This window comes from Streptomyces populi, from assembly GCF_002911015.1.
Lineage (GTDB): Bacteria > Actinomycetota > Actinomycetes > Streptomycetales > Streptomycetaceae > Streptomyces > Streptomyces populi.
Window position 1 is genome coordinate 1 of the sequence record NZ_KZ626889.1, and the last position, 55,715, is coordinate 55,715.

55 protein-coding genes and 2 pseudogenes (1 of these 57 running past the window's edge) are annotated in these 55,715 nt (G+C 71.1%); 28 read left to right on the forward strand and 29 right to left on the reverse strand.

The window, feature by feature from the left end; genetic code table 11:
• The coding region (locus tag CW362_RS24115) for an ABC transporter permease (RefSeq protein ID WP_103551616.1) at positions 1-2,287 on the reverse strand (2,287 nt) is incomplete at its 3' end.
• Positions 2,281-3,018 carry an ABC transporter ATP-binding protein gene (locus CW362_RS24120; protein ID WP_103551617.1) on the reverse strand — a complete coding sequence of 246 codons (738 nt, stop codon included), beginning with the start codon at positions 3,016-3,018 and terminating at the stop codon, positions 2,281-2,283. The genes CW362_RS24120 and CW362_RS24115, both read right to left, overlap by 7 nt.
• A 206-nt stretch (positions 3,019-3,224) precedes the next feature.
• On the opposite strand from CW362_RS24120, the gene CW362_RS24125 reads away from it, so the two are divergent.
• Positions 3,225-4,496, forward strand: a complete 1,272-nt coding sequence (locus tag CW362_RS24125) for a sensor histidine kinase (RefSeq protein ID WP_103551618.1) — start codon at positions 3,225-3,227, stop codon at positions 4,494-4,496.
• Positions 4,460-5,128, forward strand: coding sequence for a response regulator (locus tag CW362_RS24130; protein WP_103551619.1), 669 nt, complete (start codon positions 4,460-4,462; stop codon positions 5,126-5,128). Before CW362_RS24125 ends, CW362_RS24130 begins: the two co-directional genes overlap by 37 nt.
• An 82-nt stretch (positions 5,129-5,210) precedes the next feature.
• Here CW362_RS24130 and CW362_RS24135 read toward each other — a convergent pair whose 3' ends face one another.
• Together CW362_RS24135 and CW362_RS24140 are read right to left on the reverse strand one after the other, a co-directional pair.
• Positions 5,211-5,639 (reverse strand): hypothetical protein, encoded by a 429-nt coding sequence (locus tag CW362_RS24135; protein WP_162684194.1) that lies wholly within the window; start codon positions 5,637-5,639, stop codon positions 5,211-5,213.
• A 173-nt stretch (positions 5,640-5,812) separates the two neighbouring features.
• Complete coding sequence (locus CW362_RS24140; RefSeq protein WP_206301039.1) at positions 5,813-7,255, reverse strand: amidase; 1,443 nt, start codon at positions 7,253-7,255, stop codon at positions 5,813-5,815.
• Between the two features lie 91 nt (positions 7,256-7,346).
• Here CW362_RS24140 and CW362_RS24145 point away from each other — a divergent pair, with 91 nt between their 5' ends.
• Complete coding sequence (locus CW362_RS24145; protein WP_103551621.1) at positions 7,347-7,982, forward strand: TetR/AcrR family transcriptional regulator; 636 nt, start codon at positions 7,347-7,349, stop codon at positions 7,980-7,982.
• Positions 7,983-8,025: 43 nt separating this feature from the next.
• On the opposite strand, the gene CW362_RS24150 is transcribed toward CW362_RS24145, so the two are convergent.
• Positions 8,026-8,385, reverse strand: a complete 360-nt coding sequence (locus CW362_RS24150; protein WP_103551622.1) for a hypothetical protein — start codon at positions 8,383-8,385, stop codon at positions 8,026-8,028.
• A 13-nt stretch (positions 8,386-8,398) separates the two neighbouring features.
• Here CW362_RS24150 and CW362_RS24155 point away from each other — a divergent pair, with 13 nt between their 5' ends.
• A complete protein-coding gene (locus CW362_RS24155; protein WP_162684195.1) occupies positions 8,399-9,070 on the forward strand; it encodes a helix-turn-helix domain-containing protein in 672 nt (223 codons plus the stop codon).
• Positions 9,061-10,188 carry a hypothetical protein gene (locus CW362_RS24160; RefSeq protein ID WP_103551624.1) on the forward strand — a complete coding sequence of 376 codons (1,128 nt, stop codon included), beginning with the start codon at positions 9,061-9,063 and terminating at the stop codon, positions 10,186-10,188. The genes CW362_RS24155 and CW362_RS24160 overlap by 10 nt, the downstream gene beginning before the upstream one ends.
• A 106-nt stretch (positions 10,189-10,294) precedes the next feature.
• Here the strand turns inward: CW362_RS24160 and CW362_RS44725 are convergent, their stop codons facing one another.
• Positions 10,295-11,329: a helix-turn-helix transcriptional regulator gene (locus CW362_RS44725; protein ID WP_103551625.1), complete on the reverse strand. Its 1,035-nt coding sequence runs from the start codon at positions 11,327-11,329 to the stop codon at positions 10,295-10,297.
• 216 nt (positions 11,330-11,545) lie between these two features.
• Here CW362_RS44725 and CW362_RS24170 point away from each other — a divergent pair, with 216 nt between their 5' ends.
• Entirely contained in the window at positions 11,546-12,283 is a 738-nt protein-coding gene (locus CW362_RS24170; RefSeq protein WP_103551626.1) for a hypothetical protein, read from the forward strand.
• A gap of 103 nt (positions 12,284-12,386) precedes the next feature.
• Here the strand turns inward: CW362_RS24170 and CW362_RS24175 are convergent, their stop codons facing one another.
• Positions 12,387-12,767, reverse strand: a complete 381-nt coding sequence (locus CW362_RS24175; RefSeq protein ID WP_162684196.1) for a hypothetical protein — start codon at positions 12,765-12,767, stop codon at positions 12,387-12,389.
• Positions 12,768-13,092: 325 nt separating this feature from the next.
• Here CW362_RS24175 and CW362_RS24180 point away from each other — a divergent pair, with 325 nt between their 5' ends.
• Together CW362_RS24180 and CW362_RS24185 are read left to right on the forward strand one after the other, a co-directional pair.
• Positions 13,093-13,818, forward strand: coding sequence for a M48 family metallopeptidase (locus CW362_RS24180; RefSeq protein ID WP_103551628.1), 726 nt, complete (start codon positions 13,093-13,095; stop codon positions 13,816-13,818).
• 239 nt (positions 13,819-14,057) lie between these two features.
• Complete coding sequence (locus CW362_RS24185; RefSeq protein ID WP_103551629.1) at positions 14,058-15,599, forward strand: CYTH and CHAD domain-containing protein; 1,542 nt, start codon at positions 14,058-14,060, stop codon at positions 15,597-15,599.
• A gap of 586 nt (positions 15,600-16,185) precedes the next feature.
• Here the strand turns inward: CW362_RS24185 and CW362_RS24195 are convergent.
• The gene (locus tag CW362_RS24195; RefSeq protein ID WP_103551630.1) at positions 16,186-16,785 is read right to left on the reverse strand and encodes a TetR/AcrR family transcriptional regulator; all 600 of its coding nucleotides are present in this window, start codon (positions 16,783-16,785) and stop codon (positions 16,186-16,188) included.
• Positions 16,786-16,902: 117 nt separating this feature from the next.
• Between CW362_RS24195 and CW362_RS24200 the strand changes: the two genes are divergently transcribed.
• The gene (locus CW362_RS24200) at positions 16,903-17,562 is read left to right on the forward strand and encodes a peroxiredoxin-like family protein (protein ID WP_103551631.1); all 660 of its coding nucleotides are present in this window, start codon (positions 16,903-16,905) and stop codon (positions 17,560-17,562) included.
• Positions 17,563-17,895: 333 nt separating this feature from the next.
• Positions 17,896-18,762 carry an endonuclease/exonuclease/phosphatase family protein gene (locus CW362_RS24205; RefSeq protein ID WP_376451231.1) on the forward strand — a complete coding sequence of 289 codons (867 nt, stop codon included), beginning with the start codon at positions 17,896-17,898 and terminating at the stop codon, positions 18,760-18,762.
• A gap of 178 nt (positions 18,763-18,940) precedes the next feature.
• On the opposite strand, the gene CW362_RS24210 is transcribed toward CW362_RS24205, so the two are convergent.
• From CW362_RS24210 to CW362_RS24220, 3 genes are all read right to left on the reverse strand, one after another.
• On the reverse strand, positions 18,941-20,548 hold the full coding sequence (locus tag CW362_RS24210) for an MDR family MFS transporter (protein ID WP_103551632.1): 1,608 nt from the start codon (positions 20,546-20,548) through the stop codon (positions 18,941-18,943).
• Positions 20,549-20,967: 419 nt separating this feature from the next.
• Positions 20,968-22,419 (reverse strand): amidase, encoded by a 1,452-nt coding sequence (locus tag CW362_RS24215; protein WP_103551633.1) that lies wholly within the window; start codon positions 22,417-22,419, stop codon positions 20,968-20,970.
• Between the two features lie 171 nt (positions 22,420-22,590).
• A complete protein-coding gene (locus tag CW362_RS24220) occupies positions 22,591-23,097 on the reverse strand; it encodes a hypothetical protein (RefSeq protein ID WP_103551634.1) in 507 nt (168 codons plus the stop codon).
• 89 nt (positions 23,098-23,186) lie between these two features.
• On the opposite strand from CW362_RS24220, the gene CW362_RS24225 reads away from it, so the two are divergent.
• On the forward strand, positions 23,187-23,552 hold the full coding sequence (locus tag CW362_RS24225; protein ID WP_103551635.1) for a MerR family transcriptional regulator: 366 nt from the start codon (positions 23,187-23,189) through the stop codon (positions 23,550-23,552).
• Positions 23,553-23,703: 151 nt separating this feature from the next.
• Here the strand turns inward: CW362_RS24225 and CW362_RS24230 are convergent, their stop codons facing one another.
• Positions 23,704-24,102: a hypothetical protein gene (locus tag CW362_RS24230; protein WP_103551636.1), complete on the reverse strand. Its 399-nt coding sequence runs from the start codon at positions 24,100-24,102 to the stop codon at positions 23,704-23,706.
• A gap of 208 nt (positions 24,103-24,310) precedes the next feature.
• On the reverse strand, positions 24,311-24,790 hold the full coding sequence (locus CW362_RS24235) for a hypothetical protein (protein ID WP_103551637.1): 480 nt from the start codon (positions 24,788-24,790) through the stop codon (positions 24,311-24,313).
• Positions 24,791-25,138: 348 nt separating this feature from the next.
• Between CW362_RS24235 and CW362_RS44730 the strand changes: the two genes are divergently transcribed.
• Both CW362_RS44730 and CW362_RS24245 read left to right on the forward strand, forming a co-directional pair.
• Positions 25,139-25,354, forward strand: coding sequence for a hypothetical protein (locus CW362_RS44730; RefSeq protein ID WP_240658000.1), 216 nt, complete (start codon positions 25,139-25,141; stop codon positions 25,352-25,354).
• A gap of 308 nt (positions 25,355-25,662) precedes the next feature.
• Positions 25,663-26,460, forward strand: a complete 798-nt coding sequence (locus CW362_RS24245; RefSeq protein WP_162684197.1) for a hypothetical protein — start codon at positions 25,663-25,665, stop codon at positions 26,458-26,460.
• Between the two features lie 327 nt (positions 26,461-26,787).
• Here the strand turns inward: CW362_RS24245 and CW362_RS24250 are convergent, their stop codons facing one another.
• Positions 26,788-28,119 carry a lanthionine synthetase LanC family protein gene (locus CW362_RS24250; RefSeq protein ID WP_103551639.1) on the reverse strand — a complete coding sequence of 444 codons (1,332 nt, stop codon included), beginning with the start codon at positions 28,117-28,119 and terminating at the stop codon, positions 26,788-26,790.
• A 276-nt stretch (positions 28,120-28,395) separates the two neighbouring features.
• Here CW362_RS24250 and CW362_RS24255 point away from each other — a divergent pair, with 276 nt between their 5' ends.
• Positions 28,396-29,214 carry a hypothetical protein gene (locus tag CW362_RS24255; protein WP_103551640.1) on the forward strand — a complete coding sequence of 273 codons (819 nt, stop codon included), beginning with the start codon at positions 28,396-28,398 and terminating at the stop codon, positions 29,212-29,214.
• A gap of 83 nt (positions 29,215-29,297) precedes the next feature.
• Here CW362_RS24255 and CW362_RS24260 read toward each other — a convergent pair whose 3' ends face one another.
• The 9 genes from CW362_RS24260 to CW362_RS24300 all read right to left on the reverse strand — a co-directional run bounded on the left by CW362_RS24260 (position 29,298) and on the right by CW362_RS24300 (position 39,240).
• A complete protein-coding gene (locus CW362_RS24260) occupies positions 29,298-29,822 on the reverse strand; it encodes a hypothetical protein (protein ID WP_103551641.1) in 525 nt (174 codons plus the stop codon).
• A 221-nt stretch (positions 29,823-30,043) separates the two neighbouring features.
• Entirely contained in the window at positions 30,044-30,706 is a 663-nt protein-coding gene (locus CW362_RS24265) for a lysophospholipid acyltransferase family protein (protein WP_103551642.1), read from the reverse strand.
• A 206-nt stretch (positions 30,707-30,912) separates the two neighbouring features.
• Positions 30,913-31,320, reverse strand: a complete 408-nt coding sequence (locus CW362_RS24270) for a hypothetical protein (protein ID WP_103551643.1) — start codon at positions 31,318-31,320, stop codon at positions 30,913-30,915.
• 87 nt (positions 31,321-31,407) lie between these two features.
• Complete coding sequence (locus tag CW362_RS24275) at positions 31,408-31,737, reverse strand: CU044_2847 family protein (protein WP_103551644.1); 330 nt, start codon at positions 31,735-31,737, stop codon at positions 31,408-31,410.
• 17 nt (positions 31,738-31,754) lie between these two features.
• On the reverse strand, positions 31,755-32,984 hold the full coding sequence (locus CW362_RS24280) for an ABC transporter substrate-binding protein (protein WP_103551645.1): 1,230 nt from the start codon (positions 32,982-32,984) through the stop codon (positions 31,755-31,757).
• Positions 32,981-33,808 carry a hypothetical protein gene (locus CW362_RS24285; protein WP_162684198.1) on the reverse strand — a complete coding sequence of 276 codons (828 nt, stop codon included), beginning with the start codon at positions 33,806-33,808 and terminating at the stop codon, positions 32,981-32,983. The genes CW362_RS24280 and CW362_RS24285 overlap by 4 nt, the downstream gene beginning before the upstream one ends.
• A gap of 44 nt (positions 33,809-33,852) precedes the next feature.
• The gene (locus CW362_RS24290; protein WP_162684199.1) at positions 33,853-35,307 is read right to left on the reverse strand and encodes a VWA domain-containing protein; all 1,455 of its coding nucleotides are present in this window, start codon (positions 35,305-35,307) and stop codon (positions 33,853-33,855) included.
• Positions 35,308-35,373: 66 nt separating this feature from the next.
• On the reverse strand, positions 35,374-37,536 hold the full coding sequence (locus tag CW362_RS24295) for a tetratricopeptide repeat protein (RefSeq protein ID WP_103551648.1): 2,163 nt from the start codon (positions 37,534-37,536) through the stop codon (positions 35,374-35,376).
• 3 nt (positions 37,537-37,539) lie between these two features.
• Positions 37,540-39,240, reverse strand: coding sequence for a trypsin-like peptidase domain-containing protein (locus tag CW362_RS24300; protein ID WP_162684200.1), 1,701 nt, complete (start codon positions 39,238-39,240; stop codon positions 37,540-37,542).
• Positions 39,241-39,488: 248 nt separating this feature from the next.
• Here CW362_RS24300 and CW362_RS24305 point away from each other — a divergent pair, with 248 nt between their 5' ends.
• The 3 genes from CW362_RS24305 (at position 39,489) to CW362_RS24315 (ending at position 41,773) form a co-directional block, all read left to right on the forward strand.
• The gene (locus tag CW362_RS24305; RefSeq protein ID WP_103551650.1) at positions 39,489-40,160 is read left to right on the forward strand and encodes a DUF2278 family protein; all 672 of its coding nucleotides are present in this window, start codon (positions 39,489-39,491) and stop codon (positions 40,158-40,160) included.
• Between the two features lie 509 nt (positions 40,161-40,669).
• Complete coding sequence (locus CW362_RS24310) at positions 40,670-41,356, forward strand: YDG/SRA domain-containing protein (protein WP_103551651.1); 687 nt, start codon at positions 40,670-40,672, stop codon at positions 41,354-41,356.
• A gap of 39 nt (positions 41,357-41,395) precedes the next feature.
• Positions 41,396-41,773, forward strand: coding sequence for a hypothetical protein (locus CW362_RS24315; RefSeq protein WP_103551665.1), 378 nt, complete (start codon positions 41,396-41,398; stop codon positions 41,771-41,773).
• Between the two features lie 9 nt (positions 41,774-41,782).
• Here the strand turns inward: CW362_RS24315 and CW362_RS24320 are convergent.
• Both CW362_RS24320 and CW362_RS24325 read right to left on the reverse strand, forming a co-directional pair.
• Positions 41,783-42,636, reverse strand: a pseudogene (locus CW362_RS24320) (IS5 family transposase).
• A 176-nt stretch (positions 42,637-42,812) separates the two neighbouring features.
• On the reverse strand, positions 42,813-43,313 hold the full coding sequence (locus CW362_RS24325) for a YfbM family protein (protein WP_103551652.1): 501 nt from the start codon (positions 43,311-43,313) through the stop codon (positions 42,813-42,815).
• Positions 43,314-43,821: 508 nt separating this feature from the next.
• Between CW362_RS24325 and CW362_RS24330 the strand changes: the two genes are divergently transcribed.
• The gene (locus CW362_RS24330; RefSeq protein WP_103551653.1) at positions 43,822-44,304 is read left to right on the forward strand and encodes an NADAR family protein; all 483 of its coding nucleotides are present in this window, start codon (positions 43,822-43,824) and stop codon (positions 44,302-44,304) included.
• On the opposite strand, the pseudogene CW362_RS24335 reads toward CW362_RS24330, so the two are convergent.
• From CW362_RS24335 to CW362_RS44110, 3 genes and pseudogenes are all read right to left on the reverse strand, one after another.
• Positions 44,302-44,697, reverse strand: a pseudogene (locus CW362_RS24335) (YxiG-like protein); the annotation flags it as partial. The gene CW362_RS24330 and the pseudogene CW362_RS24335 sit on opposite strands and share 3 nt — an antisense overlap.
• 156 nt (positions 44,698-44,853) lie before the next feature.
• Positions 44,854-45,357 (reverse strand): hypothetical protein, encoded by a 504-nt coding sequence (locus tag CW362_RS24340; protein WP_103551654.1) that lies wholly within the window; start codon positions 45,355-45,357, stop codon positions 44,854-44,856.
• Between the two features lie 34 nt (positions 45,358-45,391).
• The gene (locus CW362_RS44110; protein WP_206301042.1) at positions 45,392-45,985 is read right to left on the reverse strand and encodes a hypothetical protein; all 594 of its coding nucleotides are present in this window, start codon (positions 45,983-45,985) and stop codon (positions 45,392-45,394) included.
• Positions 45,986-46,123: 138 nt separating this feature from the next.
• Here CW362_RS44110 and CW362_RS24350 point away from each other — a divergent pair, with 138 nt between their 5' ends.
• The gene (locus CW362_RS24350) at positions 46,124-47,491 is read left to right on the forward strand and encodes an SMI1/KNR4 family protein (RefSeq protein WP_103551655.1); all 1,368 of its coding nucleotides are present in this window, start codon (positions 46,124-46,126) and stop codon (positions 47,489-47,491) included.
• Positions 47,492-47,802: 311 nt separating this feature from the next.
• Here CW362_RS24350 and CW362_RS24355 read toward each other — a convergent pair whose 3' ends face one another.
• Positions 47,803-48,663, reverse strand: coding sequence for an SDR family oxidoreductase (locus CW362_RS24355; protein WP_103551656.1), 861 nt, complete (start codon positions 48,661-48,663; stop codon positions 47,803-47,805).
• A gap of 88 nt (positions 48,664-48,751) precedes the next feature.
• On the opposite strand from CW362_RS24355, the gene CW362_RS24360 reads away from it, so the two are divergent.
• From CW362_RS24360 to CW362_RS24390, 9 genes are all read left to right on the forward strand, one after another.
• Positions 48,752-49,480, forward strand: coding sequence for a TetR/AcrR family transcriptional regulator (locus CW362_RS24360; RefSeq protein WP_103551657.1), 729 nt, complete (start codon positions 48,752-48,754; stop codon positions 49,478-49,480).
• A 416-nt stretch (positions 49,481-49,896) separates the two neighbouring features.
• Positions 49,897-50,937: a porin PorA family protein gene (locus CW362_RS24365; RefSeq protein ID WP_103551658.1), complete on the forward strand. Its 1,041-nt coding sequence runs from the start codon at positions 49,897-49,899 to the stop codon at positions 50,935-50,937.
• A gap of 462 nt (positions 50,938-51,399) precedes the next feature.
• Positions 51,400-51,570 (forward strand): hypothetical protein, encoded by a 171-nt coding sequence (locus CW362_RS43430; RefSeq protein ID WP_162684201.1) that lies wholly within the window; start codon positions 51,400-51,402, stop codon positions 51,568-51,570.
• A 67-nt stretch (positions 51,571-51,637) separates the two neighbouring features.
• Positions 51,638-52,159, forward strand: coding sequence for a MauE/DoxX family redox-associated membrane protein (locus CW362_RS24370; protein WP_162684202.1), 522 nt, complete (start codon positions 51,638-51,640; stop codon positions 52,157-52,159).
• 13 nt (positions 52,160-52,172) lie between these two features.
• Positions 52,173-52,748 (forward strand): TlpA family protein disulfide reductase, encoded by a 576-nt coding sequence (locus CW362_RS24375; protein WP_103551660.1) that lies wholly within the window; start codon positions 52,173-52,175, stop codon positions 52,746-52,748.
• Between the two features lie 80 nt (positions 52,749-52,828).
• On the forward strand, positions 52,829-54,655 hold the full coding sequence (locus CW362_RS24380) for an ABC transporter ATP-binding protein (RefSeq protein WP_240658003.1): 1,827 nt from the start codon (positions 52,829-52,831) through the stop codon (positions 54,653-54,655).
• Positions 54,652-55,110, forward strand: coding sequence for a S26 family signal peptidase (locus CW362_RS24385; RefSeq protein ID WP_206301043.1), 459 nt, complete (start codon positions 54,652-54,654; stop codon positions 55,108-55,110). Before CW362_RS24380 ends, CW362_RS24385 begins: the two co-directional genes overlap by 4 nt.
• A 76-nt stretch (positions 55,111-55,186) precedes the next feature.
• Positions 55,187-55,327, forward strand: coding sequence for a hypothetical protein (locus CW362_RS43435; protein WP_162684203.1), 141 nt, complete (start codon positions 55,187-55,189; stop codon positions 55,325-55,327).
• 60 nt (positions 55,328-55,387) lie between these two features.
• Positions 55,388-55,715: the start of a HesA/MoeB/ThiF family protein gene (locus CW362_RS24390; protein ID WP_103551667.1), read on the forward strand. 749 nt of this gene lie beyond the right edge of the window; 328 of the gene's 1,077 nt are visible here — the first part of the coding sequence; the start codon lies at positions 55,388-55,390; its stop codon lies beyond the right edge, outside the window.

The window sequence follows — 55,715 nt, forward strand, 5'->3', positions numbered from 1 at the left end:
TGCCCGCCAGGTCGAGCACGGCGACGAGCGTTCCCAGCAGCCCGCCGACCACGACCACCATCAGCGCCTCGGCGCCCACCAGTCGCAGCACCTGCCACCGGGTGGCGCCGGCCAGCCTGAGCACGGCCAGCTCGCGGACCCGGTCGGAGGTCGCCATGACCATCGTGCCGGCCAGCGAGATGCCGGTGTAGAGGAGGGCGATCCCGAGGACCAGGAAGAAGCCCGCCCGGGTCGTCCGGTCGGTCTCGGGGTACGCCGCCCGCACCCAGGCGTCCCCGGTGAGGACCTCCCCGCCCGACGCCCGGACCGCCCGACGCAGACCGGCGGCCGCGGCGGCAGGGTCGGCACCGTCCTCGAGGCGTACGTCGACCCGGTCGACGGGCGCCGCGGGAGCGTTGCGCGGGGTGACGTAGACGCCGTTGTCACCGGTGCCGACGGTCATGACCGCGGCGATCCTCAGGGATCTCCTCGTACCGTCGCCGAGCCACACGTCCACCCGCTCGCCCACGGTGTGCTTCTCCCACTCCTCGTTGACGATGATCGAGTCGTCGTCCAGGCCGTTCACCCTCCCCGCGGCGAGCGGGAGCCGGGTCGTTGCCGCGAGCGGTCCCGGCTCGACGGCCCTGGCGTCGGACCTGACGAGCGCCACGCCGTCCTCCAGGACGTACACGGCGCTCGACGAGCTCGCCGAGACCTCGGTACCGGACACGGCCCGAAGCCGCCGCAGCGTCGCCCCGTCGAAGCCGGCGCCGCCCGCCGCGGTGACCACGAAGTCGGCGGTCGTCCGCTCGCGCACCTCGGTGGCCCTCGCCTCGTCGAGGACGGCGTCGGCGCCGAGCAGCGAACCCGCCAGGGCGACGGTGACCAGCACGGGCGCCGCGACGGCGGCGGTACGGCGTATCGCGGTGGCGGCGTTCTCCCGCACCAGCATCCCGCAGGCGCCGGGCAGTCGGGCCGGCAGCCAGGCGACCAGCCGGGCCGACGGCCGCACCAGCACCGGCGCGAGCAGCGCGACCGCGGTGATCAGCAGCATCGGCCGGCTCACATAGGTCTTGCGTTGCAGCAGGTTCCCCGGGTCCGTCACCAGGTCCAGGACCGGCATCACCACGGCGGCGATCAGCAGGGCCGTGCCGAACAGCCGGCGGCCCCGTGTCATCGGCCGGGTGTCGACGGACGCCTCGCGCAGTGCCTCGGCGGGACCGGTGCGCCCTGCCCGCCAGGACGCGGCCAGCACCCCGCACAGGGCCACGGACAGGCCCGTCCAGAACGCCAGGTGGTAGGGCCAGACGTGGTCGCCGACGGTGAACCAGCGGGGTGCGAGGCCCTCGTCGACCGCCCATTCGACGAGCCTCGGAGCCCCGTGGGAACCGAGCACACAACCGGCGGCCGAGGCGAGCACACCGAGCACGAGCGCCTCGAGGAGAACCATGCGGCGAAGCTGCCCCGGGGTCGCCCCGGCGGTGCGCAGCAGCCCGAACTCGCGGCGCCGCTGGGCCACCGCGAACGCGAAGGTCGAGGCCACCACGAACACCGACACGAACCCGGTGACACCGCCGGCCGTGCCGAACATGGCGTTCATCGCGGTGAGGGCCTCACCGTCCCGGTCCGGATCGGCGTCGGCGTACCGGCGTGCGTCCCCGGTGAGGACCTGGACGCCCTCGCTGCCGCGCAGCGCCTCGCGCACGGTCGCCGCGTCGGCGTCGACCACGAGCTGGAGGCTGCGCGGCGACAGTTCGGCGGCGCGGGCGTCGGTGTAGAACACGGCGTCCTCGAAGCCGAGTCCGGCCACGGTGCCGACGACGCGCACCGTGCCGCCGCCGGTCCGCACCCGGGTGCCCGCACGGGCCCAGTCACCGCTGACGACGACCTCGTCCGCGGCCTCGGGCGCGCGTCCCGTGCCGAGTTCGTACGGCGCGAAGGCCGCCGTGGACCAGGGATGGCCCACCAGATCGGCGGGCCCGCCCTCGGCCCGCACGGCGAACGACCGGTCCTCGACGACGGTCCCGAGACCGCGCAGCTTCGCGACCGTGTCGTCGGGCACGGCACGCGGCCGCGCGAGCTTCTGGGAGCGGACACCGATCGGGGTGGGCACCTCGAGGGTGTCCTGTCCCTTGACGACGACCGGCGCGGCGGCGAACCGCTCCGGCACCCGGCCGGGTGCGTCCCGTGAGGACGCCAGGACCAGCCCCATCACGGCGATCAGTGCCACGCCCAGGCAGAGGGCGACGAAACTGCCGACGAAGGTGACCCAGCGGGTGCGCAGGGTGCGCAGCGCGGTGCTCAGCACGGCGCCGCCTCGAGCCTGGCCATGCGCGCCGCGATGTCCTCGGCGGGGGAGCCGGTCACCTCGCCGTCGACACGGCCGTCGACGAGGAAGACGACGCGGTCGGCGTGGGAGGCGGCGACGGGGTCGTGGGTGACCATGACGACCGTCCGGCCGTCCCGGTCGGCCATGCCGCGCAGCAGGGTCAGCACCTCGCGGCCGGTCCGCGAGTCGAGCGCACCGGTCGGCTCGTCGCCGAACAGCACTTCGGGACGGGTGACCAGGGCACGGGCCAGGGCGACCCGCTGCTGCTGGCCGCCGGACATCTCCGCCGGGCGGTGCCGCGCGCGGTCGCCGAGCCCGACCTGTTCGAGCGCCTCGCGCACCTGGGCCTTCTCCGGGCGGCGGCCGGCCAGGCGCAGCGGCAGGGCCACGTTCTGCTCGGCGGTCAACGAAGGCAGCAGGTTGAACGCCTGGAACACGAAGCCGACGCGCTCCCGGCGCAGCAGGGTCAGCCGGGTCTCGCTCAGCCCGGTCAGCTCCGTGCCGCCCAGGGTGACCGAGCCCGACGTGGGCCGGTCCAGGCCCGCGGCGCACTGCAACAGGGTCGACTTACCGGACCCGGACGGGCCCATCACGGCGGTGAAGGTCCCCCTCGGGAAGGCGAGGGAGACCTCGTCCAGGGCGGTGACGGACGTACCGCCCGAGCCGTGGCGCCGCGTCACGGAGCGCAATCGGACCGCGTCCTCGGTCATGTGTCTTCCCACCGGTACCTGCTCCCTCGGCTCGTGGGTGCTTCCACGTCCCACGAAACCGTGTGACCCCCTGGTGACGCAGTACGGCGGGACCGAGACCTGGGGTAGGGCCAGGCATACCCCGATGCGGGCACCGGGCCGATGGCCATCGACCGATGCGGCCGCTTACGGTCATGCGCATGCACCCTCGAAACGTGTGGCAGGCCATGTCCCGGCCGGGCTTCCTGCTGTCGGCCTGGCCCTTGCGCTCCGCCGCGTACCTGCTCACCGGCGCGGTGACCGGCGTCGCCACTCTGGTGGGGCTCGTGACGCTGGCGGCGGTCTGCGGTGTGCTCGCCGTCGTCCTGGTGGGGCTGCCCCTGCTCGTGGTGGTCGCTCTCGGGGGGATCCCGGTGGCCTGGGCGGAGCGGCGCAGGCTGCGTCTGATCGACCGCACCCCGGTGTCCGGCCGGCACCAGGTGCCGGCCGCGCCGGGGCTGCGGGCCTGGCTGACCACCCGGCTGCGTGAACAGGCGACCTGGCGGGAGCTCGGGTACGCGCTGCTGTTCGCCGGGGTGCTCTGGCCGGTCGACGCCCTGGTGGTCACGGTCGCCCTGCTCTTCCCGGTCTCCCTGGTCGCCACTCCGCTGTCGATGGCCACGGTCGGAGACGGCCACGAGGCGAAGGTGCTCAAGCAGTGGACGGTCACCACATGGCCGACCGCGTTCGGCGTCGCCGTACTGGGTGTGCTCCTGATGGGTGCGGGTGCTTACGTGCTGGCCACCGCGGCGGGCGCCCGCGCCGGGCTGGCCCGGCTGCTGATCGCCTCCCGCGAGGGCGAACTCGGCGCCGAGGTGGTCGAACTGGCCCGCTCCCGGGCCCGGTTGGTGGACGCCTTCGAGGCGGAACGGCGCCGTATCGAGCGTGATCTGCACGACGGTGCCCAACAACGCCTCGTGGCCCTGACCATGATCCTCGCGCTGGCCCGCCTCGACGCCCCGTCCGGCCCGCTCGCCGAACAGCTCGCCAAGGCCCACGAGGAGGCCGGCAAGGCGCTCGCGGAGCTGCGCGAACTCATTCACGGCATCCACCCCAAGGTCCTCACGGACTACGGCCTTCGAGCAGCGGTCGCCGACGCCGCCGACCGCTGCGTGATCCCCGTCGACGTCGACCTGGAACTGCCGGGCCGGCCGGCCCGGGCGGTCGAGTCCGCGGCGTACTTCGTGGTCTGCGAGGCGCTCGCCAACGTCGCCAGACACAGTGGGGCCGACCGCGCGCGGGTGAGCGGCGGTCATCGCGACGGGCGTCTGTTCCTCGAGGTGCGCGACGACGGCCGAGGCGGCGCGGACCCCTCGGCGGGCAGCGGTCTCGTCGGTCTCGCGGATCGGGTGTCGGTCCTGGATGGCAGACTTGTCCTGACCAGTCCGCCGGACGGACCGACGCTGTTGCGTGTGGAGTTTCCTTGCGAGTTGACCGAGCCGACCGATCGCTGCGCGTAGTCCTCGCCGAGGACAGCGTGCTGTTGAGGGAAGGACTCGTCGGCCTGCTCGACCGCTGCGGCCACGAGGTGGTGTCGGCCGTCGGGGACGCGCGGGCACTGATCGCCGCGGTCGAGGAGCACGCGCCCGACATCGTGGTGACGGACGTACGGATGCCGCCCGCTTTCCAGGACGAGGGCCTGCACGCGGCGGTGCGGCTGCGCGAGAAGCGCCCGGCACTCCCGGTTCTGGTCCTCAGCCAGTACGTACAACGGATGTACGCCGCCGAACTCCTGGACTCCGGCGACGGATCGGGCGTCGGCTATCTGCTCAAGGACCGGGTGGGCCAGGTCGAGGAGTTCGTGGAAGCGCTGCACGAGGTGGCGGACGGCGGGACGGTGATCGATCCCGAGGTGGTGCGCCAGTTGCTGCGCCGCCGCCGCGATCCGCTGGAGCGGCTCACCCCGCGCGAACGGGAGGTGCTGGCCCTGGTCGCCGAGGGCAGGTCCAACGGCGCGATCGCCAGGGAACTGGTGGTCTCCGAAGCGGCGGTCGGCAAACACATCGGCAACATCCTCACCAAGCTGGACCTGCCTCCGACGGACGAGACCCACCGCAGGGTCCTGGCCGTCCTCGCCTACCTGCGCTCCTGACCCCGGTCGGGCCGACTCCGCCGGCACCTCGCGAGCGGAGTCGTTCGACGCCCCACGAGGACCCGGCCGCACACACGGATTCTCAACTCCTCCCAGGGTCACGGCTGTCGACGGCCAGTACTTTCACCAGCGCTTCGACAGCGACCGCCGCCTCCGTGGTGGCCGGCACGAGCACGGGATCAGGGGTCTGTAGCAGGAACCCGCTCCAGACCCGGAAGACGGCGCCGCCGTCCGCCCCCTCCTTCGCGAAGGAGAGACAACCCGGCAGAAACCCCGAGTCGTCGCGCCCTCCGGGCCCCCAGGGCGGCGGACCGTCCGCGAACCGCAGGTAGTTGTGGCTGGTCGACGGATACCACTGGCTCAACGCGCTCGCCCGTGCGGCCGGCACCAGCTCCTCCTCGACAGGAGGCACCCATGAGTCCGTACCGCGCAGCGACGCGTCATGGGCCCGTGCGCACAGCACCTGCCAGTCCCACTCGTCGTCCAGCGACCACCGGAGTCCGTCTCCCATGAGCCGAGTCTGACCGAACGTCCGAGCGGAGGTAACCCTCGCGGCCTGCCCGACGGCCCCGGCATCCCCGCTGAACCGGGCCACGCGGTGGCGGTCCCGGCCTCGAGCCCCGGGACGTGCGCCAGGAACCCGGCCGGCTCCCGGTCGTCCCCTGCCCGCTGTCGCGGCACCGCCTACCGCGTGGCGGCCGGGGCCTCCGGGCGAGGGTCGACCGGTGCGAGCACGCCGAGGCGGTCCTCGATCGCCTGGGCGGCGGCCAGGCACATGTCCTCCCGGAACGCGCGCCCGACGATCTGCACGCCGGACGGCAGCCCGTCGCTGACCCCGGTCGGCACGGCGACGGCGGGAACGCCCACGAAGCTGGTCACCGTGCACAGGCGCATGCCCTCGGCGACCCGCTCCCGTCCCGCCTCGTCGCGCGACTCCAGTCCCGGTTCTACGGGCGGCTCGGTGAACACCGGTCCGAGCAGCAGCGGGAACTCGTCGAGGAACTCCGCCCAGGAGCGGCGGATGCCGAGCCAGGTCCCCATCAGTCCCGTGAGCTCCGCGGCGTTCGCGGGAGGAGTCTTCTCCATGGCCATCCGGATGTAGCGGTCTCCGCCTTCGCCGAGCAGTTTCCGCACCACCGGCCAGGTCGGCGCGAACTCGGTCACGGTGATCCGGCCGTACGCCTCGAGCGCCTCGTCCAGCCGCGGAACGTCCGCGATCTCCCGCACGTCGTACCCGGCGTCGCGCAGCGCGTCGGCCGCGGCCGTCACGGCCGCGGCGACCGCGGGATGGACACCGTGGCCGCCGGGGTCGGCCACGACCGCGACCTTGACCGGGCCCGGCAGCGGCTCGCCGTAGAGGGGCACCGGCACGGCCCGCGGGTCCCGCGGGTCGGTCCCGGCCAGCGCCTCGTACGCCAGTCGCAGGTCGGCGACCGTACGGGCCAGGGGGCCGTCGGTGACCAGCATCTGGGAGGCCGGCCCCGGGTCGTCCGGGCCGAGGACGCGGTGGTCGGCGGGGAACCGCCCGGTGGTCGGCTTCAGTCCCGCCACGCCGCAGAACGAGGCCGGGATCCGTACCGATCCGCCGGAATCGTTGCCGAGTCCGAGCGCGGCCATGCCGGTGGCGACGGCCACTCCGTCGCCCCCGCTGCTGCCGCCCGGGGTCCGGCTCCGGTCCCACGGGTTGACGGTGTCGCCGAACAACTCGCTGCGGGTGTGCATCCCGGCCAGGATCAGGGTGGGCATGTTGCTGTGGCCGATCGGTACGGCTCCCGCCGCACGGAGGCGGGCCACCGGGGGCGCGTCGGCCGCGGCCACCAGGTCGCGGAAGCGTGCCGTTCCGAGCGTGGTGGGCACGCCTTCGACAGCGGTGGACTCCTTCACCGTGAACGGCACGCCGGCCAGCGGTCCGAGGTCCTCGCCGGCGGCCCGCCGCCGGTCCGTGCGGGCCGCGGCCTCGCGGGCCTGCTCGGCCATCAGTTGCGTGACCGCGTTGACCTGCGGGTTGACCTCGGCGATGCGTTCCAGGTGGCTGTCGACCAGTTCGGCCGCCGATGCCTCTCCGCTTCGGACGGCCTCCGCCTGGGCGGCGGCCGTCATGGCCCACAGGGCGTTCTGCCTGATCATCGTGCTTCCCGTCCGTACGCCGAAGTGCTCGTGCCCGAAACCATAACCCGGAAGCGATACGATCGTATCGGAACAAGGAGGTCGACCGGACATGCCCAGACAGGTGGACTACGAAAGCCGACGCCGCCGGATCGCCGAGGCCGTCTGCCTCCTCGCCGACGAACACGGGCCGGAGGGGGTGAGCATGCGCGACGTCGCCGCCCGCGCGCAGGTCTCCCTGGGCGCTGTCCAGCGCTGCTTCCGCAACAAGGAGGAGATGCTTCTTTTCGCCGTCGACCACGTCGGCGAACGCATCACCGAACGGGTGAGGACCCGTCTGGCGTCGAGCCCGGACCGGTCGGCCGCCACCGCCCTGGGCCACGCGGCCGACGAGATCGCCCTGCTCCGCGAAGAACAGCGCGCCGAAGCACGGATCTGGCTCGCGTTCGTCGCTCGGGCCGCCGTCAGCGAGGTGCTCGGCGGCCCGCTGAGAACCAGCTACGCGGCCCTCCAGGACCTCTTCGTCCGCCTCGTCACGGAGGCCACCGGGAGTGACTCGGCCGACGAGGGCGCCGCGCCGCCCGACCCGCGGCGCGAGGCCCGTGCTCTGCTCGCCCTCGCCGACGGCCTCACCACCCATGTGCTCGTGGGCCACTTGACCGGGGAGGAGGCCGAGGAGGTCCTGCACGCGCACCTGGCCGACCTCTGGGAGCGGATCCGCACCGCTCGCCCCCGAGAGGCCGGCTGACGCTCGTGGTGCTGCGGGGCCGGGAGAACCGGAGGGCGACGGGTCACTCCTGGGCCGGAGGCGGGCAGACGGTTCGCCTTTCGCGAGCGGCTGTCCGCAGTGCCGCGACGACGGTGGTGATCGTCGGGTTCTCGTTCTCGGTGTGACGGGTCGCGGCGAACAGGAGGCGTCGGATCGGGTGGTCCGCGACGGGGGTCGCGCGGATTCCGGGTGGGGTCGGATCGAGCAGGGGTGAGACGTCGATGCCCCGGGGCGTCGCGTCGGGCAGGTGGTGGTAGCGCTGCCCCAGGACCACGTCGACGGTACCGAGGGCGAGTTCGCGTAGCTGCGCCTGATCGGTGATGTGGCAGGTCACGGTGAGTTGTGGGTGGCTCGAGCCGAGGGCGGTGAGCGCGGGGGCCACGATCCTGGTGACGGTGGCGGAAGAGGCCGCGGCCTGCTACGCGCAGGCCGTCCGGGCATGGGGGCGCGCACACATCCCCGCCGACGTCGACCTGGAGCGCTTCAACCACCTGGCACAGCAGTTGATCGATGCCGCCGATGCCGACGCGCTGCCCCTGTTCGCCGGCTGGCGCACGCAACCCTGTCCCGACGACGACCCGGCCGACGCGGCCATGCAGCGCGTGCACGTCCTGCGGGAACACCGGGGAGCCTGCCATCTGGCGGCGGTGCGCCTGTGCGGACTGAGCGCCCGAGAAGCCATGGTCATCAACCTCGGTGTCGAGCGGGCGGCCCACTACGGCTGGCGGGAACCAGAACCTGTCGACGCGACCCGGATCCCCCGGTGGCAACGTGCGGAGCGGATCACCGACGAGATGCAGATGCCGCTCTACGCCCGTGACCGGCCGGCAGCGCACCGAGTTCGTCCGGCTCGTCGATGCGCTGACCGCCCCCTGGCGATCCCGGTGCCCGGCCGCGCCGACCGAAGCGGCCGTCACCGCCGCACCGCGGACCGCGGTCGGCACGGCCGCCTCCACCGGAGCGGCCATGGGACGGCACGGCACGGCTCGCGCAGACCGCAGGCCGACGGACCGATGTCGGCCTGCGGCGTCCAGGACGGCGGTGACAGAATGCCGCGGTGGAGTTGATCCTGCGTGCCGCCGGTGAACTGCTGGACACCGAGCTGTCCGACCCGGTCGACCTGGGCGGCAGCTCGCGCAGCACCGTGTTGCGTTGCGGGACGGCCGACGGTGGCAGTGTGATCGTCAAGGCGTTCAGCGGCGAACCGGATTCCCTGCGCTGCTTCACGGCCGAGGCCGCCGGGCTCTCGCTCGGGATCGCCGGACCCGAACTTCTGGGCGTGGACCCCGGGTTCCCCTTGCTGGTGATGTCGGATCTCGGGAACGCGCCCACCCTGGCGGACGTTCTGCTCGGGAGCGATCCGGCCGTCGCGGAAAACGGTCTGCTGGCGTGGGCCCGTGGGCTCGGGAGGCTGGCCGCCGAATCGGTGCACCGGCGCGCCGATCTCATGCGGCTGTGGACCCGGTACGACAAGGGCATGCCGCCCTGGGAGGACGAGCCGTGGATCGCGCGGAACTCCGCTGCCCTGCTCGCGCTGCTCGACGATGCCGGAATCACGGCCCCGCCGGGCCTTGCCGAGGAGTTGGCCCGGATCGGGACGGCGGAGGGGGAGGGGGAGGGGTATCCAGCCTTCACCCCGGGTGACACCTGTCCCGACAACAATCTGCTCACCCCGGAGGGGCTGCGTCTGATCGACTTCGAGGTGGCCTGCTACCAGTCGGTGTTCCTGACGGCCGCCTACTGCCGGATGCCGTTCTCCAGCTGCTGGTGCGTCTTCACGCTGCCGGCCGGGACGGCCGCGCAGATCGAGCGGGCGTATCGCGCGGAGGTCGCCGGTGTGTACCCGGCGCTGGCCGAGGACGCGGTGTGGCAGGCCGGCATGCGGCGGGCCGTGGCGGTCTGGACCGTGGACGCGACGGTGAGGCTGCTGCCTCGCACCGTGGAGGACGGGCCGCTCCATCGAACTCGACGCCCGGCCCCGACGAGGCGCCAGGTGCTGAGGCACCGCTGGGAGACGGCGAGCGGGCTGGAGGATCTTCCCGCGCTCGCGGAGACGATGCGGTCGCTGTTGCGGGAGGTCGCCGGAGGCTGGGACGTGGCTCCACTGCCGGGGTATCCGGCTTTCGGGAACCGGGAGGCGAGTGAACCGCCTCGGGCACCGGCCGACGTGACCACTACAGGCTGACGGCATGTCAGGACTGGCCCGTGGTGGATCAGGACTGGACCCGCGGAGTGTCCGCCGGCCTGGCGGCGCGTCGGCACGGGTCTGTCCGGAGCCACCGACGGCCGGATCAGCGTGAAAGACCGGAGACAAGTTCTTCACGGCTGTTGACACCGGTCTTCCGGTAGATCGCTTTGAAATGATCGTTGACGGTGTGCGGGGAAAGACGCAGAGCGCGGGCGATCTGTTTGACGGCCAGACCGTCGAGAGCCCACCTGATCACCTCCTGCTCCCGCGAGGTGATCCCGTACAGAACGGCCGCGGCCGGCAGCAGGACGTCGGAGGAAGCGGACTGGATGGTCACCGCGACACCGCCGGAACCTGGTTCGTCGAGCAATTGTGCCTGCAACACGATCCACCCGTCAGGGCCGGGTATACGGCTCAGCGCTTGCCGGCCCGGCTGTCGTGCCGTGAGGGCTATGTTCCAGACGTGCGCGAATATCTCCCCCTCGTCGGCCGTCTCGATGTCGGGTACGAGTTTGCGCACCCAGTCGCGGCCGGTTCGGGTCACCGCTCTTATCGTGTCGCTGCTGTCGATCACCACGACGCCGGGCGGGGGAGCGCTGCGAACGGGACGCAGGAATCGACCGGCGACGTACTGTTTCAACGCTTCTGCCAAGAGGGTGGACAGCCGTCCGGCGTTGACCGCGTCGGCCGGCGAGAAAGGTCTGCTGCCCCTTCCCCGCAGCAGCACGAGCAGGCCCCAGGCCCTCCCCCCGGTGGCCAGCGCGACCCGCAGCTCGCCGCCGACTTCGGTCGCGTTCATGATCTCTTGGTGCCGGAAGCCGTGCCGTCCGCCCAGGGGGCCGGATTCGAGGAGCGCGACGGGACGGCCGCTTCTGATCATGCCGACCAAGGTGTGCTGATCGTGTCCGAGGATCTCCGCGGTTTCCAGCGCGCGGTAGAAGGACGCTCCGTAGCCGTGTTCTTTGGTCAGGAAACACGCGGCACCCGTGAGGGGATCGACTCCTCTGAGCATGTATCCGTCGTGCGGTACGAGTGGCATGATCTGCTCCGAGATCACCCTGCCCAGTTCGGGGATCGTCGTGGCCTCCGCCGCTGCCGATGAAAGAGCGCGGGAGACCAGTTCCACGTCCGGATTCATGCGAGGAGTGTGGATCGGCGCATCTCGGCGGGCAAAGGTTCTCGGCGTGTCGGCCGACCGGCGGCACTTCGTGGCTCATATGCGGCATCCGCCGAAAAACGGGAACGCGATCACGGATCATCGGACGACTCCGCCCGAGCCGTGGGGCGACTCCGCCCGAGCCGTGGGGCGGATCTTCCTCGCCCGGTCCGTGGAGGGTGCGCTATAAACAGGCCCGTGAAATTGACCGTTGAGCGAACAGACGCACGCACCTGGCCTGATGAGCAGCTGCGCGAACTCTTCAGCGAGGGTTTCCCGGAGTTCATCACAGCCGATCGGCCGGCCAAGCAGTACATCGGCAGGGTCAGGAAGTGGTTCGCCGACCTCGATCTCACACTGGTGGACGAGCGCGGTCTGCCGGTCGCGTCCGGCTGGGGCGTACCGATCCGGTGGGACGGACGGACCGAAACGCTCCCCACCGGCTACACCCAGGCCATCATCCGCGCCGTCGAGGGCCGGGAACAAGGCGTCGACCCCGACACCCTGGTGATCTGCGGAGCGATCGTCACACCGTCGCTCAAGGGACGCGGCCTGGCCGGGGAGATGCTCGGCGCACTGCGCGGGCTCGCCGAGGGCGCCGGATGGCCACGGGTCATCGCGCCGGTGCGCCCGACGTCGAAGGCGCGCTACCCGCTGGCGTCGGTCGAGACGTTCATGGGGTGGACCCGCGAGGACGGCACGGCCCTCGATCCACGGATCCGCACCCACCAGCGTCTGGGCGCCCGCATCCTCGCGGCGGCTCCCCGGTCGCAGACCATGACCGGCACGATCGCCGAGTGGGAACAGTGGACCGGCATGGTGTTCCCGGAGACGGGTGACTACGTCATCCCGGGCGGGCTGAGCCTGCTGCGGGTCGACCGGTCCGCCGACCAGGGCACCTATGTGGAGCCCAATGTCTGGATGCAGCACGTCTGAACCGAGTGCGCGGGGCACGGCGACGTCTTCCGGGGCGCTTTGCGCCAAGCGATTAGGTCGCCCGGTCCTGGAGCGCCCCGGACCGGGCGACCGGTTCATCGCGTCAGCACTCCGGGATGTCCCCGCTGTGGAAGGCTTCGTTGCCGTCCACGTACGCCCCGTACGTCCACCCCGTCACGAACAACTCCTGGCCGGTGCCGGCGGTGTAGCGCTCGGACACGGTGTGGTACCAGACGTTCCCGTGGTTGCTGAGGTTGTCGCCGCGGTCCCAGCAGTCGGCGACGATCGCGTCTCCGAAGCCCAGGTCCGGGATCCCCACCTTGCCGAAGCGGGTGTGCGTGGTGTTGTAGACGCCCGCACCGGCACCCGAGGTGACGTGGATCAACGCGTTCGCGGCGGACGCGTTGCCGGTCGCCAGAGCCAGCGCGCCGGCGCTCAGCGCCGCGACGATGGCGCCACGACGCCGCACGACACTCTTCATCATCTTTTCCCCCTGATCACTGCCGGCAATGCGCTGCCGGGCGGTGCCCCGACGTCCGGAGCACACCCAGGACCGTGCCCTGGCCGGAGCGCTCGGTGAATCCCCCAGAACCCGGGGGGTGACAAGACGGCACCGACGGACCAGGACCCGTATGACGGTTCGTGTGCGCTGGTCAGGAGCTGGTCAGGACCGTGCCCCGGGATCCGGTGCTGCGTGGACACGCTGACGCTGCTGTCGCTGACGACTCCGTTCCTCGTACGGTCCCGCGTCTTGGCAGTGTTTCGCGGGAGGAGGAGGATGCCGCTTTCGGCGACGGTCGGGGAGAGGCATGACAGGTCGAGGGGCGGTTGCCGAGGGCGATCCCGGCATACCGTTCCGGGAGCGTCTGTCGACGGCTGCCGCTTATGGCGTCGCCTGTCTCCTGCACGTCCTGACGGCGAGTTCACTGATCTGCGGTCTGCTGCTCGTTCTTCATCTCAAGGCGGTCGTGCAGCCGCTGATCGGGCTGGTGCTGATCCTGTTCGCCGCCCTGTTGCGTCCCCGTTTCGACAGCCTCGACCCGGACCTGCCCACGCTGCTGCGGGAAGAAGCGCCCGCCCTGTACGCGCTGTTGGACGATGTGGCGGACGCGGTGGGCGCACGACGTCTCGATGCCGTACAGGTCAGTACGGATTTCTCCGTACGCGTCACCACCTTCGGCGTACGACGCAGACGGCGACTGGTGCTCGGCTATCCCCTCTGGCTGACTTTTGCACCGCAGCAGAGGGTCGCTGCCCTCGCACATGAACTGGCGCACTCCGCATCCCGCGACGTCCGACGCGGAGCGCTCGTCGGTATCGCGCTCGCTTCCCTGGCCGACGGGGCGGAACAGATGGAACACCGGACCACCACGACGGAGGCGGCCTTCGACACGTCTCCACTGTCCCGGTACGCCGATGAAATGGCCGTAGCGGCCGTGCGGTTCAACGCCCATGGCCGAACGGTGAATTGGGCACTGTGGATCCCCGGCCTGCTGATGAGGGGCGTCGCTCGACTTATGGGCCGTGCACGCTGAGTGACGTCCGAGTGTGCGTGGACGGCCATGTACCGCGGTGTCCCTCGGGCACGACGAAGCGGGTGCGTCAGCGACCTGCTCGCCGGCGGACCGCGGCACCGGATCGACGGCGGCACCGGACCGACCGCGACACCGGATCGACGGCGGGTGACCGGGCGACTCGCAGCACCCGAGATCCGCCAGATCCGCCACTGGTCACCGAAGGGTTTGAACTCCGAGAATATGTCTACGCGATCGATATGGCTCGTTCGACGCGTGAGACAGAACGCAAATACGCGGTCCCCGAGGCCGACACCTCCTGGCTGCCCGATCTGGCCGGTGCGGGCCCCGTCGCCTCCGTGGCGGACCAGGGAGCGCGGGAACTGGACGCCGTCTACTACGACAGTGACGACCTGCGGCTGACCCGCACCCGTGCGTCCCTGCGGCGCAGGACGGGCGGCACCGATGCCGGCTGGCACCTGAAGCTCCCGCTCCCGGGGGACAGCCGTGAGGAGATCCAGGCCTCCTTGACGTCGTCGGAGGACGTCCCCGAGGAACTGCGGTGTCTCACGCTCTCCCGCACCCGCGGCGCAGCACTGCGGCCCGTGGTACGGATCCGCTCCAGCCGCTCCCTGCATCATCTCCTCGACGCGGAGGGCGACGTCCTGGCGGAGCTGAGCATGGACGAGGTGTCCGCCGAGGCGCTCGTCGACGACGAAGGACGCATGACCTGGACGGAGATGGAGGTCGAACTCGTCCAGGGCGGGGACCCGGCCCTCCTGGACAGCGTCGAGAAGGTGCTGCGGAAACACGGCCTCGACCGGTCACAGAGCCCGTCCAAGGTCTCCCACGCCCTGACGGAAGCCACGTCCCTGCTGCACCGCGCGCCTGATGCGCGCGCCGACGTCGTCCCGGGGACGGCCGGCCGGCATGTGCTCGCCTACACGGACCGGCTCGTCGACGCCCTCATGGACCTCGACCCCGCGGTCCGTCGCGACACGCCCGACTCCGTCCACCGGATGCGTACCACGACACGCCGTCTGCGCGGCTGCCTGCGTTCCTACCGCTCCGTCTTCGACAGGGAGGTCACCGACCCCCTCCGGCGCGATCTGAAGTGGCTGGCCAACGAGCTCGGCGTGGAACGCGACCACGAAGTGCTTCGCGACCGGCTCACCTCGAAGGTGCGGGAGCTCTCCGGCGAGCTGGTCCTGGGCCCGGTCGAGGCACGGCTCAAGGCCTGGGACGTGGCGCGGCGGACCGAGGCCCGCCGCCGCACCCTCGATGCGCTCGCGTCGCCCCGCTACCTGAACCTGCTGAACGGCCTGAAGTCCCTCACGGAGGCGCCGCCGTTGCGCCCCTCCAAGGCGGCCGCCAAGCCCGAGAAAGTCTTCGGCAAGGTGCTCCGGAAGGAGTACCGCCGCCTCGCCGGGCGCATGGAGCCGGCACTCGCCACGGCGCCGGGCCCGGAACGGGACACCGCGATCCACGACGCCCGCAAGGCCGCCAAGAGGCTCCGCTACGCGGCGGAGGCGGCCCGCCCGGTCCTGGGCAAGCCCGCACGGCGCCTCGGCAAGCGCGTCAAAGCCGTGCAGCGGGTGAGCGGAGCCCAGCACGACAGTGTGGTGACGCGTGACGCCCTGCGGCGACTCGCGGTCTCCGCCCACGCGGCGGGGGAGCCCGGCTTCACATGGGGCATCTTGTACGGCCAGGAGGAAGCCGCGGCCACCGTCCGGGAACGACAGCTTCCGGAGGTCTGGAGCAAGGCCCGCGCGGCGGCTCGGAAGAAGGCCCTCCGGTCCTGAGGAGTCCGGACGGCGGCGGCATCCCGGTGCGGCCCTTTCCGGCGGGCGGGGCATTCCCGGCCAGGAGTCCCCGGGTCGCCACAGCGCGGACTTCCCCGGCCGGCCACAAGACCAGTGCTCGGCCGTGGCCAGTCGCCCACGGACCACAAGTAGCTGCCCGGTGTCGCTGCGCACGCCTCGAGGAGCTCGGCAAGGTCGAGCAGAGCCGCCTCCTGCCGGTCGTCGGTGCATCCCCGTGCCAGGGCGACGGCTTCCTGACGGGCGACCTGAGCTGCCTGTTCGCCGAACAGCGTGTCGCCGTACGGATCCACCCGGCCGAGCTTGCCGGGGCCATGCAGGTCGAGGGTGCTCAGCGCCCTCGCCGACGCTTCACCGTGTTCGTAGGAGCCCCGCAGCAAGGTGTTCCGGGACGACCGCTTTCGCGTCGGTCGCCCGGAGCGCAGTTCCAGCTCGATCCCCATGGCCCCTCCTCCGGCCCCGCACGGCGAGGCCTCGCGGAGATCATTCGATCAGACGCGACCCGGCCGGCACCCGTCATGAGTGCCGGCTCGTCGCGTTGCGCGGCAGGCGCTCGAGCGGCGCGGGGTCAGTCGGTCGTACCGCTGCCGAGTGACCGCAGCGCGGCGGCCACCGTGGCGCTCAGTGAACCGGCTTCGGCGCCCGCGCGGGAACGCAGGTTGACGCCGTAGGCGAGCAGCGCCAGCAGGTCGGCCGCCGTGGCCGGGTCGGTGCCGGGAGCCAGCTGGCCCTCGGCACCGGCGACGACGAGCACCGCACGCAGGGCTTCCCGCAGTTCCTCGTGATGCTGGTCGAGGAAGGCGCGGACGTCGGGGTCGCCGTTCTCCGCGCCGGCCTGCGCGTTGGAGATCATGCAGCCCCAGCGCGCGTACTCGCCCGAGCACCGGACCCCGATCAGCGAGTCGAAGAACTCCGCGACGGCGGGCAGCCCCCGGTCGTCCTCGGCGAGTCCACGGAACGCCGGTCGGGACCACTGCTCCCGGTAGCGGTGCAGCGCGGCGAGGTAGAGCTCCTGCTTGCCGCCGAACGTGGCGTACAGGCTGGAACGGTTGAGACCGGTCGCGGTGACGATGTCCTGGATCCCGGTCGTGGCCATGCCCTGCCGCCAGAACAGCCGTACCACCGTGTCCAGCACCGTGTCCGGATCGAAGTGCTTGATGTCCGGCATGTGTCACCCCATCAACTTGAAACAATAATTCCAAGATACCTGGTGCGGGGTGGAGGCCGCCGCTATCTTGAAACGGTCGTTCCAGGTAGCCCGTTTCGCAGACGAGGAGAAACCCCGATGACCGACCTCACCACCGAACTGCGCGCGCTCGACGAAACCCGGGACCGGCACATCCCCGCCGAGATGCGCCGGGTCATGGACCGGGCGGCCCGGGAGCTCGCCGACTCCGGGCAGGCGGGCCGCGCCCGCACCGTCGGCGAGCCCGCCCCGCGGTTCACCCTGCCCTCCGCGACCGGCGCCGTGGTGACCCTGGACGACCTGCTCGCCGAGGGCCCCGTCGTCCTCACCTTCTACCGCGGCGCCTGGTGCCCGTACTGCAACCTCGCCCTGCGTGCCCTCCAGCGGCACCACACCGACATCACCGCGCGTGGCGCCCGCCTGGTCGCCGTCTCCCCGCAGATTCCCGACGAGTCGCTCACCCTCACCGAGAAGCACGGTCTGGCCTTCGAAGTCCTCAGCGACCTCGGCTCCGACACGGCCGAGCGGTACGGCCTCGCGTTCGACCTCTCCGACGACCTTGCCGCCGTCTACGACAAGCTCGGCTTCGACCTCCAGCGCGTCAACGACGGCCACCCTCGCACACTGCCGCTGCCCGCCACTTACGTCATCGACCGGAACGGCGTGATCCGCTGGGCCTTCGTCGACACCGACTACACCGCCCGCGCCGAACCCGCCGACGTCATCGCGGCCCTGGAGTCCCTCGGCGGAACCCGCTAGGACTGCCGTCCGGATCATCCGGCAGCGGGAAGAGCGCGGTCACGTCGAGCGGCCGCGCTGGGGTGCTCGCCCTGGGCGGGCTCCTTGTCGTGGAGCGAGACCGGCGGAACCGTTTTCATCCGGTGATCCGTCTTGGGCGGCGGGGGCGGGAAGAGGGGAGGCCATGTGGAGCCAGGGGCGGCAGTTGCCCGGTGGATGCGGTGCCGGACCGGGGCGTGGGCTGAGGGCGAGGGCGAGGGCGAGGGCGAGGGCGGGAGGCGGGACCTGTGGTCCGGGCAGGTCTGGGGGCGGGGGCGGGTGCCCGCTGTGCTCGCGGTGCCGGCGGCCGGACTGATGGTCTTCCACCGGGCGGTGCCCAACTCCGTGGGGCACCTGGGCAGTCTGCTGGAGGCTTTCCTTCCGTGGCTGGGCCTGGTGGTCGTGGTGCTGTTCGTCGTGGCCGTGCTGCGCCGCTCGGCGGTCGCGCTGGTGGTGCTGCTGCTGCCGGTGGCGGCTTGGACCTCTCTCTTCGGGGGGCTGCTCGAGGCGGAGCACGGCTCGCACGACCTGGTGGTGGTGCAGCACAACGTCAGCGACGAGAACACCGATCCGGTGGGTACGGCCCGTGTTCTGGCCGGTGCCGGACCTGACCTGATCGCGCTGGAGGAGCTTGTGCCTCCGGCGTCGGCGGTGTACGCGCAGGCTCTCGGCCCGGACTATCCGTACCACGTGGTCCGGGGCACCGTCGGGCTGTGGTCGAAGCATCCGCTGAGCGGTGCCCGGCAGGTGGACATAAGACCTCGGCAGATCACGGAGAGCTGGAGTCGTGCGCTGCGCGCGGTCGTTCACACACCCCGGGGTGATGTCGCGGTGTACGTCGCGCACCTGCCCTCGGTCCGTTTCCGGGCGAGCGGTTTCGCCTCCTCGTGGCGGGACGAGAGCGCCGGACTGTTGGGCGAGGCCGTCGCCGTGGAGAAACTGAAGAAGGTCCTGCTGCTCGGCGATCTCAACGGTACCGTCGACGACCGCGGGCTGACCCCGCTGACCTCCCGGATGAACACGGCCGAGCGGGGCTTCGCCTTCAGCTTCCCCGCGGCCTTCCCCGTGGCCCGGATCGACCAGGTCATGGCCCGCTCGGCGACCGTCGGTCACATCCGTACCCTGCCGGCCACCGGCAGTGACCACCTGCCGGTGGCCGCCCGGATCACCGGTGTCTTCTGAAGACGTCCCGGCCCTCGGGACGGGGTGAGGATGCGCCGGTGCGGCGTCCGTCCGTTTCGGCCTCGGTCCCCGAGCCGGAGCGCATCGCCGTGCGGTCGCGGCAGGAGACGCGGACGACCGAAGCCGCCCGGGGCGATCCGTAACGGATCGCCCCGGGCGGCTTCGGTCGTGGAGCGGATCAGCCGACGGCAGCGGTCGAGGTGTCCTGAGCGGCGTCCTCGGGGGCCGTCTCGGGCTTGGCGGCGGAGTCGAAGCCGCGCAGCGGGACGTGGCGGATGAAGACGGCGACCAGCAGTCCGACGGCGGCCACGGCCGCGCCCCAGGCGAAGACCTGGACGACGCCGTCGGTGACGGCCTGCTGGAACACCTGCTGCGCCTTCTCCGGCAGGCTCTTGAGGGCCTGCGGCGTCATCTGGGCCACCTCGAACCGGCCGCCGTCCGCCCCGGCCGCCGTACCCATGCGGGAGGTGACGGTGTCGGTGAGGGTGGTGGCGTAGACCGAGCCCAGCAGGGAGACACCGACCGAGCCGCCCATGTTGCGCAGGAAGGTCGCGGCGCCGGTGGCGGCGCCCATGTTGCGCAGCGGCGCGTTGTTCTGGGCGATGAGCATGGTGCTCTGCATCAGGCAGCCCATGCCCGCGCCGAGCACCACCATGTACAGCGATGTGGTGGTGCGGGTGGTGTCGACGTCCATGGTGGCGAACAGCGCCAGGCCGGCGGCCATCAGGATCGTGCCGGCGATGGGCAGGGCGCGGTAGCGGCCGGTGCGGCTGATCAGGGCGCCGCCCGCCATCGAGACGACCATCGACGAGAGCATCATCGGCATCAGCAGCAGGCCGCTGTTGGTCGCGGAGGAGCCCTGGACGAACTGCTGGAACTGCGGCAGGAAGGTCACCCCGCCGAACATGGCGAAGCCGACGATGAAGCTGAGGGCACCGGAGAGCGAGAAGTTGCGGTTGGCGAAGACGGACAGCGGCATGATCGGTTCGGCGGCGCGGCGCTCGACGATCACGAAGGCGACGAAGGCGAGCACGGTCGCCACGGCCAGGCCGATGATGGTGACCGAGTTCCAGTCGTACTCGTTGCCGCCCCAGCTGGTGATCAGGACGAGGGTGGTGATCCAGGTGGTGAGCAGGGCCGCGCCGGTCCAGTCGATACGGGCCTTGCCGGTGCCGCGGGACAGCTTGGCCAGCGTGAACCAGCACACCAGCAGGGCGGCGACGCCCAGCGGCAGGTTGACGTAGAAGGCCCAGCGCCAGGTGAGGTGGTCGGTGATGAAGCCGCCGGCCAGCGGGCCGCCGATCATGGCGACCGGCATGACGGCCATCAGCACGCCCTGGTACTTGCCCCGCTCCCGCGGCGGCACGATCTCGGCCATGACCGCCATCACGCCGACCATCAGGCCGCCGGCGCCGAGGCCCTGGAGGGCACGGAAGCCGATCAGCTCGCCCATGTTCTGCGACATGCCGCAGAGCACCGAGCCGATGAGGAAGATGACGATGGAGGAGAGGAAGGTCATCCGGCGGCCGAGGAGGTCGCCGAGCTTGCCCCATATGGGCGTGGCGGCGGTCGACGCCAGGATGTAGCCCGTGGTCACCCAGGCGAGGTGGTTGAGCCCGCCCAGGTCACCCACGATGGTGGGCAGCGCCGGGGCGACGATCATGTTGTCGAGCATGGCCAGCAGCATCGCGATGACCAGGCCGCCCATGGTCATCATGATCTCGCGGTGGGTGAACCCCGGTGGTGCCTCCGCTTCCGGGGCGGGCTTCGCTGCTGTCGACTCCATGGCACTGCCTCTCTTCGAACGGTCACTGCAACAGCTGGGAGCAGCCCACACCGACGCGCTCCCGCCGTCCGCAAGGCATGCGGGCGTCGGGAGCGCGGAGAATGAGGGGATCCTGCCCCAGGCGCGGCTCGTACACAGCGAGCCGAAGCGGAGTTCGATGCACGCTCCACTTACCTGTCGTCAAGTAAATTACTTGCCGGACGGTAAGCTTGCAAGCCACATTCGGGAGCGGGAGAGAGCGGACGCCGAGGGCAGCGGGCGGAGGGCGTCGGCGCGGCGGTGGTGCCAGGGCCGAGATCCGTCGAACCGGGTGCCGCCGTCGGCGGGGAGCGTCGTCCGGGTGATGAATCCGTTGCGCCGTGGACACGGGCCGCGACGGCCGCCGTGCCTCGTCCTCGACGGGAACCCGGTACGACGCGTCACTTCGGTGCCTGGAAGCCGCCGATCCGCTGTTCGAGCAGGTCGGCCAGCCGCAGTGTGGTGCGGTCCTCGAACGTCGGACCGATGAGCTGCACTCCCACCGGCAGGCCCTCGGAGGACCGGCCCGCGGGTATCGCGGTGGAGGGCAGGCCGGGCATGGTGGCCAGGCCGGCCCAGACGAGCTGGTCGAGGTACGGGTACTCGACGCCGTCGATGTCGATCCGGCGTTCCAGCAGATCGGGGTTGTGGTCGTGCGGGAACGCGGGAGTCGGTGTGATCGGGCACACCACGGCGTCGAACTCGGCGAAGAGCTGCCGCCAGCGGTGACGGTGGAGCTCGCGACGGTCGTTCGCCCGGGTCCAGTCGCGGTGGCTGAACACCATCCCGCGCAGCCGCGCCGCGCCGAGACTCCGGTCGTCCGCGCTCAGTCCGGCTGCGCGGGTCCGCAGCTGTTCGTACGCGTCGGCGGGAAAACGCGCGACGGAGCCCGAGAACAGCAACTGCGTGTAGATCGTCGCGGCTTCGGCCAGGTCGGGCAGCAGCGGACTGTGCCGTTCGACGTGGGCGCCGCCGTCGACGAGGGCGTCGGCCACCCGGTTCACGCCGGCCCGCACGGCGGACCCGGTCGGAATGAACGGATGCTCGTCGAGGACCAGGACCCGGAAGTCGCTCAGCCGCTGGTGGCGTGCGGGCGGCAGGGCCAAGTCGTGCGCCACGCCGAGCGTCAGCGGGTCCGGCCCGGCCATGACGTCGAGCAGGAGCGCGAGGTCGCGGGCGGTGCGCGCCATCGGGCCGACGACGGCGAGATCGAAGTCGACCGGCAATGCCTGCATGGTCGGCGGGACCATGCCGCGGTTCGCCGCCAGCCCGAGTGTCGGCTTGTGCGCGTAGACACCGCAGAAATGCGCGGGGGCACGCAGCGAACCGCCGATGTCGGAGCCGATGGACAACGCGCCGAATCCAGCCGCCAGGGCCGCCGCTGATCCTCCGGAGGACCCGCCCGGCGTACGGCCGTGATCCCAAGGGTTGTTGGTGGTGCCGTAGATCTCGTTGAAGCTCTGCAGATCGTGCAGCCCCAACGGCACATTGGTCTTACCGAGCACGACCGCGCCGGCGGCTTTGAGCCGCGACACCTGTACCGCATCCTCGGCCGGTACGAAGTCCCGGTACTGCGGCATGCCCCAGGTCGTCGGCATCCCGGCCATGTTGTAGGACTCCTTGACCGTCACCGGAATGCCCAGAAGCGGCCGATCCTCGCCCCGGCCGAATTCCTGGTCGGCATGACGCGCAGCCGCCCGGGCGCGATCGAAGTCAGGGACGCAGATCGCGTTGACCACCCCCTCGTCCCGCTCGATCCCGGCGATCGCCGCCTCGGTCAATTCCACCGAGGACACCTCACCGGCGCGCAATGCGGTCGCTAATTCTCCGGCCGACCGAAAATTCCAATCCATGAATCTGACGCTAACGGACCGCCGTCGGAGCCATAAAATTCTGCTTTCCGCAACGGAAAAGTCTGCGAACTCTCGCCCGGCGGCGTGCTCGAGGGTGAAGGCGAGGAGGGGGAGCGGGGTGTCGTCTGTGCGTCAGGAGATGACGCCGGATCAGCCGGATCAGCCGCACGCTCAAGGAGCCGTCCGGCCGGACCCCGGGCTGAGTCCAGCGTGGCTCTCGCTCGCCCAGGCTTCGCCGGCGAGGCCGTCCACGAGGTCGGTGCGCCAAGCCCGCCGCCACCACGGCAGAAGCTGGACGACGCCGAACGCCGCCTCGACGACGAAGAAGAGCCACAGCAGCCGCGTGGCACCGTGGGTCAGCGCGTACGCCTGCCAGGTGGCGAACAGCGTGCGCGCGACACCGTCGAGCAGTCCGTGCACCGGCAGCGGCCTGACGATCCGCAGGAGTGCCCAGACGACCACGACCGAGCCCATCAGATTCGCGTACAGGGTCTGCATCGGGTCGAGGGCGGGCAGAACGCCCAGCCCGAACGTGTCACCCAGTGACGACAGCACGTCGTGCAGCAGCGCGTAGGTCCACGGCGTGGCGAATCCCGCCGTGACGACGAGGTCGTACCACGCGCTCACGCGGACGAGTCGAAGATAGGCGCGGCGGGAGGGGGCGAAAGGACGGATCACACGAGGCTCCTGCTGGTCTCACGGCAGCGACGCCTCACGGTAGACAGTGGAGTACTGTCCAAGGTCAAGTCGCAGTCCGGTGGAGGGTCATGCGTATCGGGGAGCTGGCCGCGCAAGCGGGTACGACCAAGGACACCATTCGCTTCTACGAGAAGATCGGCCTCGTCACCGGCCGGCGGCTGGCCAACGGCTATCGCGACTTCTCGCCGGAGACGGTCGGCTGGCTGCAGTACGTCCGCACCGCGCAAGCGCTCGGCTTCTCGCTGGCCGAGATCGCACGGCACGGCGAGGAACTGCGTGACGCGCCGGACGACGCCGAGGCGCTGTCCGCACTGTTGAAGGAGAAGATCGCGGTCATCGACGCGCGCATGGCCGAGCTCGCCGCCCTGCGGGCCGACCTCGAAGAGCGCGTCGGCACCGGCTGCCCGCTGCGGCCGGCCGGCCGGGCCGGCTGAGTACCGGGCCCGGCCCGGGACGGGGTCTTCACCGGCACGCGGGCGAGTCGGACACCCAGGACGCAGGGTGCGCCTCGGCCGACGTGAGCAGGCGGAGGGGAACGCCGCCGTCCGCCTGGCGACCTGGACCCGCCGCCTATCGGCTCAGGGCTCAGGACGCGACGGCGTAGATCGCCAGCCCCAGGCAGAGGAGAAGCCAGACCAGGGCGACCGCGCAGGTGAGCCGGAACCGGAATCTGCCCCAGTACTCCGCCCGTCGGCCGTCGGGGGTGTCGGTGCGCCAGACCGACGGGATGTCGACGCGGCCTTCGGTGATGGCCGTCGCGGCCCGCCGCGCATCCCCGGGGTGATAGTGGTAGTAGGTCGGCGCCGCCCCGTACGTGCCCCGGCTCTCCCCGCCGAACCGGCGGACGCGGACCTCCGCACGACCGGCGGCGCCCGGCAGCCACTCCTCACGCACCGGCCACAGCTCGGCGACCTCACGACTGTTCAGCCAGGGTTCCTCCTCGCGCGCGGGCTCGAGTGCTCCCGGATCCGGCGTTCGCGGCATGCTTCCCCCTCGATGCAGCAAGTCCCCAGTACACACCCGCCGCCCCGCACGCCGACAGGGTGCCTGAGGCGCCGCCCCGCGCGATCGACGCGACCTTGCCGGGCCGTCGGACGGCGCCCGACGCCGACACCGCGCACGACAGGCCACCCACCGGCACACGAGTGACCGGAGGGAAGCAGTGTCCATGGCGGGAGCCGTCCTGCCCGGGTCAGGGTGAGGTTCCGACGCTGCTGACCCAGACGTGGAGGGGCGTGGTCTCCGGTGCGGCCCCGGGCTGTTCCGAGTGGTTCCGTACGTCGTCCAGTTCCGGCCAGGTGACGACGCCCGGCTCGCTGTCGGTCAGGAACTCCTCGATGACCGGAGCGAGATCGTCGGAGGCCGCGTAGACGGCGCTGAACGGCAACGCTTCCACCGGCAGGGAACTCGTCGAGCACCGGAGCTGTCCGGTCTGTTCGTCGTGCCACACGTAGAACGTCGCCGTCTCGGGAGAGCCCAGTTCTCGAATGCGTTCCCGGATGGCGGCAGCGGTTTGCTCGAAGGCCGACACCACCTCGGGGACGGACAGCGAACGCCTGTCCTCGGCCCCCGCGCTCAGCGACCAGGTGTTGACCTCCGCCTCCGCGCGCGGGTCGTCCGGCTCCAGCACCAAGGGCTCGTCCGCCACCTCGGCGATCCATGTCAGCAGCATCACCGCAGTATCCCTGTACGTCGGCCGACAGCGGACCAGAAGCGGCCCGACCGCCGTCCTGAGCGGAGGCCACGCGAATTCACGTGCAAACCGCGGCCGGGTCCGCGACCATTGGCCGATGACCATGGAACCGGCCCTTCTCGGTTTGAGTGTCGTGTGCCCACCGCCCGAGGAGGGCGGCGTGGAGGTCCGCCCGATCGTCGATGGCCGGGATCTTCTGGCCGACGTGTTCCCCGGTGGCGGGGGAGGCCCCTCGTACAAGGGAGCAGCGCCCCGGTACCTGTTGGGCCCGGACGGGCCGCTGCATGCCATTGCGACGCCCCACGATGTCCGCTCCACGTCGTCCTGATGCACCCCCGCGACTGGGCCGATGCGGATCAGCCCTGGCTCCAGTTCGGGATGATCCTCCCGATCTCCGCGGACGATCCGTCGGACCAGGCCGAATACCTCGAAGCGCGGCTGACCGCGGGCGATCCCCGTGCCGCCGCCGAGGTCTGGGGAGGTTCGCACGATGCCGAGCAACTGGGCTACCCGTGGCCGCCGGTCGACCCGCTGCCCATGTGAACGGTCGGAAGAGGTGACGTCGGGCCTCTGCTGCCCTCGGGTACCCACTCGCAACCGCCGTCTCCATGGGGAAACGTGACCGTACGGGTGGGGAACGATTCCAGCCGCACGTCGGTGTCGTCCACGCGTTCGTGCGACGCGGAGCGGTCGATCCCGAATCCCTCACGCACCGGGTCGGCGGCCTGGGGCATCTGCTGTCCGTGACGTGGTCACGGCCGGATGGTCGACCGCAACCATGGACGGCTGTGCGGCGTGTGATCCGGTGGGGCGGCTTTCGTCTGTTTCCGACCGGAAGGTGGGGGAGTTCGATGACGCAGGAGCAGACCGGTGGCACGACGTCGGGGACGAGGCCGGGCACGAGGTGGCCCGGAGCGGTGCGAGGCCCCGTGCTGCGCTGGGCGTTCCGCTTGGCGATGGCCGCCTTGGTCCTGCTGCTCGCGATGCGTACCTACGAGGAGACGGGCGTCGCGCACGCGCGGTCGAACGGGACGCTGCACACGGTCGGGGCCACCATCACGAAGCTGACGTCCCGTACGACGAGCGGGAGGGACGGCGGAGGCCAGGACGGCGGCAGCGGCGACTGGACCGTCACCACGAAGTACACGATCGAACTGCGCGTCGGCGACGGGACGAAGACGGTGAACGGCGTCCCGGACGATTCCGCGAACGGTTTCCAGGAGGGGCAGCGGGTCCGGGCGGGCCTGTGGCACGGGCGGGTCGTGGAGATCGACGGACGTGACGTGTGGCTCGGTTGGCACCCCGAAGGACGGGACTTGGCACTGTTCGTGCTCTACCCGCTGATCGCGGGTTATCTGATGGCTCTCGCCCTGGCCGCCGCCGCGTACCTGGTCGGCCTCGACGGCCGGGGACGGCTGGAGCGGCGAGAGCGGGCCGCCCCCTGGGCGTTCGGGTTCCTCGTCGCGGTGGTGGCGTGCTTCGTGCTCCTGGGGTGTGCGGCTTTCGGGAACACCATCGCGTACTGGCCGCTCGTTCCCCTCGGAGTCGGAACCGCCACCGCGCTGGCGGCGCTGAGCCGAGTGCTCCGGCGGGCCCGGACCACGCGGGTCGAGGACTCACGCGGTGGGAGCGCGTCGGCCCAGGCCTGATGGCCGGACCCGGCCGCCCTGCACACGCCCGTGACGGGGCCTGCCGACGACAGCGGAGCAGCCACCCCGCCCGGGGTGTGACGGTTCGTGACGAGAGTGCCGGAAATCCCGGACCGCGCAACTACCCTCCGCCGCACGGGACTTGTCCCATCCGCCGGGACAGCAGGGCAGCCGGACCGCCGACCGGAACCGTGGTGCCGCGATACGACGACCGGCGGAGCGGCCCCGTCTTCATCCTGGTGTCGACTCGGGTCGATGCGTCTCGTGACCGTAGCCGTCCGCTCGCTTCGATCAGGAGACACTCGCGTGGTCGTCCACCGGTCGGCCTCAGACCGCTCGAGCGGTCAAGCGCACCTCGTCGGGCACGGCCCACCACTGATCCGGCCGGTCCACCGCAAGAGCCTTCGGACCTGTCTCGATGAACCGGCCGAGGCGCAGAAGATAGGCTGCGATACCCGACGCTCCCTGCATCCACGCGGTGCCGGGCGACAGCAGGGGCTCGTCGTTCCGGTACTCCACGAAGCGCCAGCAGGCACCCGATCCGTCCTGGATCGCCCGCTCCACGAGCGCGTCACCCATCGTGCGGGCCCCGCGCAGGAGCGTTTCCGCCCAGTCCGTGCCCGCGTAGTCCTGTGCGGCGTCCAGGAGTACGTCCCCGACCCCCGCCGTGCCGCAGCACCGGCCGTCGTTGTCCCAGAACCCGGGGCGCAGTCGCTCGGGAATGCCCGACGTGAGGAGGGAGGTCAGGCAACGCCGACGCAGCTCGTCGACCTGGAATCCTGCCACCTGCGTGATACCGGCGTGCGACAGCGCCGAGAACAGGTGCGAGGTTCCCGCCGGGCCGTGACACCAGGTGTAGGTGAGGGGTTCCACCTCCCGCTTCGACGGCGGGATGGTGTGCGGTACGACGAACCCGCCGTCGTCGAGCACACCCACCGACAGGACGTGCCGGGCGCCTTCGACCGCCGCCTCGACGAAGTCGTCACGGTCGAGCGCCGCGCCCGCCACGGCCAGCGCGGCAGCCACCCCGGCGGTGCCGTGGGAGTAGTTGGGCGCCCGCCACTGCGTACTCGCCGCGATGCCCCAGTCCAGGCCCGCTTCCGTGCGGTCCGCCGTGCGCAGCAGCGCCTCGCACCCCGTCGTCGCCATCGCGTCCGCGAACTCTCCCCCGGCCCAGACCGCCGTCATGACGATTCCCGCGCTACCCATGATGATGTCGTTCAACGGGGCGTCGGAGTCCGGTTCGAACTCGAGGGTCGTCCTCCAGCCGTCGGAGGTCGTCAGCTCGTGCAGCCGCCGCAGGGCGACGGACTCCGTGCCCGGCGCGAGCAGACGCAGTGCCGTGCCGTCACCGGCGAGCCCGTCGTACAACGACGGCTCGACACGCCCTTCGGCCTCTGCCGACAACCTGGTCACGATCCCGTCGGCCAGGGCCCGCTCCCGTTCCGTCAGTTCACGGTGCTGCGCGAGCTCCGTCAGTACCGGCGCCAGGCCCGCTATCCCCGAGTACAGCGAGTCACGGTCCTTCGCCGGTGTCACGTCCTGACCGTCCCCGGACACCGTCTCCGGGAGCCACGGGCCCTCGTCCTCGCGCACCTGGTCCAGCACCCACGACCACGCCGCCTCGCCCAGCTGCTTGTACGCCTCGCTCGTCGCCATCCGGCGACGATACATCCACCTGAAAAGGCCAGGAGATCGCGAGCGCGGGGACCGCCGACGCTCCTCCGACAGGCGGTGACGGCCGGCCCCTGCGGCGAGGGCCGTGCCCGAGCGGATGTCCGACCGTGCCGGTTTCCGTGGGTGCCGTTTCGAGCGGATCCGGGAGCAGGCCGGGGACGTGAATCGACGCGCGGGGCGAGGCCACGCCGCTCCCGTCGCAGGACCGAGGGCGAAATCCACGGGTGCCGACGATGCGATGACGGCTACGTTGACAGCGTGCATCCCATCCGGTTCTCCGCCGTCCGAAGTCACGGCATCCACGTCTTCCACCACCTTCCGGGCGGCGACGTGACCGTGTCCAGGCACTGGCCAGGGCTGTTCGAGGAATGGCCCGAGGGGAAGACGCCGTTCTCCGAGTGGGCGGTGAACAACAACAACATGGAGGAAGTCGCCGTCTACGTGGGCCTGGTCTGGCGCCTGACAGCCGGGCTGGCCCGCTATGCGATTCCGGCGTACTACCGCGACGACGTCGCGCGGAAGCTGGGCCGTGAGCCGGTTCTGGTCGACTGGGAGTACGAGGTCGACGCCGGACGACTGACCGCCGAGTCGCGGGACAGAGGCTTCGTTCCAGGGCGCTCGGCGGTCGCGGTCCGCCCTCGGCCCACCGCCCGGGAGGTGGAGAACGCGGGCCGCGCGGGCCTGTTCCCACTGGCGACCCCGCGGGACCTGGTGTCCGTGCTGCACGCCGTGATCTTCGACGCCTCCTCGGAGATCACCGTGTTCGCCGTTCCCCCGGGCGCCGGACGCCTCGAGCGCCTGACCGCGGCGTTGCGGGGTCCGGTGCGGCCGACCCTGGGCGATGTCCTCGGGGACGACGGGATCTTCCTCGACCTCACGATCGGTTCCGATCTGGGCAACTACGACTCGGTCGTCGTCGCGTCCCGCAGTGATCTGCTCAGCCCGCTGACCGACCTTGCCGCGGACTGCGCGCGGCGTGTCGAGTCCTACGAGCAGCGGCTGGACGAACTCCGCGGCGTCTCTGACTTCCTGCGGGCGATGCCCGAACTCGCAGGCGTGGACCTGGACGCCTCCTGAGCGCGACCGCCTCATGCATGGGCGGCATCGGCTCGGAGCCGGGGACCTCGGGCGCACCCGCGCGCCCGGGAAACCCGAAGGGTTCAAGTCTCCTGGAGGGCTTTCTTCGCCGTGTCGATGAAGCGGCTGAGAGCCGCCCAGTAGGGGTGGTAGGCGGCGTCGAAACGGTCCTCGGCGCCGGCCACGCCGGAGAGGACGGCGTTGAGGGCCTGGTACGGATCAGTGGTCGCCTGTTTCATGGCGTAAGCCGCGGTGGCCGCCTGTTCCGGCCCCTCGAGCTCGACGACCCGCACGGCTCGCCGCAGGTCGCCGTACGTGTCCCGAATCCGGTCGCGGAATTCCTGGATCGTCGCCGAGCGGTTCTCCGGGCCGCTGGAGCGGTGTGCCTCGGACGTCTTCCAGTACAGGTCAGCCATGCGCTGCCCGTGGTGGATGAGGTCCAGGTACGCCGCTCGACGAGCGTCACGGAGCCGTTCCGCTCGCTGGGTCGCTGTCGCGGCATCCGCCTGGATACGAGCGGCCCTTGTGTTTCCCCGGCTGGTGACCCAGCCGGCGAGGACGGCGGTTCCGCCGGTCAACGCGGCGATCCAGAACGTGTTGTCAGCCATGCTCCGCAGTGTCGGGGGAGAACCACGCGATCGCCAGGGTGGGCGTGTCGCTGAAGGGTGTTGCCCGAGGCCGAGTACGGGCGGGTCGGAGCGGGTGGCGGGCTCTTCCGCTCATGCCGTGACGGCGAGGTCGTGGGTGTGGGCGACGGCCCGGTCCTTTCGGATCGCGGCCGGACCCGAAGCACACGGGCGGCCGCGGGGGTGTGGCGGACGCCGTCGGCCTACGCGGCGAGCGCGGCGGGTTCTCCGAGCCGGGCGGCGGCCGTGCGCCAGGCGGCCGTCACCGCCGTGCGGGCCTGCTCGGTCTGGGCGGCACCCTCTGCCGTCAGCTCGATCGGCTCGCCCACGTGCACATGCAGGTGCGGACGGCGAAGCGGCGCCGTGAACAGGCCCGCGAGCTGCTTGGCCGTGCTTCCCGAGGCGATCCGACGGGCCCCGGCCTGGCCCACGGGCACCACGGGAGCCCCGGTTCGCCGGGCGAGCCGGGACAAGCCGCTGCGGAAGGCCCCGGGAGCCGCTTCCGCGGCGTCCGCCCGGTGCGGGAGACCGCCCTCGGCGTAGATCAGGACCAGGTGCCCGCGTTCCAGCGCCTCGGCGGCTCCGTCCAAGGCGTCCGCCGCGTGCAGGTCGCCACGGTGGACGGGTATGTGCCCTTCGCGGGCGAGGGCATGTCCGAGGAGCGGGACGCGCCACAGTCCGGCGGCCGCCATGACGACCGGACGGGCACCGAGGCGGTGCAGCGCGGCGAGCACGACGGCGGGGTCGGCGAGCGAGGTGTGGTTCGCGGCGATGATGCTGCCGGGGGCGAGTTCGGTGCCCGCGTCGGTGGTGATCGTGAGGCGGCCGACGGCGGGCACGAGGACGTCGGCGAGGCGGCTGAGCATGTTCGGGTCTCCAGATCTCGGCAGTGTCGGCCTTCATCGTCGGCCGTGAGAGGCGCCGGGGCCTGAGTAGCCGAACTCATCTTCCGCGGCCGGTACCCGAGGGCGGCCGCCGTGGGGCAGCCTGCCGCGCGCTCCGGGACGGCTCCCGCTGCGGGCCGTCTTCCCGGCCGTCAGCGCACCGGCCGCTCCCGGCGCGCGCGGGTCCGTCAGCCGACCCCGATCCCGAGGAGCAGCGTGCCGATCGACGCCAGCGTGAGACCCAGCGGGATCAGGCTCACCCCGATCCCCACGCCGAGACTCCTTCTCCTCGCCAAGTACCACGGCACGCCCAGGGAGAGCAGCGCCAGCAGGAGCAGCACCAGCGTCGCGCCGATGGCGACCTCCGTGCGTCCGCAGGGGTTGGCGGCGGAGCAGGAGTCCAACGCCATGGGGGACATCAGCAGCAGGAGGGCGGCGACGAGTTGGACCGGCAGTGCCACCAGCGCACCGGCCAGCGGGGCGATCCACCACTTCCGCGGTGCCCGCGTCCGGTCGGCGGGGAGGGGGCCGGCCAGGGACGGCGGCGGTGAGGAGGAGGGCTGGGGGGAGACCTGCGGTCCGGCGGTTGTGCTCATGGGCACAGTATGGCGTCCTGGTGAACGTCCGGTGAAGGTGAGGGTCCTTCATGTCCGGCTCGTCGGCCGGTGGGTGCCGGTCCGGGGTCAGTTCGGTGGTGTCGGTTCCGTGCCGCTCCAGCGGAGCGTGACGTCGAGGTGGGTGCTCGTACCGGCGCTCGTCAGGACCGCGCCGAGTTTGGCGTCCAGGACGACGCCGAAGGTGACCTCCACCTCGTCGGGCCGCTGGGCGATGTCCCGGAACTGGCCGATCACCTCGGAGGCGGCGGAGGTGATCGGCACCAGTGCCTCGCGCAGACTCCTTCCCGCGCTCTCCAGACGGGTCCCCAGGCCCACGGCGCCGGTGCCCGTGCGGGCGGGTGGGGCCACGAGGACGACGGTGCCGTCGTCGAGGGTGAACTGGACGGCGTCGGGCATGAGGACTCCTGGAGGGATCAGGGACGGTCAGGGTGGCTGCAGAGCGGTCCGGGCGGTGGCGAGGACGGGGGGCGCGCGTATCCGAATTGCTCCTGGACCCTGTCGAGCGCCGCCAGGAGGGGGAGCAGGCGCCTGCCGTTCGTGAAGTTCAGGACCGCACGGTAGAAGGCGGCGGAAACGTCGGGATCCATCGCGTCGGCGGCGCTGAAGCAGAGCGTGTGACCGGGGGAGCGGAACAGCGCGGCTATCCGGCCCTGAGTGGCGTTGTCGTACTCGGTCACCTCGTTGTCGGCGGAGAGCGCGAAGCCGGGCTCGTTCACCCAGGCCTGCTGGGCCCGCGCGCTCGCCAGGTACTCGATGAACTCGTCGGCGCTCTCGTTCCCGGTGAACTTCCCGACGAAGTCCGCCGAGACCTGTAGGACTTCACGGGAGGACGGTACGTACGTGTACCCCTCGTCCTTCACCTGGGCCGGCTCGAAAGCCATCGCGGACAGGGCGCCGTGGCTCAGGGAGCACTGCCTCCTGGTCATCTTCTCGGCGGCGGCGCGGAAGTTGAACGTGGCGGCGTCCTTGCGAGCGCCCGCCACGATGTCCCCCCACGTGGTCCACGCCTCCTTGACGGGTTCCTTGTCCCACCGTGTGTCGCCCGAGGCCCAGGCGGTGTACGGGCCGACGCCCTCGTCGGCGAGCAGGATGTCCGCTATCCAGTCGGCGCCGGGCCAGCCCGACGTCGGACCGGACTCCAGCCCCAGGCACCATGTGTCGGAACGGGACCGCAGAGCCGTCCAGTTGCCGGGAGGCCGCGGGGTGACCCTGGCGTCGTACCAGACGAGGCTCTTGACGTCGGCCTTGACGGGGACGGCGTAGACGTCCCCGCCGTTCATGCCGAGCCCGCGGAAGGGCTGCGCGTAGGCGTCCGTGTCGACGTCCAGTTTCCGGAGCGCGCCTTCCTCGCGGTACTCGGCGATCGCTCCCACACTGGGCAGCACCGCCAGGTCGGGCTCCGCGTCCGCGGCCACCGCGGCGTCGAGCTGCTGGGTCAGGGCGCGGGTCACCTGTGGTTCGACGTCGACGTCGTGGTCGCGCTCGAAGTCCTTGACGACCGCGTAGAACGCCTTGAACTCGGTGCCGGACCAGGGAACCATGATCGTCACCTTGTCCCTCTCCGGCTTCTCGCACGCGACCGGTGCCGTGAGCAGACCGAGGACCAGGGCGCAGCGCACGAGGGGTGTCGTGAGCCGTCTCATGAGCGGGGGAACCTGTACTCGGCGAGACGGGGACGGTAGGCCAGGTACGCGAGCGCGCCCGCGGCGGCGAGCACGGGCAGCGCGATCGCCGGGGCGAGCGGGTCGGTCGTGCACATGATGACGCCGATCGACGAGGTGGCCAGCAGGGCCACGACGAGCGCCGGGCCGGGGAGGCGCCGGAAGTGGTGGACCACGATGTAGTCGGTCGCGCAGACCAGCAGCAGCATGACCGCCACCGGCCCGAGGAACAGGGGCCGGAGGAGAGCGGGGTCGCGCCAGCCCGACCTGAGCTGGTCGTGGCGGGCTCGGACCTCCAGCTCCTGGAGATCTCTGAGTGATTGCCTGAGGCCGCCGGTGAAGGGGACCGGCGACTCGCCGTCGTACTCCGGCGCGTCGTCCAGTGCGTCGCGTGCCCTCGCCAGGCCCGGTGCCCCGTCGAGAACCGCCGTGTTGGCCGTCTGTACGTACGTGGTCAACTGCTCCTGGACGAACTGGAGGTGGCTCAGCCCCTGTTCTCCGGCCGCGTTGCCCTCGGCCGCCGAGGTGAGGTGGGAGGCCACGCGGGCGGTGGCGCCGGCGAAGTCGTTGCTGGTGCCCGTCAGGTCGATCGCTTCGCTCAGGGAGACGGCGCGGAGCGCGTCGTTCGCCTTCCCCGCCTCGTCGTACGCCGCGTCGATGTGCTGGATGGCCGTCGTCGTACGGCGGGCGGCGGCGATCTCCTCCCCGCCCCGGTTCGCCACCACCAGATACAGCAGCGCCGTCACCGCCACCGTGCCCAGCACGGACGCCCTGAGCCGGCGCAGCACCACGACCGGGTGGGGCACGCGGGACCGCGCGAGGGGACGCGGCGCGTGGAGCCGCCCGCCGGTCACGGCGTGTCCGCCTGCCCGCCGGCCGTGCCCGCGGCGTCCAGCCGGTCCCCGCACTCCTGGCAGAACCTGGCGGTGGGCAGCGTCGACGCCGTACCGCACCGTGGGCACGCACGCGGCGGCCCGGATCCCGGGGAGGGGGGTTCGTACGGGCCGTCCGGCTCTCGGGTGATCCTGGTCGAGGCGACGCCGATCCTCTGCACCAGTCCCCGGGAGACGTTCCGCCGCACCCGCGGCAGACCGTCGGGGCCGTCGGCGGCGATCTCGCGCAGCAGCCGCAGGCGCGTGGCGTCCGGGAGGGACGCCGCGAGACCGATGGCGAGGCGCAGTTCGCGGTCCGCGCGCTCGAGGTCACCGCGCTCGTGGGCGTCGGCGCAGGCGCGCATGGCCATGCCCAGCTCGCGTTCGTTCTCGACGCGGGTGAGGTCGGCGGAGGGGACGATGGCGGATCCCGGTGTCGAGCGGCGGCACACGGCCATGGCCGCGCTGTCCGAGCAGGGCCTCCGGGTTCCGTCGGGGAACTCGGCGTGCAGGGTGACACGGACGGCCCGCAGGATCTCGTCGACGGTCAGGCTGTCGGGGGTGAAGCGGAGGGAGATCTGGTACTGGCGGCGCTCCGGGGACCATGAGCCCAGCGGGACGAGCGTCTCACCGTCATGCTGTTGACGTGCCGTCAGTTCGGCCTCGACGGGGCGGGTCTGCCGTACGAACGCGAGCTGGAAACGCCTGTTGAGGCGCAGCCCCAGATACACCCGGGGAACGACGATCCGCTGCGCCTCGCGCATCAGGCGGGTGAAGTCCTCCGTGAGGTCGGAGACGGTGACGACGGCCTCGGCGGTGCCGTGCAGGGCCTCGGCGACGCGGATGAGTTCGGTGTAGTGCCAGTCTTCGCCCAGGCCCCTGGCGTCACAGACGAACCGGTCGGTGCACGTCGTGAGGATCTCGTCGAGTTGTCCGGGTGTCTCGTGCTCGTTCTTGCCGTCCGTGTAGAGGACGGCGTGGCGCACCGTGCCGGGGGAGTCCACCGTGGCGAAGAGGTGGCGGGCGCGGGCCAGCCACTGGCCGATCGCCGTACCGCCCTCGGCGAGTTGACCGGCCACCCGGAGTTTGGCGTCCTCCCGGACCCGGGCGTCGACCCGGGCCAGGCCGTCCGTCGCAGGGAAGATCACGTCGGCCCGGTGATTGCCCGCGACGATCCCGAGGAGGGTGCCGTCCCGCAGGGTGTCGATGGCGGCGCACATCGCGCGCTTCGCCTCGTCCAGTCTGTAGCCGGACATCGACAACGAGCGGTCCATGATGAGGATCTCGGCACCAGGAGTCCGCCCGGCCGAGGCCGCGGCGGAGTGTGCGGTGACGGTGATCAGGGCGTCCGCCCGTCGCTCGTCGTAGGACAGATCCGAGGGCGCGTCCACTTCCAGGGTGAAGCCGAGCCCCAACGGTGACTTGTCCTCCACCGGCACCCCCGTCCGTGTCGCTGCGTGTTCTCCTGCGGAGCATGCTCGCTTCCTCGACGGAACGGGTCAGGAGCCTAGCCCGCCGGGTGCCGCTCCGGAACGGGAACGACTCGTTCTGCCACGCTTTCCCGGCCATCCCCATCTCGGTGCCGGACGCAGCCGGTTCGCCAGGTCCACCAGCGCGACGTACTCGCGCTCGGTCGGCGCGTGCGGGCCGAGGGCGCGGACCGCGCCGGACAGTTCGAGCCGGTCGTGGGTGTACAGGAACCGCGCGTACTGGATCTCGGCCCGCAGCGCGGCGGCCGCCGCCTCGTCCACGTCGAGGCCGGGCAGGCACTCTCCGGCCCGGGCCACATCGTCCTCGGTCGGCGCCGGGTGGCCCGGCTCGGAGAGGACCATGACGCGCAGGCGTACGGCTGCCACGCGTGCCTCGCGCTCGTAGCGGAACTCCTTGGCCAACTGCTCGGCGACGTCCACCGCCCTCGCGCGCTCGCCGTCCAGCAGCAGCACGCGGGCCAGACCGAAACCGGCCGCCCCGAGCGCGGGGGTGGTGTCGAAGACCGTGCCGTAGTGGGACCGCGCGACCGCGCGGTCCCCGCGGAGTTCGGCGCACAGACCGAGGGCGAGATGGGGCACCAGCTCGCCGGGAAGCGCCCTGCGCACCCGGGTGAACTCGACGGCGGCCCGCTCCGGGGATCCCTCGGCCAGCGCGATCAGACCGCGGTACCAGCCGGGCAGCCAGTGCCAGTCGGGCAGGCCCGCCGCCGCGAGCCGCCGTGCCGCCGACGCGGCGTCCTTCCTGCGCAGGGCGAGCCGGCTCTCCGCCAGCGCGCCGTCGGCCGAGCCGGTGACGCGAGGGTCGTCGGGATCGGACAAGGGCGCCGGGAGGACGGCCGCGACCTCGCCGGGGGCGGGGGAGAGGAACGGCCCGGGCATTTTCAGCAGGGCGTTCTCCTCCGCTCGCGCCCCGACCCAGTGGGCGAGCGGCCGGGCCGTGCCCAGACCGCCGTGCAGCGGTTCGGGCACCGAGCCGAACAGGGCGGAGGGGCGGGCCACCTGGCGACGCGTCGGCGGAGCCGCCACGACCTGCCGGATGACTCCGCTGAGCTGCTCCGCGAACTGCCGGGCCGACACGAACCGGTACCACGGCCGTTCGGGGTCCGTGGCACGCTCCAGCAGCAGACGGAGCGAGTCGGCACCCGGTGCGGAGCTGTCCGTCCAGCGGGAGCGGCAGACCTCGCGCAGGGTCATGCCCAGCCCGTAGAGGTCGAAGCCGGGAGTGGGGTGCCGATGTTCCGGATCGGTCTCCGGTGGCGCGTACGCCCTCGTGTACGCCACGACCGGCCCGGTGTCCCTCGTGTGGTTGCGCACCGCGCCGAAATCGATGAGCCGCACGCGGTCGAGCGCGCCCGTCGGGCTCTCCTCCCGGAAACGGATGATGTTCAGGGGCTTGACGTCGCAGTGCAGCAGACCCCGGGCGTGCAGGTAGTCGAGTGCCTGGAGGACGCGCACGCCGTGCGCCAGGAGGGTTTCGAGACGGTCGCCGTCGCGTGCCGAGAGCGGTTCGCCCGGCACGTACTCGAGAACGAGGTGCGGCCCTTCCTGCTCGTAGCCGAGGATGCGGACGATGCTGTCGTGCCGGAGACCGACGAGGACGTCCCGTTCGTGACGGGCGGTCCTGGCGACCGTCCTGTGCAGGGCCTTGAGGACGACGTCGGTCGCGAGATTGCGGTCGTGGGCGAGGTAGGCGGCACCGTACGCCCCCGAGCCGATGACGCGTGTGACGTCGTAGCGGCCGGCGATGGTGAGGCCGTCGGGCTGGGCGAAGTCGAAGCGGGTGCCGCAGTACGGGCAGAAGCCGGAGACCCGGCCCGGCTCGCCGTCGTGGCCGCGGCCGACCGGCTGCCCGCAGGAGGGGCCGGGGCAGAAGCGGTGCGCCTCGGCGACCGGGCCCGGCGCGACCGGCGGTACGTCCGCGGCCCGCGGGACCTGGTGGGGATCGACCAGGCCGAGGCCGTACCAGGGGTCCGGGCGCACCTGCACCACGCCGGGGCTCGTGCCCACCCGTGCCGGCGGGCCCGGGGCGGGGTCCGGTTCGGGGGCGCGGGGCGCCGGTTCCGGTGCGTCCCGTGCCGACGGCTGCCGGTCGCACACGTCGCAGAAGCCCTGTTCGTCGATCGTGCCGCGTCCGCAGTCGGGGCGGTCGCACGTCCGAGGGCCGATCCCCATGTGTCACCTCTCCTCGAGCCGTCGGTCGACCTCGTCGATGTAGTGCCTGACCCGGGTGCGGGCGGCGGCGAGGTCGATCGGCTCGGTGCGCAGCGCGCGGGCGGCGGGAGCGTGCCGCTCGGCGAGTTGCCGGTCCTCGGCGCCGAAGTACCGCGCGGCGCGGACCCGGTGCAGTTCCAGGGAGGCGGTGAGGTCCTCGTGGGCCGCGATCAGCCGGCGCAGGTCGTGATCGAAGCGGAGCAGGGCGGTGCGGGCGTCGTGGGCCCGGTCGTGGATCGCGGTGAGCTCGTGGCCGGGTTCCGCCGCCCGCGCGACGGCCAGCCGGACCCGTAACCGGGGCGCGGTGCGGGGCGGGAGCCGGGGCGCGGCGAAGAACCGTACGCCCCACTCCCGTTGCAGCGCGGACGCGGCGTCCTCCTGCGCCGCGAGCCGTTCCACGGCCGCGTGGGCCTCGGCGGCGGTCACGTCCCGGACGGCGTCCCCGCGCAGCGGTTCGGGGTCGAGGGACACGTCGTGGGCGAGGTCGGCCGGCGGCACCCCCTCGAAGCCGAGGACGAGACGGAGGCCGCGCGACCGGGCGCGGGCGGCCAACTGCCCCAGCAGTTCGCGCACCAGGGCCTCCGGGTCCTGGGCCCGGTCGACGCCGCCCACCACCAGACAAGCGGGCGGCCTGCGGCGCAGCAACTGCCGCCGCACCTCCTGGGGGTCCCCGCCGGGGAGTCCGAACCGGCCGGTGAGGTAGCCGCTGACGTCGGCGACCGACCTGGCACGTGCGTCGTAGGCCGCGTCGAAGGTGCCGAGCCCGAGGACGGTGTCACCGGGGGCACCGGTGAGCTCGGCGTCGGTGGCGGTGGCCCGGGCCGCCGGATCGGCCGTCCGCACCAGCCGGACGAGCCAGGAGTCACCGACGGCGCTCGTGCCGCCGGTGCCGACGACGACGGTGCCGCACCAGTCGCTGCCGAGCAGCCGGGTGAGTTCCCGCGTCAGCGCGAGCCGCAGCGGGTCGCCCAGCACGTCTTCGGTCAACTCGCCGCGTGAGGAGCCCAGTTCGTCGTTGCGGTCCCCGCCGGTGAACTCCTCGATCCGGGGCAGGTACGTCAGTATCGTCTCGGTCGGCAGCATCCAGGCCGCCTTCGCGTCGCCGTTGACGTAATCGGCCACCACGATGCCGATGACGCGGCCGTCGAACTCGCCGCCCACCGCCATCGCCCCGGCGCCCGAGTATCCGCGCTCGATCCACGGGTCGCCCTCGCGTATCCGCTTCAACAGGCCCCATTCGCCCTGCCGGTGGCCGGATCCCGCCAACCGCGCGTCCGCCCCCATGCCGAACGGTTCGTCACGGGGAAAGCCGTACACCTGGACCGTGCCCCCTGAGATGGGTGCCTTCCACAACGTGGTCCGGGTGCCGCAGCCGGCCGGCTCGTCGAGCTCGAGCAGTGCCACGTCGCCGCGCTGCGTGCCGTGCTCGTGCACCCACGTGCTGAGGGCCACGTGCGCGGTGCGGGTCCATTCCGGGCGGCACGCCACACTGCTGATCCGCACGTGGGAGGCGGTGCCCCCGGGCGCCGCCCCGGCGTAGCGGACGACATGCGCGCAGGTGAGCACGTGCCGGTCGTCGAGCAGTACTCCGGCGCCACAGGGGGTGCCTTCCTCGTCGTCCACCCTCACGCGCCACGGACGGTCACTGTGATGATGCAGCGCCATACGCCCAAGGTAGGGCAACGAGCGCCACATCGGACCGGGTCGGCGGGACCGACCGTGTCCCGGCCGTCACTTCGTCATCCTCACGGCAGCCGTCGGGTCCTGCCCCCGGCCGTGCCGCGGGCGCGGCGCGCCGCTGTTCGTCCAGGTGACAGGACAGCCGCCGTCGACCGGCGCGCTCCGACGGCATTCCGCTCACGGAGTGCTGTCGCCGTGATGCGCCGGGTGCGCACCGGTGATTCACTGGCGGCATGCCTCTGGAGCGCTACGGCGTGCTGTCGGGGACCTTGTACCGGCACTACCGCGACCAGCCGGACGACCAGGGCCGCTGGTTCCACCTCCATCTGGAGGTGGACGCCTCCGACGTGCGCCACCACTGCGCCGTCGACGTCGACAGCCATCAGTCGAACGTGGGCGTGCAGTGGAAGACGTTCACCCTGGACCCCGGCAGCCTCGGGCCGGTCCCGCTGCTCGCCCCGGGGTACCACGACCTGGTGTCCGTGCCGGACTCCGGAGCCCTGGACCACCTGCGCCACCCGGCGCTCGTCGACCGGTCCGGGGTTCTGTTCCAGCGCCGCCCGCCGTCCTGGCTGCGGGAACTCCTCGACCTTTTCGGGTCCCACCCCTGGCAGGCGGGCTCCAACGTCGACGCGGCCACCGTCCTGGAGTCGATCCTGGTACCGGGCCGTCCCGTCCTCGTTTTCGGCGAGCCCTTCGAGCACGATGCCGAAGGACAGCGCGGGATGCACAACATCCACCAGAACCAGGGCGATCCGGCCGACTCCCGCTGGGCTCCGGAGAACGGCCCCTGGCAGGACGGCGGGACGCTCACCCGGCACCCCGACGGCCGCTTCGAGGTGTTCCTGAACAAGTTCTCCAGCCAGGCGGGGGCCACGGACGGCGCGGGCCACCCCGTTCCGTGAGGGCGCGGTGCGGGAGGCCCGCGGCGAACGGGCCCGGCACCGCGGTGAACGCGTCATGCCCCGCGCCGCCGACGCGGAGAACATACGACCGGAGCACTCGCCCCGGGGGCAACTCCGCCGAGCGCGGGCGATGCTGTCGTAGACCCGCCGAGGAAACACGAGCCGCGGGAAGAGCCGGCCCTCGACGTCGAACTCGAACGAAAAAGACCGGAGCGTTTTCATGTCCCGGTGCGGGACGCGGACGGTGATGAAGGTGTCGGGAGCGTGCCAACCCGATCCGAAGGGGCTGATCCGGTTGATCCTCGCGTGGATACGGTTCCCGTAGACCAGAGCGGCACAGCCGTGTTCCCGGGCCTTCAACACCGCGACGATGCCGTCCCAGCGACTCCGCGCCCGCCTGGTTGGCGAGCGAACGGTCAGCGTGAGCGACTCCTCATCGCGTCTCGTCCGGCTGTCGGGTCACCGCAGTAGGAAGCCGCGTTGTCAGGGGCTCATGCGACGCTAGGGCCATGATCGGTGAAGTGCCCGACGTCGTGGTCGGCCAGCGGTACGAGAGCCGTCGTCTTGTGCATGAGGCTGGTGCCCACCGGCCCCTCCGGGCTCGAATCTGTGGGACGAAGAAGACTGGCGCTGAATCCATCATCGTGTCTGGTGACCACAAGGATGACGAGGACTCCGGCAAAGTCATCATCTACACCGGTCACGGGGGCCAGGACGCATCCAAGAACCAGGTCGGCAACCAGACGCTTGAGGACCCGGGCAACGCGGCACTGGTGACCAGTCACACGGAGGGCCTGCCCGTCCGCGTGATCCGAGGGGCACACAAGGGCTCCGTCTACGCGCCGGCCACGGGCTACCGGTACGACGGGCTGTACCGCGTCACCAGCTACGGCAGCAGGCTGGGCCTTGACGGCTTTCTCATCTGGCAGTTCAGGCTGGAGACATACCAGGACACCCCTGCACCGGAAGTGAATCCCGCGTTCACCGCCGCTCTTGACGAGATGAGGCGCGTGCGCAGACTCAAGCCGGACGATCGCGGGTCGGAAGCGTACGCGGAGTGGCAAGATCAGATGGCTACGGCCTTGGAGTCGATGACCGAAGTCCTGCCGGTCGAAGCTGATCGACTCTGGGCGCTCGCAAGAGCAAAGTCAGCCCGCCGGGAAGCGGTGGAGATTCGGTCCCGACGGTCGCCCTAGGGACTGTCTCTCAGATCCGTCCGTGAGATCGTCGTGCTCGTGGTCGAGTCCTGGGTGATCAATGACGGCGGCACCGTTCCTGTGTCGTCCGAGGTGGTGCTCGAGACACTTCGGGCAAGGGTCGACAGACGTCAGCTGGAGACATGGCTGAGCAGTTCGTTGGGACGATCGCTGGCCTTCGTGACGAACACCGACCGGGCGATGGTGATGTTGCTCAGGCAGGATGGTGATCCCGGCGAGCATGCCGTGGAGCCAGGAGCCGTGGGATCGAGTGAGGGGTTCGTTCTTTCCAACGGGCAGCACGACGAGTACCCGGACGAAGACACCGTGCCGATCGGTGAGGCGTTCAGGATCGTGGAGCACATTGTCAACGCGGGATCCTGGCCTGCGGACGCGCGCTGGGCAGTCGACCGCTGAGACAGCGGCTTATCGCCTGGCCCAGATGAGGATGGCGGCGAGGCGGAGTGCGGCCTGGTGGGCGATGGCGAGCTTGTCCGTCCGCATGGCCAGGCCGCGCCATTGCTTGAGCCGGTCAATGCATCGTTCGACCGTGTTGCGTTGTTTGTGTGCCGCGACGTCGAAGGCGGGTGGTCGACCGCCGGCGCGGCCTCGCCGCAGACGGTGGCCGACCTGGTCGGAGGGCTGAGGGATGACGGCCCGGATCCCGCGCCGCCGGAGGTGCTTTCGGATTGCGCGGGACGAATACGCGCGGTCCGCCAGGACGGCATCCGGTCGGGTCCTCGGCCTGCCGGGACCGCTTCGCGGAACACGGATGCCGACCATGACGGCCTCGAACGCCGGTGCGTCGCCCGCCTGACCTGCGGTGACATGGAGGGCCAGCAGCCGTGCACGGCTGTCACCGACAGGGTGGACTTTCGTGCTCAGTCCGCCGCGGGAGCGCCCAAGACCGTGATCGTCGGGTTCGGCACGGTCCAGTGCCCCCTTTTTCTGGCTCCGGCAGCATGCTGGTGAGCCCGGCAGACCGTTGAGTCCACTGACACGGTCCAGCCGATGTCATCGTCGGCCGCTGCCAGGACTGCGGCAAGGATCCGCTCCCAGGTTCCGTCCACGGCCCACCTGATCAGTCGTTTGTGAGCTGTTTGGAATGGTCCGAGCTGGTCCGGCAGGTCTCGCCAGGGCGAACAGGTTCAGTACTTCCACGCGATGGCTTCAAGGGTTCGGCGGTGGTCGGCCCACGGCCGACCACGGACCGGATCGGCCGGCATCAGCGGCTCGATCCGGTCCCACATCGCATCAGTGATCACTGATCGGACGGACACATCCGATCAACTGGTCAGCGGATCAAGGAGACACGCCCTAGGCGCCGAGCCGTCTCGGGACGGTGATTCCCAAGCTCAGAGCGCATGTCCGATTCCCGTCGCCCCGCTCCATCACAAAGCCCCAGGCACGCAACCCGGGGCTGCTGTGCTGTCCGAACCTCCGGGTGAGACCGGGGTCAGTCGAGCCAGACGAGGATGGCGTCTCCGTCTCGGGCGGCAGCACCGAAGAACTGGACCAGTCCGGAGTGGTACTCCCGTCCCCACTCCAGGGAGTCCGGGGTGTCCCATCCCAGGGGGTACACGTCGGCCCTATTGAGTTCCTCAGGGTCGAGGCCAACGAGCAGTTCGTCGTATGTCGTGCCTGCAAGAGCCTCGGCGCCTCGGCGAACGCGCTCTGCGGGTAGATAGCGCGGCGGTCCGTATCCCCAGTCCTCGGTCTCGGCGAAGCCCTCCTCGCCGTGGATGACATCGACGGGGAAATCGGTGCGCCGCAGGAGGAAGCCCAGCAAGGCCCACGTCTTGTAGGTGCTGAAATGACGAGCCTCGGCCGGCGGTGGTTCCGACTCCTCCTGAGCGTCTTCCGTCTCCTCGATGAAGTCGAGCGCCCAGTCAGGGTCCTGGATGGCACGCTCCAGCTCAGGCGCCGTAACACGGAAGTACTCACCGATCATGCTCATGGCTGGATGCTAGGCGTCGCCACTGACACCGTTACACCGGCGGACTACAGCCAAGGTTCACGTTACAGAGTGGGGGCACGGACTGAGTGTCTGTCTGCGCTACGACGCCCCCGTACCGAGACGGACGTCCACGGATGTTCGCGAACAGTTCTCGCAGGTCACGGATAGTTCCGCCCCAGGTCACAAGGTTGCTGGAGTGACGATCAGGGACAGCGGGCGGCAGTGGCCGTCTGCGCTCAGGTGGAGCTTGCTGGTGAACCCGCCCGCGAGCGGCCCAGGTCCTCATCTCCAGCACCACCTCCACCCGGCGGGAACGGCCGCAACCGTTCCCGCTCGGCACCACTCGGAGCACCCCGTCCCATGGCATGAAGAACGATCTAGTGCTCCGACCGGGAAGGTTCACCGGGTCGTTGGTGTGGTCAAGAGCTGGGCCTGGCGAAGAAAACTGGTTGCGGGGCTGGGGCATGCCTGACACGGTGCGGGTTTCCGCAACACCCGTGAGGTTCCCGTGACGATTTACTTCTATGGCGCTGACGAAGTCCCTTACGGGTGCTGCTCGAACTTCTCCGATCACGGCTTCGACCTCGATGGGCTCTGGTGGCCGACCTCGGAGCACTACTTCCAGGCGCAGAAGTTCAAGGGCACCCGCCACGTGGACCTCATCCGGCATGCGCGCACGCCGCTGCGGGCAGCTGAGCTGGGCCGTGACCCGTCCAAACCTCTACGAAGGGACTGGGAGCGGGTCAAGGACGACGTGATGCGCCGTGCGGTGGCAGCCAAGTTCCGCGCGCATGCCGATATCCGTGACATTCTGCTGTCCACCGGTGACGAAGAGATCGTCGAAGACACCACCACCGATCACTACTGGGGTCGGGGCAGGACCGGGAACGGCAAGAACATGCTCGGGCGGATTCTGGTGCGCACCCGTAACCAGCTGCGCGCCGAACTCGCCGAAACCTCCGACGGCGACGGCCGCCGCCCGAGGCGGTGATCCGGATTCGATGCGCACCTCGTGAAAGTCGATCCCAAGGGCCTTCGACCAGTGGCGGGTCGCCTCGGACTCAGGAGGGAGTTCGGCTCCCGGGTACACGGCGTGTCACTTCACACCCCAGACGTATCCGTCGAGGTCGACACCGGTTTCGCGGTCGATGAGCCGGTCGTCCGAGGAGACCCGCCAAGTCTCCGCAGATACCGACGTCTCACACCGGGCCTCAACGCAGTACCGGAAGAGATACCGCAGGTGGGACGGCGCGATGCCGGTACGGGGATCAGCCGTCACCTGGAGGACGACCTCGTAGTCGCGCATGTAGCTGGTGTATCCGTGGTGCACGACAGCGTGATCGAAGGTCTCGTCCAGCATCTGCTCAAGTACGGCGGTATCCATACCGCCCTTCTGCCTCACTGGGCAAGACCTTCGATGACGAGATGCGCGGGTGCTGGGCGCCGCTGTCCTCGGACCGCGTTTGAGATCTGGCCGGCCCAGGTTGTGTCGACGCGTTCGCTGTGCTCGCTGTTGGCGGATGCCTCGACAGGTCACCAGTCAGCTGAAGCCAAGTTCGGTGAAGGCGCAACCCCCGCGTTCGGCGTAGGGCAGTGCTTGCCGGGATGTGAGCCTCGGAGCCTGCCGGAAGTACTGATGGAAGCCCGAGGCCCGGAACTTCAAGTCAAACGTGTGGCCTTCGATGTGCCAGAGCGGACAGTGTGCAAAGTTCGGGCGGGGATCATTCGGCACCAGTCGGTGCACCCTGTCGACCTCCAAGTCCAGGGCTAGCCCCTTGAAGTCGAGGTCGCCCTCAAGGTCGAAGACATCTTCGAAGACGAGCGTCGCCGGAGAGACCCAGAACGAAAAGTGCGTTGCGGGCGGGACCGGGTGGACCCAACGGACGATGTAGTCGAGGTCGAGGAGAAGACGCGGCAGGATGTCGTCGGTCGGTTGGACGGACAGGCCGTGGATGGTGACGTCATGCCACCCCATGTCTTCGAAGTCCGCGTCGCTCCATGTGCTCTTGGAGAGACCTGAATCCTCGTGGCTACCGTTGCCCATGCCCGAATCCAAGCAGACACCTCGACGGAAGCAGTCACAGGCCGGGCTTGGACGAGAGGGGACGGGGTCCTGGGCGTGAGGCCGGTCGGCCTCGAGCGAGCCGACGGACCATGATGCCGATCATCGCCCAGCGGATCATGGTCTCGGACCGAGCCGGACCGGTTTCGTAGTCGCGGGCCGGGCGCTGGTGGGAGGTGATTCCCGAGAGTGTGCGCTCGACGGCCCACCGCTTCGACTGGACCTGGGAACCGCGCCGACCCGGGGCCTTGCGCACGATCTCTGGCTCGCGGCCGAGGACGGTACTGGTCCACTCCACGAGGCGTCCGGCGAAGCCTTGATCAGCCCGGATCTTCTGCACGCCCGGGTGGTCCAGGCGGATCCACAGCAATGAACGCTTCGCGCCGTCGCGATCCTGGATGTTCGCTGCGGCCAGGCCCACCCGCCACTCCGTCCGGCGGATGGCGGCGACCAGTCGCCCCAGGACGACGACCGGATCCACGCGCTCGGCGCCGACTCCGTCGAGCACCGGGGCTTCCGCGTGGAGCGGGGATCCGCCGTCCGTCTCCTCCAGCGACTGCGCCACCGCTGCGGCGTTCGGCGCGCGGAAGCAGCCGGTCAGAACACCCATCGCTCTTCTCCCGGCCCCGTGTCCGAGGAGGCAGTAGATCAGACGGAGCGGCAGTGTCAGCGGCCGGTCCTAGGATCGCCTCGCACGCAGTGATCAGGAGTGCTGCCGGCCAATCAACCGACCGAGCGGAGAGCGCCGTTGTCCTCGATACATGACTACGCGACCTGGGAGCCGCTGCTGCGGCTGGTGCGGGATTCCCGCGCGGAGCAGCTTGCCGCGCCGGGTGGTTGCTTCACGGGCCAGATCGGTCTCGGCAGTTGGACCCTGCCCGCGCCACAGCCGCGCCCAGCGCCAGGGCGATCCCTGCAAGTGGCAGACATGCAGGACCAGTTCACCGCCGTGGAACGGGTCCAGGCCGCCCTCAGGGCCGATGGCTCGAGCGGCGTTTCGTACATGGTCGAGACGGCGCCGGACGGGAAGACCGTGCTCCATGTCATCGACGCGGGGCCCGCCGTGGAACACGGTGGCAGGAGCCCTTTCGTGGGAGCCCTGCTCCTGGTCGAGGGCGCCGTTCCCGAGCCCTGGCGGCGCCTGCCCGAGGAGGTCCCGGGCGCGGCCCCGGCGCCGTCGGCAGACCCGGCGCTGCTGGAGCGGACCCTTCGCGAGCGGCTCCCCGACGCCATCGGTGCCACCGAGGAGGAGATGGCCGCGGCGGAGGTGCGTCTCGGTGTCACGCTGCCCGACGAGCTCAAGGCCCTCTACCGCGTCACCCGTGCGCGGTGGCAGGACCGGAGCGGCGACTACGCGGCGCAGGAACGCGTCAGCAAAGCGGTCGGCTGTGAGCTCTTCCCCCTGGACGGGCTCTACATCGCGGACGCCCGGTCCCGTCCCTGCCCTTGGCAGTTCGCTGCCGAGGACGCGGTCGTCACCGCACCGGATGCCGCCGTGCAGGGCCTCGTCGGTTCGCCCGGCTGGATCGCCTTCGGCGACAACGGTGGCGGCGACCGGCTGGCCCTCGACCTGACACCGGGCCCGGGCGGACACGCAGGGCAGGTCATCATGATCGACCACGAGCGGAGCATCGGGGCCGCACTGCGCGCCGACTCCCTCACCGACATGGTGGTCAACCACCGCGACGACTGGCGCTCGGACGACGACTGGAACCGTCCGCCGGTGGTGGCCCAGGTGAGCACCCACAGCCCGGGCGGCATGGCGGCCGCCGCCCGGCCCGAGCTGGAGGTGCTCCGGATCGGTGGTCGGAAGGGCGAGCCGGTCGGCCTCGCCCCGGTCGCCGGCCTCCCCCGTCTGCGGACGCTCACCGCCTCCCCGGGCACGCTGGCCGATCCCCTTGAGATCGCCGGGTTGACGGGTCTGGAGTACCTGAGCCTCGGCCTCGAGGAGTGGCGCGTCCTGCTCGACGCGGGCGCCGTCCCCCGGAGCCTGTCGGCCGCCGCCATCGATGTGCAGGGCGACCAGCACCCGCTGCCGGTCCTCGACCTCGCCAACGAGCTCCTCGCCCTGTGGGACCGCCCCCTGATCACCCGGACCGTCCTCGATGGATGGTGAGCCGGGCGTCGGGTGTGACACGAAGACCTCGGCAGGGGCGGTATCACGCGCCGGCGGGTCGGCGCGTGCGGGCCGTGGTGCAATGCGGCTGTGGTGGTGGGCGCGCGAGAAGGAGTCCGGCTCCGGTGCGACGTCCGCGATCGGCACGGGGCGGAGCTGACCCCGAGGACGTGGCCGGCGGGGCGGATGGCCACGCCCCTGACGCCCGCGTGCTGGTCCGGGACGTCAGGGGCGCATGTTTCACGGGACGATGACGGCGAGTTCGCCGGGTGCGTCCTTGCGGGCCCACACCTTCGGTGCGCCCCACAGGATCATTCGGCCCAGGCACGCTCCAGCAGGGCGCCGAAGGCGGCGGGCTCTCGCCCGATCAGCTCGGCCAGCGTCGGGTCGACGGCGGTGAACTCGCCGTTCCGCGCCGCTGCGAAGATGCTCAGCATCAGGTCGGCGATCGGGGCCGGGGCGCCGTGCGCCAGTACCTGCTCGCGGAAGGCGTCGTCGGGGACGACGGTGCGGGTGAAGGGCCGTCCGGTGGCACGGGACGCGATCTCGGCGACGGCGCTGAAGTCGAGCGCCGCCGCGCCGGTGAGCGGCGGGGTGGGTCCCTCGAAGCGGCCCTCCTCGGTGAGGATCGCCGCGGTGGCCTCGGCGAGGTCGTCGTGGCCGGTCCAGGTCACGGGGCCGTCGGCGGGGAGGGCGATGTCGCCGGTGCGGCGGGCGGACTCCAGGAACTGCAGGGCGCTGGCCGCGTAGAAGCCGTTGCGCAGCGCGGTCCAGGGCAGGCCGGTGGCGCGCAGCAGGTCCTCGGTCCGGGCGTGGTCACGGCATGCCTGGAAGCGGGAGTCGTGGGCGGCGCCCATCTGGCTGGTGTAGAGGATGCGGCCGACGCCGGCCTTCACGGCGGCGTCGACGGCGGTGCGATGGCCGGTGACGCACTCCTCGCCCGTGCGGTCGAGGGAGACGAGGAGCACCTGCTCGGCCCCCTCGAAGGCGTGCACGAGCGAGGCGGGGTCGTCGAAGCTGCCCTGCCGGACGCGGACGCCGCGGTCGGCGAGGTCCTTCGCCTTGCGGGGGTCGCGGACGCTGACGCCGACACGGTCGGCGGGGACGCGCTCCAGGAGGCGTTCGACGGTGCGGCGGCCGAGCTTTCCGGTGGCTCCGGTCACGATGATCATGAGGTTCTCCCGACGCTGTTTCCAGTGGAATCATTTCGACGGTAACACTGGAATATCGATGGAATCAAACCTTCGATATCATCGGTTCATGGTTACGCGCGACACCACCGACAGCCCTCGTCACCGCATCGTCGAGGCGGCCGTCGAGCTACTGGAGAGCGGCGGCCCGGACGCGGTGAGCACCCGCGCGGTCGCCGCCGCGGCCGGGATGCAGCCGCCGGCGATCTACCGGCTCTTCGGCGACAAGGAGGGGCTCCTCGAGGCCGTCGCCGAGCACGGCTACGCGCAGTTCCTGGAGAGCAAGCGCGCGCAGCTCGACCCCGAACCGCAGGACGCGGTGGAGGAGCTGCGCCGCGGCTGGGACACGGTGGTGGAGTTCGGGATCTCCCGCCCCGAGCTGTTCGCGGTGATGAACAGGGCCACCGGCCGGGGGGCGGACATGGCGCACCGTGCGGGCCTGGAGATCCTCCACGGCCGGGTGCGCCGGCTGGCGGCCGGGGGATGGCTGCGGGTCGACGAGGAGCTGGCCGCCCAGATCATCCAGGCCACCGGCCGGGGCGCGGTCATCACCTGGCACTCCACCCCGGCGGAACGCCGCAATCCGGCGCTGCTGACCGCCCTCCGCGAGGCCATGGTCGCCGCCGTCACCCGCACCGAACCGACGGTCCCCGCCGCGGAGGCCGGACCCGCCGCGGCGGCCCGCGCGCTGCGCGCCGCTCTCCCCGACGATGCCGACGTCCTGAGCGACGCCGAGCAGCACCTGCTGCGCGAGTGGCTCACCCGCCTGACGGCGGACGGTGGAGCTCCGCGCGCCTGATCACGCGTCAGGAGCCCCCGGTGCGGGGTGGACCTCCCGGTGGGAGAGTGTTCGGCGAAGCGGCGTCCACCGGGAAGGGCCGTGGGCGGCCGCACGGCTCCGGGGCGGGTCCGCCCGGTCTCCGCGACGACGACCGCGGGCCTGCCGGGGAACGTACGCGCATGGACACCCGGGTGCACGAGGCACCTCCTGTATTCGCCGATCTGCTGAGCGGCCGCTAAGCCGTCAGAGCGTCGGGCTGCGGCCTGGAGCGAGCCGTCCCGTGCTTCAACATTCTTGCGAGGGAAGGGCTGTTGAGTTCGCGCCAAAGCATTGACTGGCCGTCAGGCCCTCCCTAATTTACCTAGCGCTCGCTAAGTACCGCTGGGCGCACGCTGAATGGCAGCTCGCCGGCACCTCGCCCTGAGGAGAACGCCATGCGCAAGAGCACTTGGATCCTGACCGCGGCGGCCGTGGTCCTGGTGGCCGGGTCGGCGACGACGCGGTTCGGCGTCTATCCCGCCCTGCACCAGATACCGTCCGACGCCGACGGCACCTTCCACTACAAGGGCACCGCCTCCCTGCTCAACGCCTCCGCTCTGGCGGCCGGTGATCGCGCGCACGCGTTCCTCCACGACCTGCCGGTGACACTCGACCGGCGCATCGCGGTGAAGGACACCGACGGCCGGACCGCCGTGGTCCTCGACGACGCCGTGCTGCGAGGCCCGGACGGCAAGCCGCTGAACTCCGCCAAGCACGTCTGGGCCGTGGACCGGCGGACGCTCGCCGGCCGTCCGGCTCCCGCCGGCTCCGGCGCGGAGAAGCACACGGGGCTGGTCTTCTCCTGGCCGCTGGACCCCGAGAAGCGCGACTACCGTTTCTGGGACAGCGACATTCGGAAGACCGTGCCCGCCCGGTACACGGGCCAGGACTCGGTGGACGGGCGCAGCGCCTACCGGTACGACATCGAGGCGACCGGGCCCCTCGCCGACCCCGCCACGGTCAAAGCCCTGCCCGAGGCCCTTCCCCGGAGCTCGGTGGCGGCGCTCACCGCGGCGCTTCCCGGGGCTCAGAGACCCGGCAAGGCCGTGCTGGCGGCCCTGCCCGAGACCGTCCCCCTCACGTACGTCTCCACCACCGTGCGCACGGGCTGGGTGGACGCGAACACCGGCCTGAGTCTGAACGGCACCCTGCACCAGACGGTCCTCGCCCGGACGCGAAGCGCCGGTGGCACGGTCACGCTGTTCCCGGTGAGCGATGTCTCCGTCAAGGGCGTCGACGCGTCCGTGCGCAAGCAGGCCCACGACGCCGCCACCGCGCAGCGTGTGTGGTGGTGGCTGAGCACCGGTGCTCCGCTGGGACTGCTCGTGGCGGCCGTCCTGGCGGGGGCGTTCGCCGTCCGGTCCGTCCGTGAGAGGGCCACCGGTCCCGGCACGACCGAGGACGAGCCCGAGAGCACCCCGGCGCCGACCACCTGACACGGCCGAGCGCGGGCCCGAAGGCCCCCGGCACGATCACGGGCAGGTCCTTGCTGCACCCAGCGCAACCCGGAACCGGGGAAGGCGGAGGTGCCGGCGGGGCAGGACGAACGCGGCGGGGCCCGTCTCCAGGACGGGCCCCGCCGACCTGCGCCTGCCGGAGTTCGTTCACACCGGCGGCGCTCACATCCGCGTGCCGCCGTCCTTGATCGCTTCGCGGACGCGGACGCAGGCGCGCACCGGCAGATGTTCCGGATGCCCTCGGTGGTCGGAGCAGGGTTGGCGAGACTGCGAGGCACTCGTCCGACAGCCCCTTGTCCTGGGCGACGGCGACGGCGACGGCGGCGGTGGCGGCGGAAAGAACGCTGAAAGGGCCTGGAAAGTACGGCGGTGAAGAGTGGGAGCAGAGGCCGGGCCGGACAGGGAAGTCCGGCAGGCGAGTTCCGAACGAGGAGAGTGCCGATGTCCAAGATGTTCAGGGGCATGGTGGGCCGCATGGCCGACAAGCTGCTTCCCCAGACGTCCGCGGCCGCGGGGTGCGGGGGCTGCGAGACCTTCAGGAAGTCGAGCGGAGGGCAGATCTACTTCGTCAAGTGCTGCTGGACCCCCAGCTGCGTGCTGCGGTGCCCGTGAGGTGTCGCCGCCGCGCTGTGCGCGGCGGCGGCTCCACCCGCCACGTCGGACCTGACCCGAGGAAGCCATGCAAGTGGTCGAGGCGTTCGGCCAGCTGTGTCTGATCACGGTGTTCGCCTGGTCGAGCGGACAGAAGGCGCACGGGTTCCGCGTATTCCGCGCCCACGTGTCGGCTACGGTCCCACGGCTGGGCCGACTCTCGTCAGGAACGCTGGCGACGGCTGTTCTCCTGATGGAACTGGGTGTCGCCGCATCTCTGGCGGTGCGCCCCCTGGAACGTGCCGGGCTGGCTGCGGCCCTGCTCCTTCTGGCCGCTTTCACCGTCTACCTGCTCAACCTCGCGCGCACACGGCCGGACGCGTCCTGCGGCTGTGCGGGAGCGAGCGGCACATCGGTGTCGGGGGTGCACCTGTTGCGCAACACCCTCCTGCTGGCCCTGACCGCGGGCACCTGGTGGGCAACGGTCTCCACGAGTGGACCGCGCCTGTCCCACTACGCGCTCACCGCCGCGCCCGCGGCGGTCGTCGGCGTCACCCTGCTCCACCTCGCGGAGCTGGTCTCGCTCCTTCGTACGACGCATGTGAAATGAGAATGGAGTGCACATGGGCATCGCACTGTCTGCCCTCGGCCTGCTGCTGGCGTCCGCCGCCTGCGGCCTCTCCCTGGCCGTAGCGCTGCGGGTCAAGAAGCTCCTCGACCCGCTGACCGAGGAGGGACTGCTGAGCGGCCGGCGCGTGGAGGGGCCCGCAACGGGATCTCTGGTTCCTCGGCCGGGTGCCCTGGTCGGTGTGGACGGGACCCACGTGGAATTGCCCGCCGACGGTTCGCAGCCCTGGGTCCTGACGTTCCAGGCGGTCGGATGCACCGGCTGCGAGCAGCAGCTTCCGGTGTACAAGAAGTTCCTGCGGAACATGGCGCTGGACCGGAGCAGGGTGTTCTCCGTCGTCGTCGGCGACGAAGACGGGGTATCCCACTACGACGACGAACTCGGCCGGTACGCCCATGTCGTTCACGGGGCGGACAACGCGCTGCGGCTCGTGGAGGAGCTCGGTGTCTCGATGTTCCCGACCTACCTCGTCGTGGACGGGAACGGACGGGTGCTGGCCTCGCCCCAGAGCTCGGCCCGGCTGGCCGAGATCGGTGCCGGGCTTCTCACACCGGCTTCCGCGGGTGTCTAGCCCTCATGCCCGTACACACATCACGAAGTCCACGCGGCGGACCGGATCGTGCGACGGCCTTCGCGCCGCCGGGGCGGGGTGTGTCCCGCCTCAGGGGCGCCCTGTCCCTCGCCTACGGGTCCTCCGCCCCGAAACTGATCGCCTACGTCGTACTGGACCTGGTCGGCGGTGCCGTGCCGGTCGCCGTCGGCTGGCTCACCAAGATGGCTCTCGACCGGCTCAGCGGCCGTGCCCCGGCACACACCTTGATCACACTGGCTGTCGGACTGGCCGCCGTCGGCGTCGTCCAGGGCGTCGTCCCGCACGTCCTCACCTATCTGCAGGGTGAGGTCGATCGCGCCACCGGGACACTCGCCCAAGGGCGGCTCTTCTCCGCCGTGACCCGGTTCGTGGGGCTGGGCCCCTTCGAGGACCCGGTCCTCCTCGACAAGCTGCGCATGGCCAAGCAGGCGGGGAGGAGCGCGCCGGGCATGGTGGTCAAGGGGTCGCTGGGAGTCGTCCGGGCGGGCATCACCATCTCGGGATTCCTCGCCTCGCTCGTCGCGCTCGCCCCGCTGATGGCCGCCTTCGTCCTCGTCTTCGCCCTTCCCGTCCTCGCCGCGGAGATCGCCCTGTCACGAGGACGCACGCAGATGCTCTGGAGCATCAGCCCCCGGGAACGCCGTGAGATGTTCTTCGACCATCTGCTCTCCCACGTCGACGCGGCCAAGGAAGTGCGCCTGTTCGGGACCGGCGGCTTCCTGCTCGGGCGCATGCAGGACGAACGACGGGCGGCGGACGCCGAACGACGCCGCGTCGACCGTCGCGAACTGCTCACCCAGTCGCTCCTGGCCCTGCTCGCCGCGCTCGTCTCCGGAGCCGGCCTGGTCTGGGCCGTCCAGGCGGCGCGGTCCGGCACGCTGACCCTGGGCGACATCGCCATCTTCATCGTGGCCGTCGCGGGAGTTCAGACGTCGGTCGCCCAGACAGCGGCGAATCTGGCTCAGACACACCAGGCGCTGATCCTGTTCGGGTACTACCAGGAGGTGAGCGCGGCGGCGCCGGACCTGGAGCGCGCCGAGGAGCCACGCCCGCTGCCCGCACTGCGCAAGGGGATCGAACTCCGCGATGTCTGGTTCCGCTACGGAGAGGACCAGCCCTGGATCCTCAAGGGCGTCGACCTGGAGATTCCCCACGGCCAGAGCCTCGCCCTGGTCGGGCTGAACGGAGCCGGCAAGTCGACTCTGGTCAAACTGCTCTGCCGGTTCTACGACCCCACGAGCGGCGCGATCCTCTGGGACGGCGTCGACATCCGGGACGCCGACCCGGACGAACTGCGTCTCAGGACCACCGCGGTATTCCAGGACTTCATGCACTACGACCTCACCGCGCGGGAGAACATCGCCCTCGGGGACCTGACGGCACTGGACGATCCCGCCCGGATCACCGGAGCGGCGCGGAGAGCGGGAGTGCACCGGACGGTCTCGGGCCTCCCGCAGGGGTACGACACCCTGGTCACCCGCACCTTCTTCGGGGGCATCGAGGAGGACACCGAGACGGCGGGCGTCCTGCTCTCCGGCGGTCAGCTGCAACGGCTGGCCCTGGCTCGAGCCCTGGTACGCGAACGGCGCGACTTCCTGATCCTGGACGAACCCAGCTCCGGCCTCGACGCCGAGGCCGAGTACGAAGTGCACACCCGTATCCGCGAGTTCCAGCAGGGCAGGACCAGCCTGCTCATCTCGCACCGGCTCGGGTCCGTACGGGAGGCGGACCGCATCGTCGTCCTGTCCGAGGGGCGGATCGTGGAAGAGGGGAGCCACACCACACTGATGGCGCACGCAGGCACGTACGCACGCCTCTTCACGCTCCAGGCAGCCGGCTACACCGAGGAATCGGCCCAGCCCATCGCGGAAGGCGCCGCGCTGTGATCCGGACCGGCCTCCTGGCAGCGGTGAGCTGCGCCGGCCTGGCCGCCGCGGTGCTCCTGGTCCTGCGCAGGCGGCTCGTGTCGGTCACGGTCGTGGGGCACAGCATGCTTCCCGCCTACCGGCCCGGTGATCGCGTCCTGGTCCGGCGCGCGACGGTACCGGAACGCGGGGGTGTGGTCGTCGTGGAACAGCCGAGCACGGAACGCAGGGCCTGGGACCTGCCCCCGGCCGGACTGGGCAGCACCCGACAGCCCGTCACCGAGCGCCGGTGGCTCGTCAAACGGGTCGCCGCGACGGCGGGAGACACCTGGCTGACGGAGGCGGGCGGGACCGAGCGGGTGCCCCCGGGCCATCTGCTGCTGCTCGGGGACAACGCGGCCGTCAGTTTCGACTCGCGCCAGATGGGCCCCTTCCCGGTGGACAGGGTTCTCGGCGCGGTGTGGCGACGACTGTGACGTGCGCGAGCGGCACGCCGGCCGCCCATGGACTTCCGCATCCGCGGGAGAGGTACCGAACAAGAGGAGAAGGACCGTGAAGGAAGACATCCGCGTCACGCGGGACGAGGAACCGGTCGCGTTCGGCGAGGCCGAGGTGACGGGGCAGACCGAGTACATCGAGATCCGTCTGCTCGACAAGATCGAGACCATCCAGAACAAGCAGATCGATTCGTAGTCCGGTCGGTGCCGGTGAGCGACGCGCTCACCGGCACCCTCCCCAGGAAACGAGGTGCTCATGAGACAACCACGGGTGAAGCCCGAGCACGCGGCCCATCGGTTCGACGACGGAACCATCCGGATCGGCGGCGAACTGTACGGGATCGCGGCGGAGATCACCGACCCTGACGGCTGGGTCTGGGAAGCGCTGAGCCTCATGGACGGAGCCACCCCGGTCGAGCATGTCGAAGCCGAACTGGCCGCGCGTCAGCCGCGGTTGGGAGCCGACGGCGCACACGAGGTCGTGAAGGCACTGCTGAACTCCGGATACCTGGAGGACGCGGCCGCGGACGGCCGCCCCGAGGGTCTCACCGACGACGAGCTGGAACGCTACAGCCGTAACCACA

What these genes read in the sequence shown, in the direction of transcription:
- CW362_RS24120 (WP_103551617.1), bottom strand. Translation starts at nt 3,018, where the DNA reads ATGACCGAGGACGCGGTCCGATTGCGCTCCGTGACGCGGCGCCACGGC.
- CW362_RS24125 (WP_103551618.1), top strand. Translation starts at nt 3,225, where the DNA reads ATGTCCCGGCCGGGCTTCCTGCTGTCGGCCTGGCCCTTGCGCTCCGCC.
- CW362_RS24135 (WP_162684194.1), bottom strand. Translation starts at nt 5,639, where the DNA reads ATGGGAGACGGACTCCGGTGGTCGCTGGACGACGAGTGGGACTGGCAG.
- CW362_RS24140 (WP_206301039.1), bottom strand. Translation starts at nt 7,255, where the DNA reads ATGATCAGGCAGAACGCCCTGTGGGCCATGACGGCCGCCGCCCAGGCG.
- CW362_RS24145 (WP_103551621.1), top strand. Translation starts at nt 7,347, where the DNA reads ATGCCCAGACAGGTGGACTACGAAAGCCGACGCCGCCGGATCGCCGAG.
- CW362_RS44725 (WP_103551625.1), bottom strand. Translation starts at nt 11,329, where the DNA reads ATGAATCCGGACGTGGAACTGGTCTCCCGCGCTCTTTCATCGGCAGCG.
- CW362_RS24175 (WP_162684196.1), bottom strand. Translation starts at nt 12,767, where the DNA reads ATGATGAAGAGTGTCGTGCGGCGTCGTGGCGCCATCGTCGCGGCGCTG.
- CW362_RS24180 (WP_103551628.1), top strand. Translation starts at nt 13,093, where the DNA reads ATGACAGGTCGAGGGGCGGTTGCCGAGGGCGATCCCGGCATACCGTTC.
- CW362_RS24185 (WP_103551629.1), top strand. Translation starts at nt 14,058, where the DNA reads ATGGCTCGTTCGACGCGTGAGACAGAACGCAAATACGCGGTCCCCGAG.
- CW362_RS24195 (WP_103551630.1), bottom strand. Translation starts at nt 16,785, where the DNA reads ATGCCGGACATCAAGCACTTCGATCCGGACACGGTGCTGGACACGGTG.
- CW362_RS24200 (WP_103551631.1), top strand. Translation starts at nt 16,903, where the DNA reads ATGACCGACCTCACCACCGAACTGCGCGCGCTCGACGAAACCCGGGAC.
- CW362_RS24205 (WP_376451231.1), top strand. Translation starts at nt 17,896, where the DNA reads ATGGTCTTCCACCGGGCGGTGCCCAACTCCGTGGGGCACCTGGGCAGT.
- CW362_RS24210 (WP_103551632.1), bottom strand. Translation starts at nt 20,548, where the DNA reads ATGGAGTCGACAGCAGCGAAGCCCGCCCCGGAAGCGGAGGCACCACCG.
- CW362_RS24215 (WP_103551633.1), bottom strand. Translation starts at nt 22,419, where the DNA reads ATGGATTGGAATTTTCGGTCGGCCGGAGAATTAGCGACCGCATTGCGC.
- CW362_RS24225 (WP_103551635.1), top strand. Translation starts at nt 23,187, where the DNA reads ATGCGTATCGGGGAGCTGGCCGCGCAAGCGGGTACGACCAAGGACACC.
- CW362_RS24230 (WP_103551636.1), bottom strand. Translation starts at nt 24,102, where the DNA reads ATGCCGCGAACGCCGGATCCGGGAGCACTCGAGCCCGCGCGCGAGGAG.
- CW362_RS24235 (WP_103551637.1), bottom strand. Translation starts at nt 24,790, where the DNA reads ATGCTGCTGACATGGATCGCCGAGGTGGCGGACGAGCCCTTGGTGCTG.
- CW362_RS44730 (WP_240658000.1), top strand. Translation starts at nt 25,139, where the DNA reads ATGCACCCCCGCGACTGGGCCGATGCGGATCAGCCCTGGCTCCAGTTC.
- CW362_RS24245 (WP_162684197.1), top strand. Translation starts at nt 25,663, where the DNA reads ATGACGCAGGAGCAGACCGGTGGCACGACGTCGGGGACGAGGCCGGGC.
- CW362_RS24250 (WP_103551639.1), bottom strand. Translation starts at nt 28,119, where the DNA reads ATGGCGACGAGCGAGGCGTACAAGCAGCTGGGCGAGGCGGCGTGGTCG.
- CW362_RS24260 (WP_103551641.1), bottom strand. Translation starts at nt 29,822, where the DNA reads ATGGCTGACAACACGTTCTGGATCGCCGCGTTGACCGGCGGAACCGCC.
- CW362_RS24265 (WP_103551642.1), bottom strand. Translation starts at nt 30,706, where the DNA reads ATGCTCAGCCGCCTCGCCGACGTCCTCGTGCCCGCCGTCGGCCGCCTC.
- CW362_RS24270 (WP_103551643.1), bottom strand. Translation starts at nt 31,320, where the DNA reads ATGAGCACAACCGCCGGACCGCAGGTCTCCCCCCAGCCCTCCTCCTCA.
- CW362_RS24275 (WP_103551644.1), bottom strand. Translation starts at nt 31,737, where the DNA reads ATGCCCGACGCCGTCCAGTTCACCCTCGACGACGGCACCGTCGTCCTC.
- CW362_RS24280 (WP_103551645.1), bottom strand. Translation starts at nt 32,984, where the DNA reads ATGAGACGGCTCACGACACCCCTCGTGCGCTGCGCCCTGGTCCTCGGT.
- CW362_RS24295 (WP_103551648.1), bottom strand. Translation starts at nt 37,536, where the DNA reads ATGGGGATCGGCCCTCGGACGTGCGACCGCCCCGACTGCGGACGCGGC.
- CW362_RS24300 (WP_162684200.1), bottom strand. Translation starts at nt 39,240, where the DNA reads ATGGCGCTGCATCATCACAGTGACCGTCCGTGGCGCGTGAGGGTGGAC.
- CW362_RS24305 (WP_103551650.1), top strand. Translation starts at nt 39,489, where the DNA reads ATGCCTCTGGAGCGCTACGGCGTGCTGTCGGGGACCTTGTACCGGCAC.
- CW362_RS24310 (WP_103551651.1), top strand. Translation starts at nt 40,670, where the DNA reads ATGATCGGTGAAGTGCCCGACGTCGTGGTCGGCCAGCGGTACGAGAGC.
- CW362_RS24325 (WP_103551652.1), bottom strand. Translation starts at nt 43,313, where the DNA reads ATGAGCATGATCGGTGAGTACTTCCGTGTTACGGCGCCTGAGCTGGAG.
- CW362_RS24340 (WP_103551654.1), bottom strand. Translation starts at nt 45,357, where the DNA reads ATGGGCAACGGTAGCCACGAGGATTCAGGTCTCTCCAAGAGCACATGG.
- CW362_RS44110 (WP_206301042.1), bottom strand. Translation starts at nt 45,985, where the DNA reads ATGGGTGTTCTGACCGGCTGCTTCCGCGCGCCGAACGCCGCAGCGGTG.
- CW362_RS24355 (WP_103551656.1), bottom strand. Translation starts at nt 48,663, where the DNA reads ATGATCATCGTGACCGGAGCCACCGGAAAGCTCGGCCGCCGCACCGTC.
- CW362_RS24360 (WP_103551657.1), top strand. Translation starts at nt 48,752, where the DNA reads ATGGTTACGCGCGACACCACCGACAGCCCTCGTCACCGCATCGTCGAG.
- CW362_RS24365 (WP_103551658.1), top strand. Translation starts at nt 49,897, where the DNA reads ATGCGCAAGAGCACTTGGATCCTGACCGCGGCGGCCGTGGTCCTGGTG.
- CW362_RS43430 (WP_162684201.1), top strand. Translation starts at nt 51,400, where the DNA reads ATGTCCAAGATGTTCAGGGGCATGGTGGGCCGCATGGCCGACAAGCTG.
- CW362_RS24370 (WP_162684202.1), top strand. Translation starts at nt 51,638, where the DNA reads ATGCAAGTGGTCGAGGCGTTCGGCCAGCTGTGTCTGATCACGGTGTTC.
- CW362_RS24375 (WP_103551660.1), top strand. Translation starts at nt 52,173, where the DNA reads ATGGGCATCGCACTGTCTGCCCTCGGCCTGCTGCTGGCGTCCGCCGCC.